The following is a 57,671-nucleotide window of genomic DNA, read 5'->3' as shown; positions in this document are numbered from 1 at the left end:
CCCGCCCAGGGCGGCCGCCCCAAGGGTCTGCTGCAGCAGATGGAGGAGCTGATGGCCGCGCTGAATGCGGACCTGTCCCAGCTCGACGCCGATCTCCAGTCCGCACCCCGCACCCCCACCGAGGACACCCGACGGGACTGACACCCCTGTCCGCTAGGGTGACGCCCCGAACGCACGGGCGCCGAGCCCGCGGACCACGAGGTGGGGGAGATGGCGCAGACGCGCGGCAGCAGTGTGACGGGCTGGATCCATGCCGTGGCCAGCGTCCTGGTCGGCGCGGCCGCCGTGCTCATGCTGGGCATCCAGTTCTTCTCCGCCACGACGGCCGGCGCGATCGCCATCGGTGTCGCGCTGGTCGGCCTGGTCGTCGAGGCCAAGAACGGAGACATCTCCCGCCGTCGCACCTTCCATCTCGCGGGTCTCCTGATGGGCATCGCGGCGGCGGTACTGGCACAGATCGTGCCCTCTTTGTTCTTCTTCGCCTCCATGTAAGGCCGGGCAGCGAGGCGGGAAAGCCTCCCCGACTCCCCTTCTGACCTCTGGTTTTGCATAATGCACGGGTGACAGACGGACGGCATCGCACGTATGGGTCGGGGGAGAGCGCCGACCGTTCCCGGCGTGCCGCCCATCACCGGACAAGTCACCGCCTGGCCGCCAGAGCGGCCACCAAAACGGCCGCCGGAATCCGCAGCCGTCTGAGCCGCGGGGCCCTCCCGCCGCCGCTGTGGCTGAGGATCGAGGGCATCACCGTCGCGCTGGTCGGGCCCCTCGCCGTCATCGGCTGCACGGTCGCGGCCGTGCTGGCCGGGCTGCCTTCGTCCAAGGCCGTCGCCGCCGGAGTGGTCGCCGTCCTCGCGCTCACGCTGTATCTGTTCGTCACCCGCGCCGGACGGCTCATCAGCGGCATCGTCGCCGGCCTCGGGATCGCGCTCGCCCTGGTCGTACCGCAGGCGGCGACGGAGCTCACCCTGGCCGGGCGCGGCGAGCGCGTCCAGGTCGTGGTCACCGCGGTGGACACGAGCAGCGAGGACGAGGGCCGCTATCTGTGCTCCGTGCGGTACGGGGACGGGACGCCGGTGCAGCGGCGCCTGTGGCGAGGGTGCTCGGCCTCGGTGTCGCCCGGGGAGTCGATCGCGATGGTGTACGACCCGCAGGGGCGGATCGCGCCGAGGGGAGCCTCGCCCGCACCGGACACCTGGCGGCTCGTGGCCCAGGGGGCGGGTCTGGCCGGGCTGCTCGCCGCGTTCAGTTACGCGGCTGTCGTACGGTCGATCCGCCGCCGGTACTGAGGGCCGTCGGGGGCCATGGGTCCGTCCCGTACGGACCGAAAATCCCTGCAGGCCGGCGCGGTGTCCGGGGTACTTTGAGCGGACGCCCGGATCCGGGCGCACCCACTCAGACGGCGTCCATGACGCCCCCGTATCGAGGCAACCACCGTGTTCCTGACGATCTCCACCACCGGCACCCCGGACCGCCCCGCGACCGACCTCGGCTTCCTTCTGCACAAGCATCCCGACAACGCGCAGGTGTTCAGCACCTCGCAGGGCCGGGCGCATGTGCTCTACCCCGAGGCGGACGAGAACCGGTGCACGGCGGCGCTGCTCCTGGAGATCGATCCCATCGCGCTCGTCCGCAAGGGCAAGGGCAAGGGCCGCGGCGGTGCGCCCGACGCGGCACTCGCGCAGTACGTCAACGACCGCCCGTATGCCGCCTCCTCGCTGCTCGCCGTGGCCCTGAGCTCGGTGTTCAAGTCCGCCCTGCGCGGCGTGTGCCCCGCGAAGCCCGAGCTCGTCGGACAGACCCTGCCGCTGCGCATCGAGGTGCCGGCGCTGCCCGCACGCGGCGGCGCCGAGCTCGTCACCAAGCTCTTCGCACCGCTCGGCTGGAACGTCACCGCCGAGTCCGTGGCGCTCGACACCCGGTTCCCCGAGTGGGGTGCTTCGCGGTACGTACGCCTCGTACTCGAAGGCGACATGGTCCTCGCGGAGGCGCTGCGGCACCTGTACGTGCTGCTGCCGGTGCTCGACGACGCCAAGCACTACTGGGTCGCACCCGACGAGGTCGACAAACTGCTCCGTGCCGGTGAGGGCTGGCTCGCCGAGCACCCCGAGCACAAGCTGATCACCAGCCGCTACCTGTCCCGGCGTTGGTCGCTGACGCGCGAGGCGATGGAGCGGCTCGAACTGGTGCGGCTCGCCGACCTCGACGAGCTCGAGGTGGAGCAGGTCGACAACGCCGTGGACGAGGAGGACTCCGCCGACGAAGTGGCAGATGCAGAGGAGAAGCCGGTACCGCTCGCCGTGCAGCGGCGGGACGCGATCGTCGAGGCGCTCAAGGCGTCCGGTGCGCACCGGGTGCTCGACCTGGGCTGCGGCCAGGGCCAGTTGGTGCAGGCGCTGCTCAAGGACGTGTCGTTCACCGAGATCGTCGGTGTCGATGTGTCGGTGCGCGCGCTCACCATCGCCGCCCGCCGGCTCAAGCTGGAACGGATGGGGGAGCGGCAGGCCTCGCGCGTCCAGCTCCTCCAGGGTTCGCTCGCGTACACGGACAAGCGGCTCAAGGGATACGACGCCGCCGTGCTCAGCGAGGTCATCGAGCACCTCGACCTGCCGCGCCTGCCCGCGCTCGAATACGCGGTGTTCGGCTCGGCGCGGCCCACGACCGTGCTCGTGACCACGCCGAACGTCGAGTACAACGTCCGCTGGGAGTCGCTGCCCGCAGGGCACGTACGCCACAGCGACCACCGCTTCGAGTGGACCCGCGAGGAGTTCCGGGACTGGGCGCGGCGGGTGGCCGAACGGCACGGCTACGCCGTCGAGTTCAAGCCCGTCGGACCCGACGACCCGGAGGTCGGGCCGCCCACACAGATGGCTGTTTTCACCATGAGCAGCACCGGCGAGACCACGAAGGGAGAGCAGGCCGCATGACGAACAACCCGACCGAAGCACCGCGCGCCGGCCGCGTCCTGCCCGTCACCGATCTGTCCCTCGTGGTCCTGATCGGCTCGACCGGCTCGGGCAAGTCCAGCTTCGCCCGCAAGCACTTCAAGCCCACCGAGGTGCTCTCCAGTGACTTCTTCCGCGGCCTTGTCGCCGACGACGAGAACGACCAGGGCGCCAGCGGCGACGCCTTCGACGTCCTGCACTACATCGCCGGCAAGCGCCTGGCCGCAGGCCGGCTGACCGTCGTCGACGCGACGAACGTGCAGACCGAGTCGCGCCGTCAGCTCGTCCAGATCGCCCGCCAGTACGACGTGCTGCCGATCGCGATCGTCCTCGACGTCCCCGAGGAGGTCTGCGCCGCGCGCAACGCGACCCGCGCCGACCGCGCGGACATGCCCCGCCGCGTCATCCAGCGCCACCAGCGCGAGCTGCGCCGCTCGCTGCGCGGCCTGGAGCGCGAGGGCTTCCGCAAGGTGCACATCCTGCGCGGGGTCGAGGAGATCGAGGGCGCCTCGATCACGATCGAGAAGCGCTACAACGACCTCACCCACCTCACAGGACCCTTCGACATCATCGGCGACATCCACGGCTGCCGCTCCGAACTCGACACCCTCCTGGGCAAGTTGGGATACGAGGACGGAGTACACCCCGAGGGCCGTACGGCAGTCTTCGTCGGCGACCTCGTCGACCGGGGCCCGGACAGCCCGGGCGTCCTGCGCCGCGTGATGTCCATGGTCAAGTCGGGCAACGCGCTGTGCGTGCCCGGCAACCACGAGAACAAGTTCGGCCGCTACCTCAAGGGCCGCGGCGTCCAGCACACCCACGGCCTCGCCGAGACCATCGCGCAGATGGACGGCGAGAGCGAGGAATTCCGCGCCGAGGTGCGGGAGTTCATCGACGGCCTCGTCAGCCACTACGTACTCGACGAGGGCAGGCTCGTGGTGTGCCACGCAGGCCTGCCGGAGAAGTACCACGGCCGCACCTCCGGCCGCGTCCGCAGCCACGCCCTGTACGGGGACACCACCGGCGAGACCGACGAGTTCGGCCTGCCGGTGCGCTACCCGTGGGCCGAGGACTACCGAGGCCGCGCCGCCGTGGTCTACGGCCACACCCCGGTGCCGACCGCGTCCTGGGTCAACAACACCATCTGCCTCGACACGGGCGCCGTGTTCGGCGGCAAGCTCACCGCGCTGCGCTGGCCGGAGCGCGAACTGGTCGACGTACCGGCCGAGAAGGTCTGGTACGAGCCGGTCAAGCCGCTCGCGTCCGAGGCGCCCGGCGGGCACGAGGGCCGGCCGCTCGACCTGGCGGACGTCCAGGGCCGGCGGATCGTGGAGACGGAGCACCACGGCCGGGTCTCGGTGCGCGAGGAGAACGCGGCAGCGGCGCTGGAGGTCATGAGCCGTTTCGCGGTCGACCCGCGCCTTGTCCCGTACCTGCCGCCGACGATGGCACCGACCGCGACCTCGCAGGTCGAGGGCTACCTGGAGCACCCGGCGGAGGCTTTCGCGCAGTACGCCGCCGACGGGATCGAGCGGGTCGTGTGCGAGGAGAAGCACATGGGTTCGCGGGCCGTGGCGCTGGTGTGCCGCGACGCCGCGGCCGCGCGCGAGCGCTTCGGCGTCGACGGCCCGACCGGATCGCTCTACACCCGTACGGGCCGCCCCTTCTTCAGCGACCCGGAGGTCACGGAGGAGATCCTGCGGCGCGTACGGGAAGCGGTGGACGAGGCCGGACTCTGGGAGGAGTTCGGCACCGACTGGGTGCTGCTCGACGCGGAGTTGCTGCCGTGGTCGCTCAAGGCCTCGGGCCTGCTGCGGTCGCAGTACGCGGCCGTCGGTGCGGCGGCCGGTGCGGTCTTCCCCGGGGCCCTCGCCGCGCTCGAGGCGGCGGTCGCACGCGGTGTCGACGCGGGCGAGCTGCTGACCCGGCAGCGGGAACGGGCCGCGGACGCCTCGGCGTTCACCGAGGCGTACCGGCGCTACTGCTGGACGACGGACGGTCTGGAGGGAGTGCGTCTCGCGCCGTTCCAGATCCTCGCGGTCCAGGGCCGGAGCATGGCCGCCGTGCCGCACGACGAGCAGTTGGCTCTGCTCGACCGTCTTGTCGCGGCGGACCCGACCGGCCTGCTGCAGACCACACGCCGCCTGTACGTGGACACCGGCTCGCCCGAGTCCGTACAGGCCGGTGTCGACTGGTGGCTGGAGATGACGGGGCGCGGCGGCGAGGGCATGGTCGTCAAACCGCTCGGCGCGCTGGTGCGCGACGGCAAGGGGCGGCTCGTCCAGCCCGGCATCAAGTGCCGCGGACGCGAGTACCTGCGGATCATCTACGGGGCCGAGTACACGCGCCCGGAGAACCTGGAGCGCCTGCGCAACCGGTTCCTCGGCCACAAGCGGTCGCTCGCCCTGCGCGAGTACGCACTCGGCGTCGAGGCCCTGTCCCGGCTCGGCTCGGGTGAGCCGCTGTGGCGCGTCCACGAGGCGGTCTTCGCGGTCCTGGCCCTGGAGTCGGAACCGGTGGACCCCCGGCTGTGACTCATTGCCGGACGGGCTGACTTTCAGCCCGTCCGGCGCTTGAGGACATCCGGAGGAAGTCCGGATCCGGGGCCTGGGGCGCAGCCCCAGTTTCGGGAAGGGGCGGGTAGGGGAAAAGGAACCGCTGCACGCAAGCCCGCAGCCCGCAGCCCGCGTCCGGGGGAGGATCCCCCACGTCCGGGGGAGGATCACCCCATGGGATTCCACGTCGACTCCGAAACCGGACGCCTGCGCCGGGTCATCCTGCACCGGCCCGACCTGGAGCTGAAGCGCCTCACCCCCACCAACAAGGACACCCTCCTCTTCGACGACGTCCTGTGGGTCCGCCGGGCCCGCCAGGAGCACGACGGATTCGCCGACGTCCTGCGCGACCGCGGCGTCGAGGTCCACCTCTTCGGGGACCTGCTCCAGGAGACGCTGACCCTCCCCGCCGCACGCGATCTCGTCCTCGACCGGGTCTTCGACGAGAAGGCCTACGGCCCCCTGGCCACCCCGACCCTGCGGGCGTCCTTCCAGACGATGCCCGCGGCGGATCTGGTGTCCGCCCTTGTCGGCGGCATGACCAAGCGCGAGTACCTGGAGCGGCACCCCGAGCCCACCTCCGTGCGCTTCCACACCATGGAGCTCGACGACTTCCTGCTCGGGCCGCTGCCCAACCACCTCTTCACCCGCGACACCTCCGCCTGGATCTACGACGGGGTGTCGATCAACGCGATGCGCTGGCCCGCCCGCCAGCGCGAGACCGTGCACTTCGAGGCGATCTACCGGCACCATCCGCTGTTCACGGGCTCCGCGGCCGGAACGTTCCACCACTGGTCCGAGGGGCAGTCCGACTACCCGTCGACCATCGAGGGCGGTGACGTCCTGGTCATCGGCAACGGGGCCGTGCTCATCGGGATGAGCGAGCGGACCACCCCGCAGGCCGTGGAAATGCTGGCGCACAAGCTCTTCGCGGCCGGGTCCGCCCGCAGCATCGTGGCGCTCGACATGCCCAAGCGGCGGGCGTTCATGCACCTCGACACCGTGATGACGATGGTCGACGGCGACACCTTCACCCAGTACGAGGGGCTCGGCATGCTCCCCTCGTACACCATCGAACCGGGCGTCGGTGAACGGGAGCTGAAGGTCACCGACCATCCGCCCGAGCACATGCACCGGGCCATCGCGGCAGCCCTCGGACTCGGCTCGATCCGCGTCCTGACAGCAGTCCAGGACGTCCACTCCGCCGAGCGGGAGCAGTGGGACGACGGCTGCAACGTGCTCGCCGTCGAACCCGGTGTCGTGATCGCTTACGAGCGGAACGCCACCACCAACACGTATCTGCGCAAGGAGGGCATCGAGGTCATCGAGATCCGGGGCAGCGAGCTGGGCCGCGGCCGTGGCGGGCCGCGGTGCATGAGCTGTCCTGTGGAACGGGACGCGGTGGCCTGAGAGGCGGGCCACTCCGCTGCTCGGTATACATTTGCTGACCTTCGTATATAGTTGCAGTCCATTGATCGTCCCCCCATCAGTCCCTGGAGCATGCGCATGGCCACCCACCTGACCGGGCGTTCCTTCGTCAAGGAGCTCGACTTCACGGCCGAGGAGTTCATCGGTCTGGTCGACCTTGCCGCCGAGCTCAAGGCGGCGAAGAAGGCCGGTACGGAGGTCAAGCGGCTGACGGGGAAGAACATCGCGCTGATCTTCGAGAAGACCTCGACGCGTACCCGCTGCGCGTTCGAGGTCGCGGCCGCCGATCAGGGGGCGTCCACCACCTTTCTCGACCCGTCGGGCTCACAGATAGGGCACAAGGAGTCGGTGAAGGACACGGCCCGGGTGCTCGGCCGGATGTTCGACGGGATCGAGTTCCGTGGTGACAGCCAGGCCGGGGTCGAGGAGCTCGCCGCGTACGCCGGAGTGCCGGTCTGGAACGGGCTGACCGACGACTGGCACCCCACCCAGATGCTCGCCGATGTGCTCACCATGACCGAGCACAGCGCCAAGCCGCTCACAGATATCTCGTTCGCCTACCTCGGCGACGCCCGCTTCAACATGGGCAACTCGTATCTGGTGACCGGTGCGCTGCTCGGCATGGACGTACGGATCGTTGCGCCCCGCGCCTACTGGCCGGCCGACGAGATCGTGGCGCAGGCCCGCGAGCTGGCCGGGAAGAGCGGTGCGCGGATCACCTTCACCGAGGGCGTCGAGGAGGGTGTGCGCGGCGCGGACTTCGTCGTCACCGACGTCTGGGTCTCGATGGGGGAGCCCAAGGAGGTCTGGGCCGAGCGGATCGCCGCCCTGACCCCGTACGCCGTGACGATGGACGTGCTGCGCGCGAGCGGCAATCCGGACGTGAAGTTCCTGCACTGCCTGCCCGCGTTCCACGACCTCGGCACCAAGGTCGGGCGGGAGATCCACGAGCAGTTCGGGCTCGACTCGCTCGAAGTGACCGACGAGGTCTTCGAGTCGGCGCACTCGGTGGTCTTCGACGAGGCCGAGAACCGGCTGCACACCGTCAAGGCCGTCATGGTGGCGACGCTGAGCTGAGAGGGCCTGTCCTTGGACAGCTCCGGGGTCAGAGCGCCGGCCGCGCCGGAAGCGTGAACCACACCGCCTTGCCGGAATCGGTGAGGCGGTGTCCGCATGCCTGGCTCAGGGTGCGGATCAGCAGCAGCCCGCGGCCGTGTTCCTGCCACGGGTCCGGGTGCTCGTCGGGCTTCGGGCGGGTCAGATCGCCCGGCGGCGCGGGCGAGGGGTCGTGCACCTCGACCTGGCAGCCGGTCGGCAGCAGTTCCACCACCAGCTCGATGGGGGCGTCGCCGGAAGTGTGCTCGACGGCGTTCGCGACCAGCTCCGCGGTGAGCAGCTCCGCCGTGTCGCAGTCCGCGGCCTGGCCGGCGTCGATGTCCTGCAGCGCCGTACGGACCAGGGCGCGGGCCACGGGCACGGCCGCGACGGTATGCGGCAGCGCGATGCGCCAGGAGGCGGGGAGTTCGTGCAAGGCGGGTCCGTTCAGAGGCAGGCTGTCCTGCTTTCAACCATAGGAAGAGTAACCCCGATGCCAGTAGAGCCACCGGGCCGGGGGGAAGTGGGACGTACGCCACATAAATCGGGACCTTTGGGGTGAGTCCGAGGGAATCGACGAGCGTCTTATCGCGCACTCGTGACGGCAGTCATATTCGAGTGATAGCTTCGAAGGGCCGCACACGCCGCCCGCAGGAGGCCTCGGTATGAGCCCGTTCACCGGTTCCGCGTCCCGCACCTCCGAGTGGCGCCACCTGAGGGTGAGCGTCGACGAGAGCTCCGTGGCCACGGTGACGCTCGCCCGGCCGGAGAAGCTCAATGCGCTCACCTTCGGCGCCTACGCCGATCTGCGCGACCTGCTCGCCGAGCTGGCCCGCGAGAAAACCGTCCGCGCGCTGGTCCTGGCCGGTGAGGGCCGGGGCTTCTGCTCCGGCGGCGATGTCGACGAGATCATCGGTGCCACGCTCGGGATGGACACCTCACAGCTGCTCGACTTCAACCGGATGACCGGCCAGGTCGTGCGCGCGATCCGCGAGTGCCCCTTCCCGGTGATCGCCGCGCTGCACGGCGTGGCCGCGGGCGCCGGCGCCGTACTCGCGCTCGCCGCGGACTTCCGGGTGGCGGACCCGTCGGCACGGTTCGCGTTCCTGTTCACCAAGGTCGGACTCTCCGGCGGCGACATGGGCGCGGCGTATCTGCTGCCCCGGATCGTCGGGCTCGGGCACGCCACCCGGCTGCTGATGCTCGGCGACACGGTGCGGGCGCCCGAGGCCGAACGGATCGGGCTGATCAGCGAGCTGACCGACGAGGGCCGCTCCGACGAGAGCGCGCAGGCCCTGGCCCACCGGCTCGCGGACGGCCCCGCCCTCGCGTACGCGCAGACGAAGGCCCTGCTCACGGCCGAGCTCGACATGCCGCTAGCCGCCGCCGTGGAGATGGACGCGGCGACCCAGGCGCTCCTGATGAACGGCGAGGACTACGCGGAGTTCCACGCCGCCTTCACCGCGAAGCGCCCGCCGAAGTGGCAGGGGAAGTGACCGCAGTGAGCGCGCGGACCGGGGCCCTGCGCGTCGCCGTCATCGGCGGCGGGCCCGGCGGTCTCTACGCCGCCGCGCTGCTCAAGCGTCTCGACCCGGCCCGCGAGATCACCGTCTGGGAGCGCAACGCACCCGACGACACCTTCGGCTTCGGTGTGGTCCTCTCCGACGAGACCCTCGGCGGGATCGAGCACGCCGACCCGGTGGTCTACGCGGCGATGCAGCGGGAGTTCGTGCGCTGGGACGACATCGACATCGTGCACCGCGGCCACCGCTCCACCTCGGGCGGCCACGGCTTCGCCGCGCTCGGGCGCAAGCGGCTCCTGCAGATCCTGCACGAGCGCTGCCGGGACCTCGGCGTCGAGCTCCGCTTCCGTACCCAGGCGCCCCCGGCGGCCGAACTCACCGCCTCGTACGACCTGGTGATCGCCGCCGACGGAGTGAACAGCCTGACCCGCGACGCCCACGCCGACGTCTTCGGCCCGCGGATCGAGGAGCACCGCTGCCGCTATATCTGGCTGGCCGCGGACTTCGCCTTCGACGCGTTCCGGTTCGAGATCGCCGAGACCGAACACGGCGTGATGCAGCTGCACGGCTATCCGTACAACGCCGGTGAATCCACCGTGATCGTCGAGATGCGCGAAGAGGTCTGGCAGGCGGCCGGCTTCGACGGACTCGGCGAGCGCGAGTCGGTGGAGCGCTGCGCCAAGCTCTTCGCGGACGCACTCGACGGCCGCCCGCTGCGGTCCAACAACTCCAGCTGGATCCGCTTCCGCACCGTCGTCAACGACCGCTGGTCCCACGGCACCACGGTGCTCCTCGGCGACGCCGCCCACACCGCGCACTTCTCCATCGGCTCCGGTACCAAACTCGCCGTCGAGGACGCCCTCGCCCTGGCCGCCTGCATCGAGGAACAGCCCACGATCGAGCGGGCCCTGAAGGCGTACGAGGAGGAGCGGCGGCCCGTCGTGACCTCCACACAGCGGGCGGCCCGCGCGAGCCTCGAGTGGTTCGAAGAGCTCGGACGCTATGTGGACCAGCCGCCGCGGCAGTTCGCGTTCAACCTGCTCACCCGCAGCCGCCGGGTGACCCATGACAATCTGCGGCTCAGGGACCCGGAGTTCACCGCGGACGTGGAGCGCGAGTTCGGCTGCCCGCCCGGGACCCCGCCCATGTTCACGCCGTTGCGGATCGGCGGCCTGGAGCTGCGCAACCGTGTGGTCGTCTCGCCGATGGACATGTACTCGGCCGTCGACGGTGTCCCCGGCGACTTCCATCTGGTCCACCTCGGCGCCCGCGCGCTCGGCGGTGCCGGCCTGGTGATGACCGAGATGGTGTGTGTCAGCCCCGAGGGCCGGATCACGCCCGGCTGCGCGGGCCTGTGGAACCCGCAGCAGGCCGACGCCTGGGGCCGTATCGCCGCCTTCGTCCATCAGCAGGCACCCGGCACCGCGATCGGTCTGCAGCTCGGCCACTCCGGCCGCAAGGGCTCCACCAAGCTGATGTGGGAGGGCATCGACGACCCCCTCGACGAGGGCAACTGGCCGCTGAGCGCGCCCTCCCCGCTCCCGTACAAAAAAGGCAGCCAGACCCCGCAGGAGCTGACCCGGGACGGGCTGACCGAGATCCGTGAGCAGTTCGCGGCCGCCGCCTGGCGGGCCGCGCGCTGCGACTTCGATCTGCTCGAACTGCACTGCGCGCACGGCTACTTGCTGTCGAGCTTCCTGTCCCCGCTGACCAATCTGCGCACCGACGGGTACGGAGGTCCGCTCGCCAACCGGCTGCGCTATCCGCTCGAGGTCTTCGACGCGGTACGGGCCATCTGGCCGGATGAGCGTCCGCTGACGGTACGGATCTCCGCGACCGACTGGGCCGAGGGCGGCACCGGCGGGGACGACGCCGTGCAGATCGCCCGTGCCTTCGCGGCGCACGGCGCGGACGCGGTCGATGTGTCGACCGGGCAGGTGGTGGCCGAGGAGAAGCCCGCGTACGGACGCTCCTACCAGACCCCGTACGCCGACCGGATCCGGCAGGAGACCGGGATCCCGGTGATCGCGGTGGGGGCGATCTCCTCGTGGGACGACGTCAACTCGCTGATCCTGGCGGGCCGTACCGATCTGTGCGCCCTCGCACGGCCGCATCTGTACGACCCGCACTGGACGCTGCACGCGGCGGCCGAGCAGGGCTACTCGGGGCCCGGAATCGCCTGGCCGCTCCCGTACCGGGCGGGCAGCCGCCGCCCCCAGACCGGCCGCACGGACGCACCGAAGCCGCGTCTGACCCTGGGGTAGACGCGGCTTAGGGAAGGGCGTGCGGTGCGCTCAGCAGCAGGCCTTGGCGCAGCAGCCCGCCGGGGCCGCGGCGCGGGTGTTCATCTCGCATGTACGGCAGGCGGAGGCCGGGGCGTTGCAGTTGCGGCAGAGGTTCATCTCGCAACCGCGGCAGGCGGAGGCGGGCGCGGTGCAGTCACGGCAGACGGCGGCGGGAGCGGTGCGGTCACGGCGCACGGCGGCGGCCGGCTCCGCGCAGCCCTGGCGTGCGCCTGCCGCGCAGCCCTGGCACCCGCCCGCCGCGCAGCTCTCCTCCTGGAGCAGCGGCAGCCGGCTGCCCGGGCGCAGGGTGGTCACCGGGCCGCGGTGCATCACACGTCGCGCGCCCCTGCGGGTCCTCACCGTCTGCATACGCTGCTCAGCCATCGCCCCATACCTCCATGCTCATCGCGCCGAAATGCGCCCGTTCGGCGTCGGCTCGGTGAGCGTAGAGCAGAAACATTTTGGAAAGGCAGCCGTTTCCTTATACGGAATTTCCTAAGGGAAGGATTGCCTGAATTCCGTGAACCGTTCTCCGGCGTCCCGCAGTCGCCGGTGCAACTGCCCGAAAACCTCCGCCGATCTGCTGCCGGGCCACGCGGGCGGCAGCAGTTCCGCAGGCAGGACCGGGTCGGCGTACGGGAGGTGGCGCCAGGAGTCGAGGGTGAGGAGATAGTCGCGGTACGCCTCTTCGGCGGGCGTGTCCGTGCGGGATTCCCAAGCGGCGAGCACGGGTTCATGGCGGTGCAGGAATTCCGAGTGGAGTTTGGCGAGCGCGGCCAGATCCCACCAGCGGGCCACCGATTCCGCGGTCGCCGAAAATCCCAGATGCTCACCGCGGAACAGATCGACGTACCGGTCGAGTTGGAGCCGCTCCAGCGTGTGCCGGGTCTCCTCGTACAGGCGGGCAGGTGCGATCCACACCCCCGGCGCCGCCGTGCCGAAGCCGAGCCGCGCCAGCTGGGAGCGGAGCACATGGCGCTTGCTGCGCTCGGCCTCCGGCACGGAGAACACCGCGAGCACCCAGCCGTCCCGCACGGAGGGCGGGCCCTCGGCGTAGATCCGCCGGTCCCCGTCGTCGAGCAGCCGCCGCGCCTCGCCGGACAGCGCGTACCCCGCGGCGCCCTGTCCGGTGCGCTCGGGTACGAGCAGCCCGCGCCGCTTCAGACGCGACACCGAGGAGCGCACCGCCGGTGCGTCCACCCCGACCGCGGCCATCAGCCGGATCAACTCGGCGACCGGGACGGGTCCTTGGAGCCTGCGCCCGTAGGCGCCGTAGAAAGTGACGATCAAGGATCGCGGGGTCTGCTGCTCTGCCACGTGATCACTCTAGAACGCGCAGCTTGAAGCGCTGCAGCTTCCCCGTCGGCGTACGCGGCAGGGCCTCGGGGAACTCGATCAGGCGCGGGCACTTGTACGGCACCAGCTCGGTCTTCACGAACTCCCGCAGCGCCGCGGCGGTCTCTGGTGTGCGCGGGGCACCCTCCCGCAGCACCACATACGCGGCGACGATCTGCCCGCGCAGCTCGTCCGGCTGTCCGACCACCGCCGCTTCCAGCACGTCGGGGTGCCTGAGCAGCGCGTCCTCGACCTCGGGACCCGCGATGTTGTACCCGGCCGAGATGATCATGTCGTCCGCGCGGGCCACGTAACGGAAGTAGCCGTCCGGCTCGCGGACATAGGTGTCGCCGGTGATGTTCCAGCCGTCGCGCACGTACTCCGACTGCCGCGGATCCGACAGATAGCGGCAGCCGACAGGTCCGCGCACCGCGAGCAGCCCGGGCTCCCCGTCGGCGACCTGCTTGCCCTCACCGTCGACCACGCGCGCGGTCCAGCCGGGGACGGGGAGGCCGGTGGCGCCGGGGCGGATGGCGTCGTCGGCGGCGGAGATGAAGATATGGAGCAGCTCGGTGGCCCCGATCCCGTTGATGATCTTCAGCCCGGTCCGCTCGTACCAGGACTGCCAGGTCGCGGCCGGCAGATTCTCCCCGGCGGACACACAGCGCCGCAGTGTCCGTACGTCCGCGCCCTTGTCGATCTCGTCGAGCAGCGCGCGATACGCGGTCGGCGCGGTGAACACCACGGAGACCCCGTGCTCGGCGATGGCCGGCAACAGCTGCTTGGGACCGGCCTGTTCGAGCAGCAGCGCACTCGCGCCGGCCCGCATCGGGAAGATGACGAGACCGCCCAGACCGAAGGTGAAGCCCAGCGGGGGACTGCCCGCGAACACGTCGTCCGGCTCGGGCTTCAGGACATGGCGCGAGAAGGTGTCGGCGATCGCGAGGACATCCCGGTGGAAGTGGATACAACCCTTGGGCCGCCCGGTCGTACCGCTGGTGAAGGCGATCAGCGCGACATCGTCGGCGGCCGTCTCGACCGGCGTGAACCACTCGGGCTGGTGCTCGGCCAGCTGCAGAAGATCATCGGGGGTGTCACCGCCGAAGGGCGTGACCCGCAGCCCGGGCACGTCCTTCAGATCCTCGAGGAAGCGCGCGTCGCACAGCGCGTGGCCGACCTGGGCGATCTCGCACATCGTCGCCAGCTCCTGCGCGCGATGCTGGGCGAGGACCGTCACGGCCACCGCGCCGGCCTTCATCACGGCCAGCCAGCACGCCGCGAGCCACGGACCGGTGGGCCCGCGAAGGAGCACCCGGTTTCCGGGCACGACACCCAGCTCCGCGGTGAGCACCTGCGCGATCCGGTCGACATGACCCTGCAGCTGTCCGTACGTCCACACCTCGCCGGAGCCGGTGCGGAACACGGGCCGCGAGGCGCCGAAGCGCTCGACGGTCATATCGAGCAGCTCCACCCCGCAGTTGAGGCGGTCGGGATAGCGCAGCTCGGGCAGGTCGAAGGTGAGTTCCGGCCACTGATCCGCGGGCGGCAGGTGGTCCCGCGCGAAGGTGTCGGCGTGGGCGGACGTGCTGAGCGGTGTCGGCTCCATATTGGCTGCCCCTTCACTGTGGTGGGGTCGCGCAACGAGCGTATCGTGATGATGACGACAGTCAACACTGCGCGATACGTCCGTCGGAGGGAGCACCACCGTGCCGGAATTCGCCCTGGATCCCAAGGAGCTTCAGTGGTGTGCCGAGCTGCGGGAGCTGGCCGCCACCCGGTTGCGCCCGCTCGTCGAGGCGGGTGAACCGGGTGAGGTGAACCGCCCGTTGGTGGCCGCCCTCGGTGAACTCGGCCTGCTCTCCCGCCTGTTCACCTCCGGCTCCCTCGAGCTGTGCCTGATGCGGGAGTCGCTCGCGTACGGCTGCACGGAGGCGGAGACGGCCCTCGCCCTCCAGGGTCTCGGCGCCCATCCCGTCCATGCCCACGGCACCGACGCCCAGCGTGCCCGCTGGCTCCCCGAGGTCTCGGCGGGCCGCGCGGTCGCCGCCTTCGCGCTCAGCGAGCCGGGGGCGGGGTCGGATGCGGGGGCGCTCTCGCTCGAGGCCCGTGCCGAGGGCGACGGCTGGCTGCTCACCGGATCGAAATGCTGGATCTCCAACGCGCCCGGCGCCGACTTCTACACCGTCTTCGCCCGTACGACCCCGGGGGCGGGTGCGCGCGGAGTGACGGCGTTCCTGGTGCCGGCCGACCGGCCCGGGCTGACCGGCTCGCCCCTCGACATGCTCTCGCCGCACCCCATCGGCTCGCTGGCCTTCGACGGTGTGCGGGTGGGCCGGGAGGACGTTCTCGGCTCCGTCGACCAAGGCTTCCGGGTGGCCATGACCACCCTCAACCTCTTCCGCCCGAGCGTGGGCGCGTTCGCGCTCGGGATGGCGCAGGCAGCGCTGGATGCGACGGTGGCGCACACGGCTCAACGCCAGGCGTTCGGTGGGGTGTTGAAGGACCTCCAGGCGGTCTCACACCAGGTGGCCGAGCTGGCCACGCGCACGGAGGCCGCGCGGCTGCTCGTCTACGCCGCGGCGGCCGCGTACGACCGGGGAGAGCCGGACGTGCCGCGGCGCGCCGCGATGGCGAAGCTGCTCGCGACGGAGACGGCGCAGCAGGTCGTGGACGCGGCCGTCCAACTGCACGGCGCCCGCGCCCTGCAGCGCGGCCATCTGCTCGAACACCTCTACCGCGAGGTGCGCGCGCCGCGCATCTATGAGGGTGCGAGCGAGGTCCAGCGCGAGATCATCGCCAAGGAGCTGTACAAGTCCCTCGCCTCGTCCGCCTCGTCCGCCCCGTCCGTCGCATCCTCCGAGGAGTCCGGTCCCGCATGAGCCTGGAACGCATCAACCCCGCTTCCCTGTCGCCGGCGACAGGCTTCTCGCACGCGGTCACCGTGAGCGGGTCGCGTCTGGTGTTCCTGGCGGGCCAGACCGCCTTGGACGTCGACGGCAAGGTCGTCGGCGCGACGCTGGTGGAACAGTTCGAGCAGGCCCTCACCAACCTCCTGACGGCCCTCGCGGCCGCGGGCGGAACCCCGAAGGACCTCGCCCGCGTCACGGTGTACGCCACGGATGTGGCCGACTATCGGGAGCGTGCGCCCGAACTCGGCCGTATCTGGCGGAGGTTGGCGGGCCGCGATTACCCGGCGATGGCGGTGATCGGTGCGGTCCGGCTCTGGGACGAGGAGTGCCTCGTCGAGCTGGACGGGGTGGCGGCGGTGGGCTAGTCGGTCTCCGTGCGGGCCAGTCTCGGAGCTACTTCACCACGTATCTCGTGGAACGGCTCGAGTTGGTTGGCGCGCTCGTTGACCTCGGGGTCGACGTAGACCTGCCACTGGTCACTGGAGACGATCTGTTCCATCTCCGCGAGGGAGTGAGGAGGCTCGGCGGAGCCCATGCCGGTCGACTGGCTGATGATGAGCAGGCCGTCGGGTCGCAGGCGCCAGGCGGCATGTTGGGCCCTCGAACCGGGCGCGCTTTCGAGCAACATGAGTACGGAGCCGTCATCGAGGTTGCGGACCCCGCAGGACTTGGTTTCCGTCCGGACTGCGTAGACGTAGGTGCGCTTGTCCATGCCCGCCTTGCAGGAGAAGAGGGTCTCCATGTCTGTCGTGCGGTGGAATTCGGAATGCACTCTGATTCCCACCCCGGGCCCGGCCGTCCGTGGTTCCACTTGCCTGAGCACGATGCCGTCGAAGGGCCCGGTTCCGGCCTTTCCCTCATCTGCGTTGGTTGCGATCTGGGCCGAATACCCAGCGTTCTCGGAGTTCTGAGGCAGCAGTTGGTCCAGCGTCATGGCCAGCGCCCGAGCGGTCAACGGCTCCTTGCCAGGAGGTACTTCCGGAGAGTCGGGCAACCGGGAGAAGTCAGGGAACACCACCTCGCCCGGCCCCCCGTCCGTCATCCCCGGCAACGTCCGCATCCCGTCCCCGGACACCGGTGGTGACCCGAGCAGCGACGTCCCGGCCACCACTCCCGCCAAGACGCACGCCGCAGCGCTGTACGCGACCCGTCGCCGGGCCTTCAGCCGCCGGCCCCGCCGAGTCGCCCCCTCCACCAGCTCATGCGTGGCGGGGCGCACCCCGCCCACCGCCTCGCCCATCACCCGCGTCAGTTCCTGCTCGTCCAGCCGAACCATCTCTCGTACCCCCTCGTCAGATCGTGGTGAGCGACTCGCGGTCGCCGTCCAGCAGGTCGCGCAGTTTCGCCAGCGCCGACATCGAGCGATTGCGTACGGTCCCGGCGCGCAGCCCCAGCTCCGCCGCCGTCTGCTCCACGCTGCGGTCCTCCCAGTACCGAAGGACGAGCACCGCCCGGTCCCTGGGCGGCAGTTGGGCCAGTGCCTGCAGCAGCGCCACCCGCAGCGCCGGGTCCCCGTCGCCGTACGCGCCCTCGGGCAGCTCGGACGCCGGCCGTTCGCCGCTCGACTTGAGGCGCCGCTGCGTCAGATGCGTCCGCACCAGTACGGAACGCACATAGGCGTCCCGGTTGTCGGCCCGCCGCACTTTGCTCCAGGAGGCGTACGCCTTGCCGAGCGCGGTCTGCACCAGATCCTCGGCCGCGTGCCAGTCGCCGCCGGTCAGGAGCAGCGCGGTGCGGAAGAGCCGGGCGCCGCGCGTCGCCGCGAACTCCCGGAACTCCTCGTGCCGTTCCTCATGTCTGCCCACCCGCTGCCTCCCCCTCGGCGCCGCTGTCGCTTCATGCTCACCCTTGAGACGCGCCGGGCGACGGATCCTGTCACTGCCCTGGGCGAGGCGTGCGACAGGGGGCCTGGGTACCCGGAAGGAACACGGTCTCGACAGGGAAGGGAGCTGACTGCCATGCGCGGCCTGAAGCGTCGCTTCGACCGGAGCCCGATCGCGCAGATCGCCGTCTCGTTCGTCCTGGTGGCGGGTGTCTTCCGGTGGGCGGATCCGGATGAGCCGGTGGCCTTGTGGCTACTGCGCGGCGCACTGATCACCGGGGGAGTCGCCGCGGTGTTCCTGCTGCGCCGCCGCTCGGTCCTGTCCGCGCTGCGGGTCGACAGCGAGGAACTTCGGCTGGCCGAACGGCAGTTGTGGAAGGGCCGCATCCCCGAGGACCCGCATGAGCGGGACGTGATGCGCGGTCTCGTCGCCCGCCGGCGCCAGGAGATGGGCACGCGTCCCTGGGCGCTCTACGGGTTTCTGGGCATCCTCGCCCTGATCCCGGTGGCGTACGCCTCGGCCGGCCGGTGGCCCGCGGCCCTGATCGCGCTGCTGTGCGGCACCGCCTTCACCGCCTGGCTCTTCTGGATGCGCCACCACACGCTGAGGCGCCTCGACCACATGGAGAAGGCCCTCGGCCGGTCTCCCGACGCGAGGGCCTTCACACACTCAGGCAACCGAAGCGACTAGATGTCCCTGAAGGTCTCGATCTGAGCGCCCACCGAGTTGAGGCGCTCGGCGAGGTCCTCGTAACCCCGGTTGATCACGTACACGTTGCGCAGCACCGACGTGCCGTCCGCCGCCATCATCGCGAGCAGCACGACGACCGCCGGACGCAGCGCGGGCGGGCACATCATCTCGGCCGCGCGCCAGCGGGTCGGGCCCTCGACCAGGACGCGGTGCGGGTCCAGCAGCTGGAGCCGGCCGCCGAGGCGGTTGAGGTCCGTGAGGTAGATCGCGCGGTTGTCGTAGACCCAGTCGTGGATCAGGGTCTTGCCCTGGGCCGCCGCCGCGATCGCCGCGAAGAACGGGACGTTGTCGATGTTCAGACCCGGGAACGGCATCGGGTGGATCTTGTCGATCGGCGCCTCGAGCTTCGAGGGCCGCACGGTCAGGTCCACCAGGCGCGTACGGCCGTTGTCCGCCGCGTACTCCGCCGAGCGGTCGTGGTCGAGACCCATCTCCTCGAGGACCGCGAGCTCGATCTCCATGAACTCGATCGGCACACGGCGGATGGTGAGCTCGGACTCGGTCACGACGGCCGCGGCCACCAGGCTCATCGCCTCGACCGGGTCCTCGGAGGGCGAGTAGTCCACGTCGACGTCGATGTTCGCGACGCCGTGCACGGTGAGCGTGGTGGTGCCGATGCCCTCGACCTTGACGCCGAGCGCCTCCAGGAAGAAGCACAGGTCCTGGACCATGTAGTTGGACGAGGCGTTGCGGATCACGGTCACGCCGTCGTGGCGGGCGGCCGCGAGCAGCGCGTTCTCGGTCACGGTGTCGCCGCGCTCGGTCAGCACGATCGGCCGGTCCGGCTTGATCGAGTGGTCGACCGTCGCGTGGTAGATGCCGTCGGTCGCCGCGATGTCCAGACCGAAGCGGCGCAGCGCGATCATGTGCGGCTCGATCGTGCGCGTACCGAGGTCGCAACCGCCCGCGTACGGCAGCTTGAAGCGGTCCATGCGGTGCAGCAGCGGGCCGAGGAACATGATGATCGAGCGGGTGCGGATGGCCGCCGCCGAGTCGATCGCGTCCATGTCGATCGTGGCCGGCGGGACGATCTCGAGGTCCTTGCCGTCGTTGATCCAACGGGCGCGGACTCCGATGGAGTTCAGGACCTCGAGGAGGCGGTAGACCTCCTCGATCCGTGCGACCCTGCGCAGCACGGTGCGGCCCTTGTTGAGCAGCGAGGCGCAAAGGAGCGCCACGCATGCGTTCTTGCTCGTCTTGACGTCGATCGAGCCGGACAGCCGGCGCCCGCCGACGACCCTGAGGTGCATCGGCCCCGAGTAGCCCAGCGACACGATCTCGCTGTCGAGGGCTTCACCGATTCGGGCGATCATCTCAAGGCTGATGTTCTGGTTGCCGCGTTCGATGCGGTTGACGGCGCTCTGGCTGGTACCGAGTGCCTCGGCGAGCTGCGACTGTGTCCAGCCCCGGTGTTGCCGGGCGTCACGGATGAGCTTGCCGATGCGTACGAGGTAGTCGTCTGCCATGGCGCGACCGTATACCGGATGTGAGATAGAGGGGAAACGGAGCACGTCCGTCCGGGTGGCCGGGCGTCGTCACCTGCCCATCCAGTGGCGCCGGTTGCGACGGGTTCGTCCGGAATGCTCGGTTCGCCGCCAGCCGAAAGGTCCCGGCAGATCCATCGAGGTGGTGCGCCGGCCCGTACTGCTGTGAGTTCGGCGCGGTCCGTGCCGGCCGCCGGTCGTGATCGACCAGGAGCGGCGGTTGATGTTCAGTGTGACGCCCGGAAGGATCCGGAAACTCTTGCGGAACGTGAGAGGCATACCTGTCTCCTGACGGTGGGGTACCGCGCTTGCGAGTACCCGCGCCGAAGGACCTCAGACGCGCACACCGCGGTTCGCGCCGCCGCCGCGAGCGGTGTGCTCAAAGGCTGTGCGCCACCGGATGCAGCGGCTGGTACAGCGGAAGTTCGGCCCCGCTCGGCATCCGCACCCCGGTCAGCCGCCCCCACCCCTGGTCGCTGACGGGCCGGCTGAAGTCGAGTCCGTGCCGGGCGAGCTCTTCTCGTACGGCGTCGAGGTCTTCGCACATCAGATAGAACTCGTGCTTCGGCTCGTCGTCCGTCGGATGGACCGCGACCTCCGCCGGCGGCAACTTGAAGATCAGCCAGCCGTGGCCCGCGTCCACATGCGCGAAGCCGAGGACGTCCTTGATGAAGGCCCGGTCGGCGTCGGCGTCCGGGCTGTAGAGGATCACATGCGCGCCACTGAACATAGGGGAATCGTCCGGTCGGCCGGACGAGGGTGCAACCGAGGGGCGGTCACGGCGCCCTGTTACGGTCGCCGCCGTGACCGATCAAGCCCTCCGTCTGCTGCGCCGGGACCCCCGACTGGCCGCCCTCGCCGCCTTCCCCTTCACCTTCGACCTGGAACGGGCCGCGCACGGCCATGTCGAGGAGGTGCGGCTCGCCTCGGGCGGCGCGCTCGAGGTGCTGGCCGGGGACGACACCGGCGGCACGTTCTTCCGGTGCGCCGACGGGTCCGTCCTGTACGCGTCCTCGGAGGGCGAGGCCGGGATCATCGGGTCCACCGTCGACGAGGCGCTGGACATCCTGACCGGCCTGCCCGGCTGGGGGAGTTGTCTCGCACTGTCGCCCCAGGACGGGGAGGAGGCCCTGCGCGCCGCCGTCACGGAGACGGAGGACGAGCTCCGCGAGTGCTACGGCATCGACGAAGAGCGCACCGAACTCCGCGCAGCCCTGGGCTTCCCCGACCGTTCCCCGGCGGAACTCATCGGCCTGCTGTACGCCGCACTGCTGCGTACCGAGCCGGACTTCGTGCTGCTCAACGCGGAAGAGGGCCGCGCGTACGACCTCCTCGACCGTCACCCGCGTCCGCCGCTGTGGGAGCCGGTACTCGCCGCCGGCCGCGCCGGCCTCGCCGCACTGCGCGGCGGCGACGACCAGGCGTGGCAGGCCATGGCGCAGGATCCCGTACAGCGCCGACTCGCCCTGCGGGCCGCCCAGTTCGACCGTGCGGACGAGGACCTCCCCGTACTGCGCAAGCTGATTCGCCACGAGGCCGAGTCGTCGATGACGGACGAGCTCAGGCTCGCTGCCGTACTCATCGGGTTGCAGGGGCAGGCAGAGGACCTGGCGCTGCTCGACGAGATACGCGAGACGGACTTCGACACGGCGTGCGGGCTGAGTGAGATACGGGACCTGGGGGCTGACGGGGCCGACGGGTCCGACGGGTCCGACGGGTCCGACGGGTCCGCGCTGCGGGAGTGGGCGCGGGAGATGGACGAGGCGATGTTCGGGACCGACCCGTCCGACGAACCCCTCGAGACATGGACCGACCTGGCGGCCGACCAGGGCCTCACCGAGTTCGCACGAGTCCCTCTCATCCGCCGCCTCGACGAGATCGAGCTCAACCAGAGCCTGCTGCGGGACCCCCGCAACCCCGGCAAGCTGAACCCTGCTCCGCTCGGCTCCCTGGCGCGCGACTTCGACCGCCTCGGCGATCTGCCCCAGGCCCTGCGCGCCCAGCGCCTGTACGTCGCGCTGCAGGAGACCGCGTGGGACCGCGTCTCCGCTCTCCGGGACCTCGCCGGACTCGAACGCAGAGCAGGACACCTCGAACCGGCCGCACGCACCCTGCTCGCCCTGCGCACCACTGTGGACGCACCCGGCGACGACAGCCTCGCGTGGTGGCAGCGGGTGAATCTGGGCCGGTTCATCGTGCGCGAGCACGACGACCTGGCGCAGGCCCTGGCGGACGGCGGGTACACGGCGCAGGCCGACGAGGTGCGCGGTGCGGCCGAGAGCCTGCGGGCACAGCTCATCCGGACCGGTCCGACCCGTTGACCTCCGCGGAGGCTTCGGATGTTCTGGCGCGATGGCGACCCACCAGGCTTCCGAGACGCACCCCGCCCCCGACGCACCGCGCACCGACCCCCTCGTCCAGCTGACCCTCGACCAGCTCCGCCGCCGCACCAGCGTGAAATGGCGGACGTACCCCGAGGACGTCCTGCCGCTGTGGGTGGCCGAGATGGATGTGCCTCTCGCCCCGGCGGTCGCGGACGCGCTGCGCGCCACGATCGACCTCGGCGACACCGGTTACGCCCACGGCGACGGATACGCACGGGCCCTGGCCGGCTTCGCCGCCGAGCGGTGGCAGTGGCACGGTCTCGCCGTCGAGCGCACGGCGATCGTGCCCGATGTGATGCTGGGCATCGTGGAGGTGCTCCGGCTGATCACCCGGCCCGGGGACGCGGTTGTGGTGTGCTCGCCGGTGTATCCGCCCTTCTACGCGTTCGTCGGCCACGACGCCCGCGAGATCGTCGAGGCGCCCCTCGGCCCCGACGGCCGGATCGATCCCGCCGCCCTGGAGGACGCGTTCATACGGGCCCGCAGCGGCGGCCGGGCCGCCGCCTTCCTCATGAGCAACCCGCACAACCCGACCGGCGCCGTACACACCCGTACCGAACTGGAGACGGTCGCCGAGCTGGCCCGCCGGCACGGTGTCCGCGTGGTCTCGGACGAGATCCACGCACCGCTGGTCCTGCCCGGCGCCGTCTTCACGCCGTATCTGAGCGTGCCGGGCTCCGAGAACGCCTTCGCGCTCATGTCGGCGTCCAAGGCGTGGAACCTCTCCGGACTCAAAGCGGCCCTCGCCATCGCGGGCCCCGAAGCCGCCGACGACCTGCGCCGCCTGCCCGAGGAGGTGAGCCACGGGCCCAGCCACCTCGGCGTCATCGCCCACACCGCCGCGTACGAGAAGGGCGCCGGCTGGCTCGACGAGCTCATCGCCGGACTCGACGCCAACCGGACTCTGCTGGGAAACTTGGTGGCGGAACACCTGCCAGGCGTTCGCCACCTCAGGCCCGAGGGCACCTACCTCGCCTGGCTCGACTGCACCGCGCTGGGGCTCCACGACGAGCACCCGCTCGACGGCCCCGGCATCGTCTCCGAACTGGCCGGACCCGCCAGGATGTTCCTCGACCGCGCACGGGTCGCCCTCAGCTCGGGCCATGTCTTCGGCACCGGCGGCGCCGGCTGCGTACGCCTCAACTTCGCCACCTCACCGGCGGTGCTCCGCGAGGCCCTGACCAGGATGGGGAACGCACTTGCGGGCACCCGTACGTGACCAGCGCAACAGGCCGGGGCATGACCAGGCTCCGGTGATGTACTAGAGTTATCTCGACATCGAGATATCTGCCGAGGCGCACCGCGGCCGCACGCCGGTGTCGGTCCGGCGGGTAAGGCGACCCTAACTAAGCCTTACCTTAGCGGATCGCCCAGGGGGCGTGACGGCAGGATGCGGTGGAACGCGCACATATATGAAGGAGACTGTCGTGTCGGCGAACAGCTTCGACGCCCGCAGCACGCTGAGCGTGGGTGACGAGTCCTACGAGATCTTCCGGCTGGACAAGGTCGAGGGCGCCGCACGCCTTCCCTACAGCCTCAAGGTTCTCCTGGAGAACCTGCTCCGTACCGAGGACGGCGCGAACATCACCGCCGACCACATCCGCGCCCTCGGCAACTGGGACTCTCAGGCTCAGCCGAGCCAGGAGATCCAGTTCACGCCCGCCCGCGTGATCATGCAGGACTTCACCGGTGTGCCCTGTGTCGTGGACCTCGCCACCATGCGTGAGGCCGTCAAGGAGCTCGGCGGCGACCCGGCGAAGGTCAACCCGCTCTCCCCGGCCGAGCTGGTCATCGACCACTCCGTCATCGCCGACAAGTTCGGCACCGCGGAGGCCTTCGGCCAGAACGTGGAGCTGGAGTACGGCCGCAACAAGGAGCGCTACCAGTTCCTGCGCTGGGGCCAGACCGCGTTCGACGACTTCAAGGTCGTCCCGCCGGGCACCGGCATCGTGCACCAGGTCAACATCGAGCACCTGGCCCGTACGGTCATGGTCCGCAACGGCCAGGCGTACCCCGACACCCTCGTCGGCACCGACTCGCACACCACGATGGTCAACGGCCTGGGCGTCCTGGGCTGGGGCGTCGGCGGTATCGAGGCCGAGGCCGCGATGCTGGGCCAGCCGGTCTCGATGCTCATCCCGCGCGTCGTCGGCTTCAAGCTGACGGGTGAGCTGAAGCCGGGCACCACCGCCACGGACCTCGTGCTCACGATCACCGAGATGCTGCGCAAGCACGGTGTCGTCGGCAAGTTCGTCGAGTTCTACGGTGAGGGCGTCGCCGCCACCTCGCTCGCGAACCGCGCCACCATCGGCAACATGTCGCCGGAGTTCGGCTCCACCGCCGCGATCTTCCCGATCGACGACGAGACCATCAAGTACCTGAAGCTGACGGGCCGCGACGCCCAGCAGCTGGCGCTCGTCGAGGCGTACGCCAAGGAGCAGGGCCTCTGGCTGGACCCGGCCGCCGAGCCGGACTTCTCCGAGAAGCTGGAGCTCGACCTCTCCACGGTCGTCCCCTCCATCGCCGGTCCGAAGCGCCCGCAGGACCGCATCGTCCTCGCGAACGCCGCCGAGCAGTTCGCCGTCGACGTACGCAACTACGTGGCCGACGACGAGGAGGCGGGCAAGGAGTCCTTCCCGGCCTCCGACGCCCCGGCGCACACCAACGGCATCCCGACGAACCCGGTCACCGTGACCGCCCCCGACGGATCGACGTATCAGATCGACCACGGCGCCGTCACCGTCGCCGCGATCACCTCCTGCACCAACACCTCGAACCCGTACGTGATGGTCGCCGCCGCGCTCGTCGCGAAGAAGGCCGTCGAGAAGGGCCTGACCCGCAAGCCGTGGGTCAAGACCACGCTCGCCCCGGGTTCCAAGGTCGTCACCGACTACTTCGACAAGGCGGGGCTCACCCCCTACCTCGACAAGGTCGGCTTCAACCTGGTCGGCTACGGCTGCACCACCTGCATCGGCAACTCGGGCCCGCTGCCCGAGGAGGTCTCGAAGGCCGTCAACGACCATGACCTGGCCGTGACTTCGGTGCTCTCCGGCAACCGCAACTTCGAGGGCCGGATCAACCCCGACGTCAAGATGAACTACCTGGCGTCCCCGCCGCTGGTCGTCGCGTACGCCCTCGCGGGTTCGATGAAGGTGGACATCACCACCGAGGCGCTCGGCATCGACCAGGACGGCAAGCCGGTCTACCTGGCCGACATCTGGCCCACCGAGGCCGAGGTCAACGACGTCGTGGCGAACGCCATCGGCGAGGACATGTTCAACAAGTCCTACCAGGACGTCTTCGCGGGCGACGCCCAGTGGCAGGCGCTGCCGATCCCGACCGGCAACACCTTCGAGTGGGACAGCGAGTCCACCTACGTCCGCAAGCCCCCTTACTTCGAGGGCATGACGATGGAGACCACCCCGGTCTCCGACATCTCGGGCGCCCGCGTGCTCGCCAAGCTGGGCGACTCGGTCACCACCGACCACATCTCCCCGGCCGGTGCGATCAAGGCCGACACCCCGGCCGGCAAGTACCTCACCGAGCACGGTGTGGAGCGTCGTGACTTCAACTCCTACGGCTCGCGCCGTGGTAACCACGAGGTCATGATCCGCGGCACGTTCGCCAACATCCGCCTGCGCAACCAGATCGCGCCGGGCACCGAGGGCGGCTTCACCCGCGACTTCACCCAGGCGGACGGCCCGGTGTCGTTCATCTACGACGCCTCGCGCAACTACATCGAGCAGGGCATCCCGCTCGTCGTGCTCGCGGGCAAGGAGTACGGCTCGGGCTCGTCCCGTGACTGGGCCGCCAAGGGCACCGCGCTGCTCGGCGTCAAGGCCGTCATCGCCGAGTCGTACGAGCGCATCCACCGCTCGAACCTCATCGGCATGGGCGTCCTGCCGCTGCAGTACCCGGAGGGCGCCTCGGCCGAGTCCCTCGGCCTGACCGGCGAGGAGACCTTCTCCTTCACCGGCGTCGAGGAGCTCAACAACGGCACCACGCCGCGCACGGTCAAGGTCACCACCGACACCGGTGTGGAGTTCGACGCGGTCGTCCGCATCGACACCCCCGGTGAGGCGGACTACTACCGCAACGGCGGCATCATGCAGTACGTGCTGCGCAGCCTGATCCGCAAGTAAGGGCTCCGGTACGGCACAAGGGCCGCACTCCTCGTCACGAGGAGTGCGGCCCTTGCGTTGTGCGAGGTCAGGCCTTGGGCCAGCCGCCATAGGGGACGGTCAGGATCTCCATCGCGTGCCCCGACGGGTCGAGGAAGTACACGCCCTTGCCCCCGTCGTTGGTGTTGTACTCGCCCGGATGCCGTCGGTGCGGGTCCGCCCAGTGCTCGATGCGGCGATCCGCGATCTTCTTGTACGCGGCGTCGAAGACGTCTTCCGATACGAGGAAGGCGTAGTGCTGCAGCGGGGTGTTGCCGTCCGGCGCGGTGGCGAAGTCGAGCGTCACCCCGTTGTCGAGCACGACGGGGATGAACGGCCCCCAGGGGGCGCCTACTTCGAGATCCAGCAGCTCCGCGAAGAACTCGGCGGACTCTCGTGCGTCCTTGGACGCGATGATGGTGTGGTTGAACTGAACTGACACGGGTGAATGCCTCCACAGGCAATCTCCGGCACCTCCATGCCTCACCCGGTCGGTGACCGGCACGCGATGCTGCCCAAGATCGTAGGCGGGCCCGCGGAGATCTGTCGAGGCGTTTTCCCCTTCACCCGGCGGCGTCGGGACCCTGCGCGCGCACCCTGCGCACCGTCTCCAGGGAGTCCTGGAGCTCGGTCAGCCAGTCGTCGGCATGGCGCTGCACCAGGCGTACGCACCACGCGAGCGCCTCACTGCGGCTGCGCGCCACACCGCCCGCGACCAGGGTGTCCAGCACCTGGCGCTCGGGCTGGCGAAGGCGGGTCATCACGGGGGCGGAGACATGCGTGAACAGGGCCTTCTCGTCCCCGCAGCGCACGCCCCAGGAGACCTTCTTGCGGAAGCGGTGCTCGGCTTCCTGGGCGACGCCGATGCGCTCGTCCCTGGTGCGCTCGCGGAACTCCTGGATACGGCCCTCGACCGCCGCGGCCCTCTCGGCGGCGGAGGCCTTCTCGTCCACGGCGGGCTCGGGGATCCGCCCGATGACAGTGATCTCCTCGCGGTCCACGGTGACTTCGGGCGGACCGTCGAAGAGCCCTTGGGGGATACGGCCGGCGAACCAGCCGCGCACTTTCTCCTGCTGTTCGGCTGTAAGCATGTAATCAAAGTTGCACCGGCCGCCGCGCACGGCAAGGGGGTGCGCGGGTGGGGCCGGGGCCGGCCGAGAAATGGCGGGTATCGCTCGGTGGCGCGATGATTTTTCGGGTGGCTTACGGGCACACGACGCGTCGTGGCCGTGCCACGGACGACCCGTCCAAGGGCCAGGGACAACCCGTGCAAGGGCCACGGACCACCCGTGCGAGGACAAGGAGCCCCCGAAATGACCGACCTCACCGGCAAGGCGACCACCACGGACTCCGGAGCCCCGGTCGAGAGCGATGAACATTCGCTGACGGTCGGCGCCGGGGGACCGATCCTGCTGCAGGACTCGTATCTGATCGAGCAGATGGCGCAGTTCAACCGGGAGCGGATCCCCGAACGGCAGCCGCACGCCAAGGGCAGTGGCGCATTCGGCCACTTCGAGGTGACCGCGGACGTGAGCGCGTACACGAAGGCCGCTGTATTCCAGCCCGGCACACGAACCGAACTGGTCATCCGCTTCTCCACCGTCGCCGGCGAGCGCGGCAGCCCGGACACCTGGCGCGACCCGCGCGGATTCGCGGTGAAGTTCTACACCACCGAAGGCAATTACGACATGGTGGGGAACAACACCCCGGTGTTCTTCGTGAAGGACCCGATGAAATTCCAGCACTTCATCCGGTCCCAGAAACGCAGGGCGGACAACAACCTCCGCGACCACGACATGCAGTGGGACTTCTGGACCCTCTCGCCCGAATCGGCCCACCAGGTCACCTGGCTGATGGGCGACCGCGGTATCCCGCGCACCTGGCGCCACATGAATGGCTACACCTCCCACACGTATATGTGGATCAATGCGCAGGGCGAGCGCTTCTGGGTGAAGTACCACTTCAAGACCGACCAGGGCATCGAATTCTTCACGCAGCACGAAGCCGACCAGATGGCCGCGGCCGACACGGATTACCACACGCGTGATCTCTTCGAGCACATCCGCGACGGGGAGTTCCCGAGCTGGACGCTGTACGTGCAGGTCATGCCGTACGACGAGGCTGCCTCGTACCGGTTCAACCCGTTCGACCTGACCAAGGTCTGGCCGCACGGCGACTACCCGCTGATCGAGGTCGGGCGGATGACGCTCGACCGCAATCCCACGGACAACCACGCCCAGATCGAGCAGGCGGCGTTCCAGCCGAACAACTTCGTCCCCGGTATCGGGCCGAGCCCCGACCGGATGCTGCTCGCGCGGCTGTTCTCGTACGCGGACGCGCACCGCTACCGCATCGGGTCCAACTACCAGCAGCTGCCGGTCAACGCCCCCAAGAGCGAGGTGCACACGTACACCAAGGACGGCGCCATGGCATACCGGCTCGCCTCCGACCCGGTGTACGCGCCGAACTCCAAGGGCGGACCGGCAGCCGACAGCGACCGCCACGCCCCGCCGAGCTGGCACGCGGACGGGGAGATCACCCGCGCCGCCTACGTCTCGCACCCCGAGGACGACGACTGGGGCCAGCCGGGGACCATGGTGCGCGAGGTCCTCGACGACGCCGCACGGGACCGCCTCGTCGACAACGTCGTCGGGCATCTGCTCAACGGTGTGAGCGAGCCGGTCCTCCAGCGCGCCTTCGAGTACTGGTCGAACATCGACAAGTCGATCGGCGAGCGCATCAGGGACGGTGTGCGCGCCAAGGCGGACGAGAAGGACCCCAAGGCCGCCGAGCAGGCCAATCCGGCCCGCAGCTCCATGCAGGACAAGGCCTGACCGGCGCCTCCCACGGCCTGACCGAGGCTTGATCGAGCCCCCGCCCGGACTTCCCGGGCGGGGGCTCGGCCATGCCCGGCCGCTCGGGACACGAGCCACTGCTCATCGAGATCGCCGGAACACAGGAGGTTGGGCGGTGGCGCGAAGGGCACACGGGAGGCCACCGGAACCCAGCACAACAGACAGGGAGGAAACGCCCATGACGGTCGCCACCACCCAGCAGGCCGGCGGCAGCGGAGGCACCAGTGGTCTCTACGACGTCCTGGAACTGGTCCTCGACCGAGGCCTCGTGATCGACGCGTTCGTGCGCGTCTCGCTCGTCGGCATCGAGATCCTGAAGATCGACATCCGTGTGGTCGTCGCCAGTGTGGACACCTATCTGCGCTTCGCGGAGGCGTGCAACCGGCTCGACCTGGAGACGGGCAGCAAGAAGCCCTCGGGTCTGACCGAGATCGTGGGCGACTCGACGGAGTCGGGTGCGCGCGGCAAGTCCAAGGGGGCGCTCGAAGGCGCCGCGCAGACCGGGTCGGACGCACTCCGCCAGGCCCGGAAGGAAGGCGAGGCGCAGGCTTCTTCGCGCCGTTCGTCCGGCAGTTCGTCCGGCCGTTCGTCGAGCGGTTCGTCCAGCCGTCGTGAGGAGGAGCAGGCATGAGTACGTACGTCTACGGAATCGCCGACGCCGGGCATCCGAACCTGCCGGACGGCATCGACGGCATCGGGGACCCGGCCCGAAAGGTCCGGGTGGTCCGCGGCGGCGGCCTCGCCGCCCTCGCCGGCGACGCTCCCGAGGATCTGCGGCCCAAGCGCCGCGATCTCCTCGCCCATCAGCACGTCCTGTCCGAGGCGGGCGCCGGTGGCACGGTGCTGCCGATGCGTTTCGGCAGCGTGGCCGAGGACGACAGCGCGGTGGCCGCCGCTCTGGAGCAGCACGCGGAGCACTACAAGGAACGTCTGCGGGCGCTGTGCGACCGCGCCGAGTACAACGTGAAGGTCCAGCACGACGAGGACGCCGTACTGCGGCTCGTGGTGGGACAGGACGACGGTCTGCGCGCCCTGGTGGAGAGCAACCGCAAGGCGGGCGGCGGCAGTCACGAGGACAAGATGCGCCTGGGCGAGAGGGTCGCCGCGGCGGTACAGGCACGCGAGGCGACGGACGCCGCCCTGGTGCGCGAGGCGCTCGAGCCGAGGGCCGACGCCCTCAGCGAAGCGCCGCAGAGCACGGGCTGGATCGGCAACCTGTCCTTCCTCGTGCACCGCGACTCGGCGGCGGACCTGCTCAACGCGGTCGAGGAGCTGCGCCAGTCACACCCCCACCTGGTCTTCCGCGTCAACGGACCGCTGCCGCCGTACAGCTTCGTGGACCAGGGGTTGGCGACCGCGGCCGGGGGATGAGCTTCTGCCGCGCCGACCGGCGTGCGGCAGCGGATCAACTTCCCTGCGAGGGAAGCGGATCGGGGTCGACCTGCGGCGCCGGGGGAGTGTCCGGCTCGCAGGTGATCTCGTCACGCGGGGTGTAGTGCGTACGGAAGGTCTGCCGGCCCGCCTCCTGGCCGTCCTTGACCAGGACGCGTTCGACCTCGACGTCGAAGCCCTCGTACGGGGTCTGCGGTTCGCACTTGTCGCCCTTGCCCTCGATCTTCTTGGGCTCGGTGATGTCGGTGCGCGGCCCCTTGATCGACTTCACCTCGTCGTACTTCTTCGTGCCGAGGAAGGTGATGGTGATGGAGTGGTCCGTGGCGGTGGCCTGGACGTAGATCGCGTGGCCCGAGTCGTTGAGCCAGCGCAGGTCCAGGGTGCCCCAGGCGACCGTGGCCTCACGGCCCTCCGGGTAGCGCTCGATGTAGAAGGAGTGCGCGCCGTATTCGATGGGCTTGACGCCGGCGAAGAACATCGCGTTGAACATCGTCGTCGCCACGGCGGAGACACCGCCGCCCGGTGCGCTGTAGTAGCGGCCGTTGAGGATCATCGTGCCGTCCGTGAAGCCGTTCTCCGCGGTGCGTTCGCCCACCGTGCGGTTGAAGCTCCACTCCTTGCCGGGGAGTACGAGGGAGCCGTTGATCAGCTCCGCGGCCCGTCCGATGTTGATCGTGCGGTACGGGGCGGTGGGGAATTCCACCGTGAACGTGGACACCTGCTCCTTGATCCCCAGCTCCTTGACGCTCTGCGCGGTGAGCTCCGGCTGTACGGTCTGGGTCGCGACGGTCGCGGTGCGCGCGCCGCCCGTCTTGGTGAGCAGGGGGAAGACCGCCGCCTGGAGGGACTCGGCGTCGACCTTGCGCCCCGGCTTTCCGTCGGCCGCGACGACCACCTTCTCGCCGTCGAGGCGCAGTTGGGCGTTGACCGGTGCGCCGATCGCCTTGTTCAGGGGCCGGGACACCTCCGGGTCCTTCAACAGGCCCTCGGCGTCCAGCTTTCCCGTGAGCTTGCCCTTGCCGTCGGCCTCGAGACTCAGATGGCGGCCGAGCGTGGCCGGTGTCAGCTTCAGCTCGCTGTCCCCGACGGTGAGGGTGACGGGCCCGGACATCGCCGGGGTGGCGAACTCGTCGACGGCACGGGTGACTTCGGCCTCGGTCACCTTGGGCTTCGTCTCGTCGACGGGGAGCCGTACGGCGTCCTCGGCCGGGTACGCGGAGCGCAGGGTCCTGAGGGAGCGGCCGGTGTCGAGGGCGATGCCCGAGCGGGGTTCGGTCACGTCGGGCTCGCCCGCCTTGAAGGCGACGGCGCCGTCGCGCTCCTCGCGGTCGTACTTCTTCGCCAGCGCGGCCAGTGCGGCCTTCGTCCTGGCCTCGTCCACACGGACCACGGGATCGACCGGCCGGTCGCTGTCGCCGAACAGTCCGGCGATCACGGTCACGGGGTTGGAGCTGGTGTCGTTCGCCCGCTCGACGGTCGCCGCGGCGTCCACGGAGAGCCCCGCCTCGGCCGGATCCACCTCGGCCGTCTCATCCCCGATCCGCACGGGCTGCGGGGCCGCCCATGCCTTCCCCCGCTCCTGCTCCAGGCGCTCCTGTGCCTGGCTCGCGCTCAGCCCGCCCAGATCCACGCCCTCCACCGTGGTCCCTTCGGGTATCCCGGACCCCTCGGACACCAGCCCCGCCACGTACAGGCCGCCGAGCACCACGACCGCCCCGCCTGCGGCGTACAGGGCGGGGCGTATTCGGCGGCGGGAGCGGTCCGACGGCTGCTGAGGCTCGGGGCCGGGGGCCTGGGGGAGGTCCGGTTGCGACAAGGCGCTCTCCTTGGGGGCGTGCGCGCTACGTTCGCGAGGCGTCGGTCACGTTCGCGATGCGTCGTCACGTATCGGAGTTACGTATCGGACTATTCACCCTATAAGGGGTACGGGTCCCTGTCGCGCCGCGGCTGATCACGCAGGGTGACTGTGGACTCGCGGGCTCGGGGGCCTGACGGCTCGTGTGCCCGGCGGCTCGTACGGGCGGGGCAGGACGGGCTTGTGTTAGCGCGCGCTCTAATTTCTACGGTGGCGCCATGACTCAGCCGGAGCAGCACCCTGTCACCAGCCGCCGCGCCGTCGCCAAGGCCGCCCTCGTCGGGCTCGGAGCCGCGGGCGTACCGCTCACCGCGGCCGGGCCGGCCGCCGCGGCGCCCCCGGAGTCCGACCGGTACGCCCGGGGCTTCGCCACCCTGCGCCGGATCTCGGGCGAGCGCGGGGCCGAAACCATCAGGTCCTTGCAGGACATCGCCCCCGATCTGGGCCGCTACATCGTGGAGTTCGCTTTCGGCGACGTCTACTCCCGGCCCGGACTCGACCCCCAGCAGAGGCAGTTGGTGACGATCGGCGCGCTCACCGCCCAGGGCGACACCGCACCCCAGCTGGACTTCCATATCGACGCGGCCCTGAGGGTCGGCGTGCGTCCCGCCGAGATCGTCGAAGCGCTGATCCACACCGTGCCGTTCATGGGCTTTCCCCGGGCGCTGAACGCCGTCGCCGTGGCGCGGAAGGTCTTCACCGACCGTGGCGTGACGTTCGAGCCGCCCGAGCAGAACGATCCGCGCGACCGCTACGAGCGCGGCGCCGAGAACCTGAAGCGGATCGACGGCGAGCACGGGCTCGAGGTGATCGAGTCCCTGGGCGACATCGCGCCCGATCTGGGCCGCTACATCGTGGAGTTCGCCTTCGGCGACGTCTACCACCGCCCGTGGCTCAGCCCGCGGCGCCGTCAACTGGTCACCGTCGGCGCCCTGACGGCCTTCGGCGACACCGCCCCGCAGCTGCGCGTGCACATCGGCGCGGCCCTGAACGTCGGCCTGAGCCCGGCCCAGGTGATCGAGGCGCTGCTGCACACCGTGTCGTACGCCGGGTTCCCGCGGGTCCTGAACGCGGTGGGAGTGGCCAGGGAGGTGTTCGAGAACCACTGATCGCGGGGGGGGCGGGGGCCGGGGTCTGCCTACGGTGGTGGCATGACTGCATCAGGTACGGGCCGGAGCGCGTCGGGTACGGGCCGGAGCGCCTCAGGTACGAGCCGGAGCACCTCAGGTGCGGGCCGGAGTCCGTCGGGCGCCGGGCGCGGCACCCGGACCATCACCGAGACCTCCGAGCTCACCGGCATGAGCGCCCACACCCTGCGCTACTACGAGCGGATCGGGCTCCTCGACCGGGTGGAACGCGGGCCGGACGGACGGCGCCGGTACCGCGAGGAGGACCTCGCGTGGCTCGCGTTCCTGACCCGGCTGCGCACCACGGGGATGCCCATCCGCGATATGCGGCGCTTCGCACAGCTGCGCAGACAGGGGGACGCGAGCGCACCGGACCGGCTCGCGCTGCTGCGCCGGCACCGCGAGGCCGTACGGCAGCAGATCGCCGAACTCACGGACTGTCTGGGGGCGTTGGACGCGAAGGTGGAGCACTACGAGGCGCTTACGGCGCGCGATGCGACGGGCCGCGCGGGGTGAGCGCCCGTCCCGGTGATCAGCCGTCCCGGTGAGCAGTCCGCTCCGGTGAGCAGCCCGCCCGGCTAGGTGCGGCGCCGGCCGCGTGCCGCGTGCTCCTCGCGGATGTGTGCCGTGAGCGCGATGGAGGCCGTGGCCCGGTCGTACGAGAGCTGGGCCACCCGTGCGTACAGGCAGTCGATGATCAGCAGGACGGAGTGCCGCGCGCCGAACCCGCCGTGCCGGAAGCTCGTCTCGCCGGAGGTCGAGACGAGGTGCAGGGAGGCGGCCTGGGCCGCGGGTGAGCGCTGGTCGGAGGTGATGGCGATCGTGGTGGCCCCCCGTTCGGCGGCCAGCCGCAGCGGGCTCACCACCTCGCGCGTACTGCCGGAGTGCGAGAGCGCGATGGCCACGTCGGCGGGCGTGAGCAGGGACGCCGAGGTCTCCGCGGCGTGCACTTCGGTCCAGCCCCTGGCCTGGCAGCCGATCCCGAAAAGGCGCGCCTCCGCCTCGCGGGCCAGCACACCCGAAGCGCCCACACCGTACACATCGATACGGCGGGCCTTCGCCACGGCCCGCGCCGCACGTTCGAGGGCGTCGCGGTCGAGGCGCTCGACGGTGCCGCGCAGCGCCTGGAGATCGGCGTGCGCGATGACCTCGATCACCTGGTCCAGGGTGTCCTCGGGGCCGATGTCGGGCCCGAGCGGCTGCCCTCGCGTGAACCCCTCCTGGGCGAACTGCCCTTGCTCCTTGGCGAGTTCGAGCAGCAGCGCCTGGTACGAGTCGAGCCCGATGGCCTGGCAGAAGCGGGTGACCGTCGCCTGCGACGTGCCGGTGCGGCGCCCGAGGTCCGCCGCCGAGGTGCGGGCGAGCGCCGCCGGATCGGTGAGCACCTGCTCGGCGACCTTGCGCAACGAGGCGGTCAGCCGGGGCAGTTCGGAGTGGATCAGGGTGGTGATCACGGGGGCTCGACTCGATTCGTGGCGGGTGCGCGCGGTGCCCGGCTCGTGATGGGTGTGCCCGGCGCGTGGCTCGTGATGGGTGCGCGTGGCTCGTGGCGGGATGGTGCCGGGCGGTGCGGCCGGGGTCGGCGCGAAGCTCTTGTCAGGCGGCGATTCTATCAACCACCATGCAGTGTGATCCATGAATCAGCGCAACAGTCCTTGGCCTCCCGTGAACTGCCCCTGCTGATAGGGATCGACGCCGGAGGCACCCGGACCCGCGCGTACTGCGCGGACGCCACGGGCCGCCTGGTGGGTACGGGGGACAGCGGCCCCGGCAACGCGCTGGGCGTCCGACCCGACGCCCTCGTACGGCATTTGAGCGAAGCCATGGCAGCCGCCGTGCCGGCCGGGATCCGCGGCCGCGGGGCAGCCGTGGCGGCCGGCTTCGCGGGCGGGGGGTACGGGCGTGGCCGGGACGCCGCGGTGGAGTGCCTGGCGCGGGCGCTCGAGGCGCTGGGCATCGAGGCGGCCGCCCTGGAGGTGTACGGGGACGCCGAAGTCGCGTTCGCCTCGGGCCCCGGGGCGCCGGCGGACGGGCTCGTTCTGATCGCGGGCACAGGTGCGACCGCCGCGCGGATCAGCGGGCGGCGCAGCGCGCACATCGTGGACGGGCACGGATGGCTGCTCGGTGACGAGGGGAGCGGGTTCTGGCTCGGGCGGGAGGCCGTGCGGGCGGCCCTGCGGGCCCTGGACGGGCGTGGGCCGCGGGGGCTGCTCGTGGAGCGTGTGCTGGAGGAGGCCGCGCCCGGCAGAGACCGAACGGACCGCCCCCTGCTCAGGGACGTCATCGCCGACTGGGCCTACTCCCGGCCGCCTGCCGCGCTGGCGGCGCTCAGCCCGCTGGTGGTCGGGGCCGCGGCGGAAGGTGATCCGATGGCACTCGGGCTGCTCGACGATGCGGCCGACGAACTGGCCGACAAACTCCGTGCGCTGGGCGCCGGCAGCGGTGAACTCCTGGTCGCCACCGGCGGCTTGATCGCCCCCGGCGGACCGCTGGCCGGTCGTCTCGCCGTACGGGTGGAGTCAATGGGCCTGCGCATGGCGGCCGTTCGGGACGGCGGGGCGGGGGCCGTGGCGCTGGCGGGCCTCTTGACGCATTGACCTGTCTGGTTCATCGTTTCAACGATCCTGAACCGCTGCGGTTCGGTGAACCAAGCAACGTACCGAACAGCGCACCGAAGAGCGCAACCGATGAGCGCAACCGAACAGCGCAACTGAAGAGCGAGACCGAACAGTGAGAGTGGGAACTCCATGACCGACCCGCAGATCGGCGCGAGCCTCTTCGCCGACCAGGCGCGCGCCGCCCTCGACGCGGCCATCGACGCCAACAAGGAGGCGGTGACGGTGGCGGCCCGCCTGTTCGCGGACTGCGTCGCGGCCGACGGAGTGATCCACGCCTTCGGCACCGGGCACTCGCAGGCCACGGCGCTGGAGATCTCGGGGCGCGCGGGAGGGCTCATCCCCACGAACCGGATCGGCCTCGGCGACCTGGTGCTCCGCGGCGGCGAGGACCGTTCCGTGCTGGCCGACCCGCTGCTCGAACGCCGGCCGGGACTCGCCGCGCGGCTCTACGAACTGAGCACGCCGCGCCCGCAGGACCTCTTCGTGATCATCTCGAACTCGGGGGTCAACAACTCCATCGTCGACATGGCGCAGTTGGTGAAGGAGAAGGGCCACCACCTCGTGGCCATCACCTCGATGGAACACACCCGCTCCGTCCCCGCCCTGCACTCCAGCGGCAAGCGCCTGGCCGACCTGGCCGACGCGGTGCTCGACAACGGCGCCCCCGCGGGCGACGCCCTCCTGCCGCTCCCCGGCGGCGGCCACCTGTGCGGCGTCTCCACCCTCACGTCCTCGACCCTGGCCCAGATGGTGGTGGCCGACAGCGTCGCCCTCCTCCTCGCCGAGGGCCACGACGTCCCCGTCTACATCTCCGCCAACCTTCCGGGCGGCTTCGAGCGCAACGCGACACTCGAGGCCCGCTACGAGGGACGACTGCATCGCGGGGGCTTCTGACCACTCGCGGAAACCCCACACCCGCCTCGACAGCTGAACTCCCTGCCCGGCGTGCAGGTTCGGTCCGGGGGCCCGTGGGGGATCAGGGAGGATTGATGAAGCAAGAACTGTTCGAGATCGAGCTGGCTCGGCACAACTGGGGTGCCATGGCGTGCGCATCATCGACCACGTGAATGTCAACGAGGTGCTGTATCCAGTGGCCGTCCCGGCCACGGCGGTGGCCCTCGCCGCCCTCAATCTGGCTGTTGTACGCGGACGCGTTTGCGAGCCCGGACGACGGCACCGTGTCGGCGGCCTTCGAGCTGCTCGCCGAGCTCGACGGGAACGAGGACAGGGTGGAGCGGATGCGTGCGAGTCTCGGCGAACGCCTGAGGTGGGACCTGCGCCGGCTGGGCTCTTGAGGGCAGTCCCGCGCCGCCGACCGCCGGGCATGGTCCAAGTTCCGGTGAGCGACCGGGTTCCGGTGAGTGCCACCACCACGCCGGCCTGAGACAGAGCTGTGCCGGGTGAGCCGGCCGGCACACGGCCCGCTCACCCGCCACCACCCCCGGCGAACCAGGGGTCAGGAGATCAGTTCCACCTCCGCCAGCGTCGCCTCGCCGCCCGTGAACACCAGCCGGTACTTCGCGTACGTACCCGGGTCGTCCACCGTGAACGCCCGTGTCTGCCGGTCCCACGAGAAGGGCTCGTCCGAGCGTTCGTCCAGGTCCGTCCAGCGCGACCCGTCCGACGAGCCCTGCAGCACCCAGCCCGACGGGGCCTTGGCCCTGTCCGCCGAGGTCAGGGTGTACTGGAGCGCACGCGTACGGTCGGCGACCGGGAGGTCCACCGAGGACGAAGCGGCGGATGTGGCCGAGGAGTTGTCGAACAGCTCACCCGTACCCGCAAGGACATCGTCCCGCGGCGACGGCACCTTGTCGTCGCGCGTGATCGACACCGGCGCCGCCGAACCTCCCGTGCCCCACCTCGACGGCTTCGCACCCATGTCGAACTCCAGGACACCGCCCTTCGCGATCACCGAGTGCGGAAGTGCGGTCGACGACCACTTCTTGCCGTTGACCTTCAGCCCCTGGACGTAGATGTTCGTCGCGCTGTTCTTCGGCGCCTTCACGACCAGCGTCCGCCCGTTGTCCATACGGACCGTCGCCTTCTCGAACAGCGGCGAGCCGATCGCGTACTCGCCGCTGCCCATGACGAGCGGATAGAAGCCGAGCGCGGAGAAGAGGTACCAGGCCGACTGCTCGCCGTTGTCCTCGTCACCGTGGTAGCCCTGCCCGATCTCGCTGCCGACGTAGAGACGCGACAGCACTTCGCGGACCTTCTCCTGGGTCTTCCAGGGCTGCGAGGCCGCGTTGTACATGTACGTGGCGTGGTGGGCGACCTGGTTCGAGTGCCCGTACATGCCCATCCGGACGTCCCGCGCCTCGGTCATCTCGTGGATCACGCCACCGTACGAGCCCTTGAACTCGGGCGATGCGGTCTCCGGCGTCGAGAAGTACGTGTCCAGCTTGTCGCCGAGCCCCGAGCGGCCGCCGTACAGATTGGCCAGACCGCGGGAGTCCTGGGGTGCGGTGAACGCGTAGCCCCATCCGTTCGTCTCGGTGTAGTCGTAACCCCAGATCCGCGGGTCGTACGCGCCGGACGGGGCGCGCCAGTCGCCCTTCAGATCACGGCCTTGGAAGAACCCCTTGCTGTCCGTGTCCCCGCCACCGGCGGCGGCATCGAACAACTTCACATAGTTCTGCGCCCTGTTGAGGAAGTAGTCCGACTCCTCCTTGTAGCGCTTCTTTCCGGTCTCGCGGTAGAGCTTCTTGCCCATCTGCGCGATGCCGTAGTCGTTGAGATAGCCCTCGAGCGACCAGGACAGGCCCTCGTGGGTCTCCGTCGACGCGTAGCCGAGGAAGGGGGACGTCTCCATTCCCTTGCGGCCCACGCCCGACGACGGCGGCACCACGGTGGCGTTCTTCAGCGCCGCCTCGTACGCCGCGGAGGCGTCGAAGTCCACGCCCTTCACATACGCGTCAGCGAAAGCCACGTCCGAGGACGTGCCGGTCATCAGATCCGCGTAACCCGGCGAGGACCAGCGGGATATCCAGCCGCCGTCCTTGTACTGCTGGACGAATCCGTCCACCAGCTCACCGGCCTTGCCGGGAGTGAGGAAGGAGTACGCGGGCCACGTCGTCCGGTACGTGTCCCAGAACCCGTTGTTGACGTACACCTTGCCCTCGACGATCTTCGCGCCGGTGTGCGTCGGGGTGTCCGGCTTCTCGGCCGGCGAGAAGGGGCTCGCGTACAGGTGCTTCGAACCGACCTTCTCGAAACCGGAGTTGGGGTACAGGTACAGCCGGTACAGCGAGGAGTAGAGGGTCACCAGCTGGTCGTGCGTCGCGCCCTCGACCTTCACCCGGCCGAGGATGTCGTCCCACTGCTTCTGCGCGGCGGACTTCACCGCGGAGAACGACCGGCCCGCCGGGAGCTCCGCGTCCAGGTTCGCCTTCGCCTGGTCCACCGAGATCAGCGAGGTCGCGATCCGCATCGTCACCGTGCGGTCATCGCCCGCGTCGAAGCGGAAGTGGCCCTTCACCCCGGACGCGGCGCCGCTCGTGACGGGTTTGTCGAAGGTCCCGTACACGAAGAGCCGCGTGGCGCCGGTCGACAGACCGCTCTTCACGTCCGAGTACCCGGTCACGACGCCCTTGTCGGTGTCGAGCGTGAGCCCGGCCTTGTCCGAGACGTTGTCGAAGATCACCGAGGCGTTGTCGTCCGGATACGTGAAGCGCATCAGCGCCGCATGGTCCGTCGGCGTGATCTCGGATGTGATGCCGTTCGTCGACTTCACCGCGTAGTAGTGCGGCTTCGCGGTCTCGTCCGCGTGCTTGAAGGGCAACGCCCGCTTGGCCCGGTCGAGTTCGGGCGTTCCGGCGTCCTTGGACGGCAGCACCTGGAACGTCTGGCGCTCGCCCATCCACGGGCTCGGCTCATGGCTGGCGCTGAACGCCTGGATCGCCGGCAGATTGTCCGCGTTGTTGCCCCGCTGGTAGTCGTAGAGCCAGCTGAGCGAGCCGGCGTTGGTCACCGGCGTCCAGAAGTTGAATCCGTGCGGCACGGCGGTTGCGGGGAAGGTGTTGCCGCGCGAGAAGCCGCCGCTGGAATTGGTGCCGCGGGTCGTCGAGGCGTAGTCCGAGAGATTGCTGTGCACCTCTTCGGGCGCCTTCGGGGCGAGGGATATGTCATCGAGCCAGCCGCGGAATTTCGCCGGACCCTTCGGTGCGTCGTACGCGACCAGAATCCGGTCCACGGTCTTTCCGCGTGCCACCCGGCCGATGTCCGAGGCCACGTGGTTCCACTGGTTGACATAGAGGCGCTTCGCCTCGGCCTGCCCCTGCGGCGTGAGCTTTCCGCCGTGCGCGTCGACCGCACCGAGATCGCTCAGATACGTACCGTCGGTGAAGGCGAGATCGACACTGGCGAAGGTCGCTGGATACTTCAGGTCCGGTTCGCTCTCCGGCATCTGCGGGAAGATGCGGTACGAGAGTTCCGTATTGCGCTCGACCGCCACATCGACATCGAAGATCTTGTTGTACGAGTACGCGCGCCCGTCCGGCTTGTGCGTCCCCGCGTAGCGCAGCGCCCGCTTCCCGGTGAATCCGGCGCCGGACTTCGCGGTCGGCGAGCCGCTCGGCCCGCGGTCGACGGCGCTCTGCATTTCCTCGGGGACCGGCTGGCTCGTATCGCCGTCGGAGAACTGCACATCGGCCAGTTGCAGCGCGTCGCCCGCTCCGTTGTTCGCGGTGAAGTCGATGCGGTAGTGCGCGTACGCCGTCGCGTTCTCGAACTCGTACGTCTTGGTCTGGAAGCGCTCGGAGAAGGTCTCGCCGGTGCGGGTGTCGAGGGTCGACCACTCCTTGCCGTCCGCGGACCCCTGCAGCTTCCAGTCCTTGGGGTCGCGCTCGGCGTGATCATTGGCCGAAGTCAGCGCGTACGTCACGACCTTGACCGGATCGTCCAGATCGAACTCGACCCAGCCGGTCGCCGCGAAGGTGAGCCACTTCGACGAGGACTCCAGGTCGACCAGGTTCTCCTTGACCTCGCCGGACCCCGCGTTCTCGCCGCTCGCGCGGACCTCGGTGACGCGGTCGGTGACATTGCCCGGAATGCCGCTGCTGAACCCGCCGTCGACCCCGGAGGCCTTCTTCTTGCCGTCGGGGCCCGTCTCGGGGGTGTTGCGCCAGTCGATCGCCGCCTGGTCGTCCTCGAACGAGGAGCTGAACTCGTTGTCGGCGGCGGGTGCTTGGGGCGGGCCGGCGACGGCGGCGCCCTGACCGGTGACGACCAGGGCCAAGGCGCAGGCCGCGCCGAGCAGGGCGATGGATTTCGACGGTCTACGGCGGCGGTGACTGTGCGGGGACCTGCGAGAAGACCCAGGCATCAGCGTCCCTCCCTCGGTGTGGACAACGTTGTCAACGGTCGGCGCATCGTCCAGTAGGTGGCCAAGTGCCCAGTGGTGTCAAGGGTGTTGCAGGGGAGCGGGTGCGCTGAGCGGCGGGAATTTGCCAGGGAGAGGTGTGTGATCGCGGGCGGCTGGGGGTGCGCGATCGACGGCGAATGGGGGCGTGTGATCGCGGGCCGAGGGGGCGTGCGGCCAGGGGCCGGAGGAAGGGTCTCGACCCGGCCGGAGGAAGGGTGTCGAGCAGGCCGGAGGAAGGGCCCCGAGCGGACCGGAGAAGGGCCCCGGTCGGCCGGGAGAAGGGCCTCGGTCGGTCCGAAGCAGGCCGGTGCACGGGAGTGGGCAAGTCCAGTGATCGCGGACCCGGAAGACGCGTGCTCGCCCCCGGAATTCGGCCGCGCGGGAACGGTCGGGAACGGCGCGGAATTCAGCACTTCCGCCCAGGGCTCACCGCCACTGGTTCAACCACTGACCTGCGCAGGTCTCAACTCGGGAAAGGTTGCCGGGCAAGGGTGTATTCGATCTTGCTCGCCCGGGGCGAGTGGACTATACCTGTCGGCGTCCGGGTCGGTCGCTGTACGTCCGATTACCGGCACCGGGGGGTTCACGCTGCGGGGACGTGTGTGCGCCGCAGGTATCCGCCCGGATCAGACAGTTCGGCTCAGCCAGTCACCCAGTCAGCTTCAGCGTTACTGCAAGGCCCAGCTATACGAGATCGCGGTGCCGGCGAGGATCCGGCGTACCGCCTTTTGCCAGAGGAAGGCGAGGACTTGAGCATGGGATCCAGCGGCATCAACCGTCGTGACGTCATCAAGAAGACGGCCGTGGCAGGCCTGCTCACCATCCCCGCGGTCGGCGCGCTCAGCTCGTGCGCGACCGGTGGCGGCGATGACGACAAGAAGGCCGAAAAGGGCGAGAAGAGCGCGAAGAACCCGCTCGGCGTGAAGGAGGACGCCGCCCTTTCCGTGGTCGTCTTCAACGGCGGCTACGGCGACAAGTACGCCCAGTTCGTGACCGACATGTACCAGAAGAAGTATCCGAAGTCGAAGGCCTCGCAGAAGTCGACGGAGAAGATCGCCACTCAGGTCCAGCCGAAGATCGTTCGCGGCAACCCGACGGCCGACGTCGTCAACAACTCCGGCGCCGACCAGATGAACCCGGGCAAGCTGGTCTCCAACAAGCAGGTCGCGGACCTCACCGAGCTCCTCGACTCGCCGTCCTGGGACGACCCGAACGTCAAGGTGCGCGACGTCCTCGTGCCGGCCGTCGAGGCGAGCGGCAACTTCGGTGGCCCTGGCACCTTCCAGGCCGGCATCTCGCTGACGGTCTACGGCACCTTCTACTCCAAGAAGCTCCTCGAAGAGGGCCTGGAGTCGCAGTACCCGAAGACGTGGGACGAGATGCTGGCCGTCTGCAAGAAGGCCAAGGCGAAGGGCATCCACGGCTGGAGCTACCCGGGCGGCCACCCCCGGTACATGTTCTTCAGCATCTACACGATGTTCGCGCAGCGCGGCGGGCGCGAGATCGCCACGGCCATGGACTACCTCGAGCCGGGTGCCTGGAAGAACGACGCGGTCAAGGACGTCTTCGAGGCCTGGGAGGAACTGGTCGCCAAGAAGTACGTGCTGACCGGCTTCGACGGCACCGAGGCGCACACCGAGATGCAGACCGCCTGGACCAAGGGGGGCAAGTGCGTCTTCGTGCCCAACGGTTCGTGGGTGGAGAACGAGGCCAAGGACACCACCCCGGCGGACTTCGGGATGTCGTTCGGCCCGAGCCCGTCGCTGGACTCGGGCGACAAGATGCCGTTCGGCACGATCAACGCGCCGGCCGGTGAGTTCTACGTCGTCCCCGAGAAGGCGCAGAACCGGCAGGGCGGCCTGGAGTGGCTGCGGGCGATGTACAGCAAGGAGGCCGCCCTGAACAACTTCAAGCAGCTCTCCGCCCTCCCGGTGGTCAAGGGCGCCATCGACGGCCAGGACCTGCCGCACGGTGTGGCGAGCGTGCAGGCGGCGATCGATGCCGCCGGTGAGAACGTCGTCATCGCGAAGCACATGGACTGGTACAACGAGCTGTTCCGCGAGGACTTCAACGGCATGATCCACAAGTTCATGATGGGCGAGATCGGTACCAAGCAGGCCATGGACACCATGGAGAAGGCCGCTGACCGGATCCTCAAGGACCCCGATGTCGTGAAGGTCAAGAAGTCCTGATCCGAGGCGGGTCCGGGGCCGTGCCCAGCAGGCCGGCCCCGGACCCGCTCACGCAACCAAGTTCGTACGGCACGTGGAAGAGCGCGCGGGGCGGAGCAGCATGAAGACGGACACCCGGGTGGACAGTTCCCCACCTTCGAAGACGGCGGCGGATCCGGCCGCCCGGACCAAGGGGCCCAACTGGTTCCTGTTCCTCCTGGCGGTGCTGCTGCCGCCCCGATTCACCCCGGACAGCGTGCGCTACGACCGGCGCTACCGGACGCTCGACAAGTACCGCTTCATCCTGGGGTTCCTCACGGTGCCCCTGGCGTTCTACCTGATGTTCGTCGTCTCGCCCTTCCTGCAGGCGATCTACTACTCCTTCACCGACTGGTCGGGCGGGGCGACGGCGAACTTCATCGGGTTCGACAACTTCACGAAGATGTGGAACGACGAGCGTTTCTGGGAATCCCTGGAGGTCACCGCCCTCCTTGCCGTGATCGCTCCACTGGTCACGCTCGTCCTGGGCATGTTCTTCGCGTACATGATCACGTCCGGCGGCCGGCACGTGAAGGGCCGCGCCATCAGCGGCGTCGCGGGTTCGGCCTTCTACAAGGTGGTCTACTTCTTCCCGCAGGTGCTGTCCGTCGCGATCATCGCGGTGGTCTGGGGCCGGGTCTTCAACACCAACTCCGGCCTGATCAACGGCGGCCTGGACAAGCTCGCCATCGACGGCCCCGCCTGGCTCGGCGGTGACCGCACTCTCGCCGTCATCGCCGTCATGACGGTGCTCTGCTGGTCCTTCGTCGGGTTCTACGTCGTGCTGTTCTCCGCCGCGATGGGCGCGATACCCAAGGACATCTACGAGGCCGCGCTGCTCGACGGCGCCGGCCGCGGCCGCACCTTCTTCAGTGTGACGCTGCCGCTGATCTGGGACACCGTGCGCACCGGCTGGATCTACATGGGCATCCAGGCGATCGACTCGTTCGCGATCGTCCTGGTGATGGTCCCCGAGCACGTCCTGAAGGTCACCCCGGTCTTCCTCTACGAACGGTTCCGTGACGGCCAGTACGGCTATGCCACCTCCATCGGTGTCGTTCTCCTGCTCCTCAGCATGGCGTTCTCCCTGATCGTCATGAGGATCGGGAATCGCGACCGGATCGAATACTGAGACCGCGGGAGCCACTGCATCATGACCACGAACACCGCCGAGCCCCGCACCGGGACCACCGACGCGCCCCGTCGCGCGGTGAAGGAGACGGGCGGCACCCTCAACGTCTTCTCACACGCCTTCCTGATCCTGTGGGTCGTCCTCGCCGCAGGACCGCTGATCTGGGTCGCCGCGACCGCCTTCCGCCCCTCGGTGGAGATCCTCAGCGACCCGATGGGCTGGCCGACCTCCTTCGAGTGGGAGAACTTCACCAACGCGTGGAGCAAGGCCAATATCGGGCAATACACCATCAACTCGCTGATCCTTCTGTGCGGTTCGCTGACCGGCACGATGCTGCTCGGCTCGATGGCCGCCTATGTGATCGCGCGCTTCACCTTCCCCGGCAACCGCTTCGTCTTCCTGCTCTTCGCAGGCGGAATGATGTTCCCGGTGATCCTGGCGCTCGTCCCGCTGTTCGCCGTCATGGAGAACTTCGGGCTGCTCGACACCCGGCAGGGCCTGATGGTCGCGTACATCGCGTACTCCCTGCCGTTCACCACGTTCTTCCTGACGTCCTTCTTCCGTACGCTGCCCACCGGCGTGCAGGAAGCGGCGATGGTCGACGGCGCCTCGCACACCCGGACCTTCTTCCAGATCATGCTTCCGATGGCCAAGCCGGGCCTGGTGAGCATCGGCATCTTCAACTTCCTCGGCCAGTGGAACCAGTACCTGCTGCCGCTGCTGCTCAACAACGAGGAAGAGAGCAAGTACGTGCTGCCGCAGGGCCTCGCGGCCCTCGCCGTCAGCCAGGGCTACCGCGGCGACTGGGGTGCGCTGTTTGCAGGACTCACCATCGCAATGGTTCCGGTGCTCGTCGTGTACGCGGTCTTCCAGCGTCAGGTGCAGGCGGGACTCACCGCCGGCGCCCTCAAGTGACGGCCGCCGTCCGGACCGATCGGGTGTTCAAGTGATCTTTCGGACAGGCAGCCCAAGTCGCCGTCACAGCCAGTGATTTCGGCTTGGCCACGAAAGTGGTCTAGGCCTGTTGCGCTCTTGCAGGCCGTGAGTATTGTCTGCGCACGGCGTCGCGTGGGGGGTCTCCCGCGTTCAAGTCGACACCGATGTCGAAGGGTTGAACAGCATGAGGAATCGAGTAATCGCCACCGGTGCGGCAACGCTGGTGATGGCACTGGGACTTAGCGCCTGTGGCGGGGACGGCGGGAGCGACTCCGAGGGCGGTGGCAAGACCATCAAGCTCGTCGCCGCCGACTACGGCGACAAGGCCTCCAACGCGTCCAAGGTGTACTGGGAGGGCGTCGCCAAGGAGTTCGAGGCCGCCAACAAGGACTACAAGGTCGACGTCGAGGTCATCAACTGGAATGACATCGACGCCAAGGTCAAGACCATGATCCAGACGGGCGACGAGCCCGACCTGCTGCAGACCGGCGGCTACGCCGACAAGGTCGCCGACGACCTGCTGTACGAGGCGAAGGACGTCCTGTCGCCCGAGACGCAGAAGCTCATCATCCCCGCCTTCGCCAAGGCCGGTGAGGTCAAGGGCACCCAGTACGGCATCCCGTTCGTCTCCTCGGCGCGCGTGATGTTCTACAACAAGGACGTCCTCAAGAAGGCCGGCGTCGCCGAGGCGCCGAAGACCTGGGACGAGGTCGCCGCCACGGCGCAGAAGATCAAGGACAAGAAGGCCGCGGACACCCCGTACGCGCTGCCGCTCGGCCCTGAAGAGGCGCAGGGCGAGACGATGATGTGGGAGCTGGGCAACGGCGGTGGCTACACCGACGAGTCCGGCAAGTACACCATCAACTCCCCGCAGAACGTCGAGACCTTCCAGTGGCTCCAGGACAACCTGGTCAAGAAGGGTCTGACGTACGAGAACCCGGCGTCCACCGACCGTAAGACCGCCTTTGCGGACTTCGCGGCCGGCAAGGTCGGCATGCTCAACGGCCACCCGTCGCTGGTCTCCATGGCCAAGGAGGGCAAGGTCGACTACGGCGTCGCGCCCATCCCGGGCAAGGACGGTGCGCTCGACTCCACCCTCGGTGTCGCGGACTGGATGATGGCGTTCAAGGACGGTGGCGCCGAGCAGGAAGGCGTCAAGAAGTTCCTGGACTTCACGTACCAGAAGAAGATGCTCGAGTTCGACGAGATGTACAACCTGCTCCCGGTGACCACCGACGCTCTGGAGACCATGCAGAGCAACGGCAAGCACGCCGACCTGGAGCCCTTCTTCGGCGCCCTCGAGGGTGCGAAGTTCTACCCGCTGGGTGACACCAGCTGGGACGCCGTCTCCGCCGAGATCAAGAAGACCGGTGGCAAGGCGGCCCAGGAGGACCCGAAGCCGATCCTCGACGCGCTGCAGAAGGCGGCGGAAGACGCGCAGGCCAAGGCCAAGTAAGCCCCCAGGTCACCCTGTTCGCTCCCTTTCGCCAGGAGAAAACGTGTCACTCAAGGCCCCTCCGTCCCCGGCCGACGCCGGCCGGGGACGGGGCGGGCGCGCCACCAGGCCGGTGAGCCGCCGCAGCGGACTGGCCCGCCTCGGCCCGCTGCCCTGGATAGCGCCCGTCATCCTGCTGATCCTCGCCGTGGTCGTCTGGCCGGTGGTCGAGCTCATCCGCACCTCGTTCCTCGAAGTCGCCATATCCGGCAAGGTGCGCGGCAGTGCCGGCACCGACAACTTCAAGACCCTCTTCGAGGAGAGCGACCTCTCCTCGGTGCTGATCTGGACGGTCCTGTGGACCGTCGTCGTGGTGTCCGCCACGATGCTGATCTCGCTCGGTCTTGCCTCGCTGTTCAACCAGAAGTTCCCGGGCCGCAAGATCACCCGCTGGGCCCTGATCGCCCCTTGGGCCGCCTCCGTCCTGATGACGGCCATCGGCTTCAAGTGGATGCTCAACCAGACCGCCGGTGTGCTCAACACCCTGATGGTCGACATCGGTCTGATCGACAAGCCCAAGGACTGGCTGGGCGACCCGGGCACGGCCTGGCCCTGGATGATGGCCGTCGCCGTCTTCGTCTCGCTGCCGTTCACCACGTACACCCTGCTCGCCGGTCTGCAGACCGTCCCTCATGACGTGTACGAGGCCTCGCGCATCGACGGCGCGAACACCTGGCAGACGTATCTGAGGATCACGCTGCCGCTGCTCCGCCCCGCGTTCCTCGTCGGTGTGGTGATCAACCTCATCAACGTCTTCAACTCCTTCCCGATCATCTGGGCCATGACCCAGGGCGGCCCGGGCTACGACACCTCGACCTCGATGGTGTTCATGTACAAGCTGAAGGAGACCGACATCGGTGAGTCCGCCGCGATGTCGGTGGTCAACTTCGCGATGGTCGTGGTGCTTGTGCTGATCTTCCTGAAGGTCAGCCGGTGGAACGAGGAGGACTGATGGCCACCACCACGGCCGCACGCCCGGTCAAGAACCAAGCTCCCAAGTCCCCTCGCGCCAAGCGGAAGTTCAGTCCGAAGACCCTGGTGATCGCGGTGAGCGCCTGGGCCCTCGCGGCCCTGTTCCTGGCGCCGTACCTCGAAATGATCATCACGGCGCTGCGGCCCAAGAGCGAGCTGCGGGACCGGACGTACCTGCCCGAGAACTTCGAGTGGGCCAACTTCATCGATGTCTGGAAGGAGTCCGAGCTCGGGCAGAACCTCCAGGTCACCCTGACGGTCGCGGGCGGTGCCACGCTGCTCGTGCTGCTCGTCTCGCTGCCGGCCGCGTACTACACGGCGCGGATGCGCTACCGGGGCCGGAAGATCTTCCTGCTCCTGGTCCTGGTGACCCAGATGTTCCAGCCGACTGCGCTCCTCCTCGGTCTGTACCGCGAGTTCTACCAGCTGGACATGCTCAACTCGGTGTGGACGCTGATCCTCACCAACGCCGCCTTCAACCTGGCCTTCGCGGTGTGGATCCTCACCGCGTACATCGGCTCCATCCCGGCCGAGCTGGAGGAGGCCGCGATGGTGGACGGCACCAGCCGCCTCGGTGCGATGGTGCGGGTGACGCTGCCGCTCGCGCTGCCGGGTGTGGTCACCGCGGTGATCTTCACGTTCATCTCGGCGTGGAACGAGTTCGTGATGGGCCTCACGCTCACCACACAGCCCGACAAGCAGCCGCTGACGGTCGGCATCTCCAACTTCATCGGCAACTACACGGTGGAGTGGAATTACCTGTTCGCGGCCTCGGTCGTGGCGATCGTGCCGGTCGTCGTCCTGTTCGCGTTCATCGAACGGCATGTGGTGTCGGGTCTGACGGCGGGGTCCGTCAAGTAGACCCTTCTTGTACGGAGTGGAGCCCGGGTTTCCGCAACCCGGGCTCCACTGCGTGGCGGGCGCTCTGCCGTGCGGCGGACCCGATCACTCGGCTCACCAGGCCGTAGTCCGAATTGTGACCCCGGGCCAGTCCTCGTCCCGCCCGTTCTCTTTCTCTCAAGGGCTTGACGGGGCGCAACCCCTCAGGCTCAGCTTAGAGTTCATAAGTTGGAGATAGTCGGGGGGCTGCAATGACGCCGCGGCCCCGGCAAGGAGGTCGTCGTGCAGACTCCGGGGTCGCAGTCGTCGCTGCACCGGGCCAATCTCGAGCGGGTCGTGAGGGCCGTACGGATGGCAGGCTCGCTCACCCAGGCGGAGATCGCCAGGACGACGGGCCTCTCAGCGGCCACAGTCTCCAATATCGTGCGCGAGCTCAAGGACGGCGGAACCGTCGAGGTCACGCCCACATCGGCGGGCGGCCGCCGTGCCCGCAGCGTCTCGCTCAGCGGGGACGCGGGCCTGGTCGTAGGGGTTGATTTCGGGCATACGCATCTACGTGTCGCGATCGGCAACCTCGCGCACCAGGTGCTCGCCGAGGAATCCGAGCCGCTCGATGTGGACGCCTCGTCGGCGCAGGGCTTCGACCGGGCGGAAGTCCTGGTCAGCCGGCTGATCGAGTCCACCGGCGTGGACCGCTCCAAGGTCGCCGGCGTCGGACTCGGTGTCCCCGGCCCCATCGACGTGGAGTCCGGCACGCTCGGCTCGACCTCGATCCTGCCGGGCTGGCAGGGCATCAACCCCGCTCAGGAGCTGTCCGGGCGCCTCGGTGTGCCGGTGTCGGTCGACAATGACGCCAACCTGGGCGCGCTCGGCGAGCTGGTCTGGGGGAGTGGGCGCGGGGTCAAGGACCTCGCGTACATCAAGGTCGCCAGCGGGGTCGGCGCGGGCCTGGTGATCAACGGGCAGATCTACCGGGGCCCGGGCGGCACGGCCGGCGAGATCGGGCACATCACCCTCGACGAGTCGGGTCCTGTCTGCCGCTGCGGCAACCGCGGCTGCCTGGAGACCTTCGCGGCCGCCCGTTATGTCCTGCCGCTGCTGCAGTCCAGCCACGGCACGGACCTGACCATGGACAAGGTGGTCGCGCTCGCCCGCGAGGGGGACCCCGGCTGCCGCCGGGTGATCTCGGACGTGGGCCGGCACATCGGCAGCGGGGTCGCCAATCTCTGCAATCTGCTCAACCCGTCGAGGGTCGTGCTCGGCGGGGACCTCGCCGAGTCCGGCGAGCTGGTCCTGGCGCCCATCCGCGAGTCGGTGGGACGCTATGCCATCCCCAGTGCGGCCCGCCAACTCTCCGTACTCCCGGGGGCACTTGGCGGCCGCGCCGAGGTTCTCGGGGCCCTCGCCCTCGCGCTCAGCGAGATGGGTGATTCGACCTTGATCGACCAATCCGTCCAGAGTGCCGCCGTCGATGGCGAGCTCCGTACGGCGCCGACTCCTGTCTTCACTTAGATAACGAATGGCACCGTTGTCATCTCGTTAAGTATTAACTCCTTGACGCTGGCAACGGGGCCGAGTTGACTCACTGCCACCTCGGCCGCAACGACGCGGCCTCGTCAGGGAGGTTCCCAGTGAATACGCGTATGCGTCGTGCGGCCATAGCCATCGCTTCGACCGCCATGGCCGTTTCCCTCGCCGCCTGTGGCAGTGCCAAGGAGTCCGGCGACAAGGCCGAAGAGTCCACCGGCGGCAAGGCCAAGGGTGACGACATCACCGTCGGTCTGCTCCTGCCGGAGAACCAGACGGCTCGCTACGAGAAGTTCGACAAGCCCATCATCGAAGAGCAGATCGGCAAGCTCACGAATGGCAAGGGCAAGCTCGAGTACCTGAACGCCAAGCAGGACGCGACCGTCCAGTCGCAGCAGATCGACACGATGATCACCAAGAAGGTGGACGTGCTGATCCTGGACGCGGTCGACTTCAAGGCCGTGGCCAACGGTGTGAAGAAGGCCAAGGACGCCGGCATCCCGGTCGTGGCCTACGACCGCCTGGCCGAGGGCCCGATCTCCGCCTACACCTCGTTCGACAACGAGGAGGTCGGCAAGACCCAGGGCGAGGCCCTCCTGAAGGCTCTCGGCGACAAGGCCGAGGGCGGCCAGATCGTCATGATGAACGGCTCCGTCACCGACCCGAACGCCGCGCAGTTCAAGAAGGGCGCCCACTCCGTCCTCGACGGCAAGGTGAAGATCGGCAAGGAGTACGACACCAAGGAGTGGAAGCCGGAGAACGCCAACGCCAACATGGAGGGCGCCATCTCCGCCCTCGGCAAGGACAAGATCGACGGCGTCTACTCCGCGAACGACGGCATGGCGGGCGGCATCATCACCGCCCTCAAGGGTGCCGGCCTCTCCAAGCTCCCGCCGGTCACCGGCCAGGACGCCGAGCTCGCCGCCGTGCAGCGCATCATCACCGGTGAGCAGTACATGAGCGTCTTCAAGTCCTACCCGGCCGAGGCCGAGACCGTCGCCAAGATGGCCGTCTCGATCGCCAAGACGGGCAAGCTGGACGGCGCCGGCCTGGAGACCACCACGGTCGACAGCGGCACCGACAAGGGCATCCCGTCCGTGATCGTCCCGGTGCTCTCCCTCACGCAGGAGAACATCAAGGACACGGTCATCAAGGAGAACTACTACACCGTCGACGAGATCTGCACGGCCAAGTACAAGGCCGCCTGCGACAAGATCGGCCTGAAGTAGACCCCAGGGGCCCGGGGGCGGCCGCCGTACCGGCAGCCCTCCGGCCCCACGGACTTGCCGTAAGGCAACTCCCCTGTTCCCTGCGGGACTTGCGCACCTGTTGAAGTCGCGCTCCCGTGGAAGCACGTCCGGCGCCCCGCCGCCGAAAGCCCCGCAGCTCAACGGCGGGGCGCCGGACGGAACACCCCTCACTCCTCTGTACAACCTCCCGCCGGGTCAGGCTCAGGCGGCGAAGGAGATGGTTCACGTGTCCGCTACGCCCGTGCTGGCGTTGCGCGGGGTCTCCAAGCGATTCGGTGCCGTCCAGGCGCTCACCGATGTAGAGCTCGAGGTCCACGCCGGCGAGGTGGTCGCCCTGGTCGGCGACAACGGTGCCGGAAAGTCCACCCTGGTCAAGACGATCGCGGGTGTGCACCCCATCGATGACGGCGTCATCGAGTGGGAAGGCAGCAAGGTCACCGTCAACAAGCCGCACGACGCCCAGGACCTGGGCATCGCGACCGTCTACCAGGACCTCGCGCTGTGCGACAACATCGACGTCGTCGGCAACCTGTTCCTCGGCCGTGAGATCCGCCGCCGCGGTGTGCTCGACGAGGTCGAGATGGAGCGCCGCTCGCGCGAGCTCCTGCAGACCCTGTCGATCCGCATCCCCAGCGTGCGCATCCCCGTCGCCTCGCTCTCCGGCGGTCAGCGCCAGGTCGTGGCCATCGCCCGCTCGCTGCTCGGCGAGCCCAAGCTGGTCATCCTGGACGAGCCCACCGCGGCCCTCGGTGTCGAGCAGACCGCGCAGGTCCTCGACCTCGTCGAGCGGCTGCGCGAGCGCGGCCACGCGGTCATCCTCATCAGCCACAACATGGCCGATGTGAAGGCCGTCGCGGACAAGGTCGCCGTGCTGCGCCTGGGCCGCAACAACGGTGTGTTCGAGGTCAAGTCGACCTCGCAGGAAGAGATCATCTCCGCCATCACCGGAGCCACGGAGAACGCCGTGACCCGCCGTGCGGCGCGCAGCAACGCGGAGGCTCAGAAGTGAGCATCGACAAGACCAAAGCGCCGGTGGACGCCCCGGCCGCGGCCTCGGACGCCGTCACCGTCGTCGACCCCCGTCTCCTCGTGCGCGAGCAGGGCTTCGCCGGCTACATCGGCGAGTTCAAGCGCAAGATGCGCGCCGGTGACCTGGGCGCCATGCCCGTCGTCGTGGGTCTGATCGCCATCTGCGCGATCTTCCAGAGCCTGAACTCGGCCTTCCTGGGCGCGGAGAACCTCAACAACATCTTCGTCGCCATGGTGGCCACCGGCATGATGTCGGTCGGCATCATCTTCGTGCTGCTGCTCGGCGAGATCGACCTCTCGGTCGGCTCGGTCAGCGGTGTCTCGGCCGCGATCATGGCCGTGATGAGCATCACGCACGGTGTCAACGAGTGGCTCGCCGTGCTCACCGCCCTCGCGGCCGGCGCCGTCATCGGCGCCCTGCACGGGTTCTTCTTCGCCCGGATCGGCGCGCCCGCCTTCGCCGTGACCCTGGCTGGCCTGCTGTTCTGGAACGGCTTCATGCTCCAGATCCTGGGCTCCAACGGCACGATCAACATCGACGGCGACGGCGTGGTCGGCAGGCTGACCACGTACTACTTCTCGGACGTCATCGCCGCGTACGGCCTCGCGGTCGTGGCCGTGGCCCTCTACTTCTTCTCGGCCTTCTTCGGCGCTCGCCGCCGTGAGGCCGCGGGCATCCCGTCGCGCCCGCTGAGCGAGATCATCCTTCGTACGGTGCTGCTCGCCGTCGCGGCCTTCGCCGTGGCCATCATGTTCAACCAGTACAAGGGCCTGCCCCTGGCCACGCTGCTCTTCGCGATCGTGCTCGTCGCGACGGACTTCCTGCTCCGCCGCACCGCGTACGGCCGCAAGATCTTCGCGCTCGGCGGCAGTGTCGAGGCCTCGCGCCGTGCCGGTATCAACGTCACGGCGATCCGGATCTCCGTCTTCGCCATCGCGGGCTTCTTCGCGGCGGTCGGCGGTCTCTTCTGGGCCTCCAAGATCGCGGCGGCCAACCAGAGCGCCGGCGCCGGTGACCTTCTGATGAACGTCATCGCCGCGGCCGTGATCGGCGGCACCAGCCTCTTCGGCGGCCGGGGCCGTACCTGGAACGCCCTGCTCGGTGTCCTCGTCATCACGTCGATCCAGTACGGACTCGCGCTCGAGGGCATCGCCACCCCGATCCAGTACATGATCACCGGTGGAGTGCTCCTCGCCACGGTCGTCATCGACTCGGTCACCCGCAAGACCCAGAAGTCGGCGGGCCGCGCGTAATCCCGCTCACGCCCCAGCCCGGTGCCTCCTTGCGAGGCGCCGGGCTTCGGCTTGTCCGGCCGGCAGGCGCGGGGCATCCGCTTGTCCGGCCGGCCGAGAAGCGCGGGTCCGGCTCTGAGCCGGTTCAGCTCACCACGCCGGTGTCCCAGGCCCAGACCGCCACGGCCACGCGGTTGCGGGCGTCCAACTTCCGCTGAATCACCGCGAGATGGTTCTTCACCGTGCCAGGGGCCAAGGCCAGGGCGGCGGCTATCTCCGCGTTCGTCTCGCCGCGGGCGACCCGCTCCACCACCGAGAGTTCGCGTTCGGTCAGCGGTTCGTACGGGGCCGGCGCCGGGGCGGTACGGGCGCGCGGGGAGGGCGTCAGCTGCCGCAGCAGCCGTACGGTCACCTGCGGGCTGATCAGCGCCTCGCCCGCGACCGCGGCGCGCACCGCCTCCGCCAGGAGCGCCGGTCCCGAGCGCTTGAGCAGGAACCCCGAGGCGCCGTTGCGCAGCGCGGTGTGGACGTATTCGTCCAGGTCGAACGTTGTGACCACGACCACCCGTATCGGCTCGGCGACCTCCGGTCCCGCCAGCGCCCTGGTGACCTCCAGGCCGTCGAGACCGGGCATGCGGATGTCGGCAAGGACCACGTCGGGGCGCAGATGCAGGGCCTGCTCCACCGCGGACTTCCCGTCGGCGGCCTCGGCGACGACCGTCATGTCCGGCTGCGCGTCGAGCAGGATCCGGAACGCGTACCGGATCGCCTGCTGGTCGTCGGCGAGGAGGATGCGGATCGTCATAGGGGCACCGTCTTCATGGGTCGCTGTCGCCCCGGAGCCGCCGTCCTCCCGGGGGCGCCGTCTTCATGGGGGCGCCATTTTTCATGGGCCACCCTCGTCATGGGGCCACCTTCGTCATGGGGCAGCCACCTTCGTCATGGGGTCACCCTCGTCATAGGGCAAGCCCGGGCGTGGGGTGGTCCATGGCGCCGATCATGTCATGCGCGGGTCTCACCGCTCCGGCCCTCGTACCGGCAGCCGAGCCGTGAGCCGCCAGCCGCCGCCCTGCGCCGGACCCGCCGCCAACTCGCCGCCCAATGCCGCCACTTGGGCGGCCAGGCCGGCAAGGCCACGGCCGCCACCGGCCCGCCCCGTCCGCCGGAACCCGGAGCGCGCGGGTCTGCCGTCGTCGTGTACGTGCACGCGCAGCCCGTCCGGCCCGGGGCCCGTCACCGTGACCTCCACGCGGGTCGCGTCCCGTGCGTGCCGCCGTATGTTCGTCAGCGCCTCGACCACCACCCGGTAGGCGGTCATGGACACCTCGCGGGAGACCCGCGCGTCCTCGGCGGAGCAGTCGAGCACCGCGTGCGCCTCGCCCGCCGCGTCGAACCGGCCCACCAGCTCCGGAAGTTGAGCGAGACCGGGCAGCGGCGCCCGGCCGGCGTCCTGCGCCCCGGCGCCCTCGGTGTGCAGGACATGCACCGTACGGTCCAGGGAGGACAGTGCGCGTCGGGCCGCCGACTCGATCGCGGCCAACTGGGCCGCTCCGGCGGCCGGATCGTGCGCGGCGAGCACCTGGCCCGCCTGGGCCAGCGCCAGCATCTCGCTCACGTCGTGGGCCACGAAGTCGTGCAGATCGGCGGCGAGGCGCAGCCGCTGCTCGCGCTGTGCCGCCAGGACCGACCGCTCGCGGCGCCGGTCGAGCAGGCGCAGATACAGCCCCGTCCCCACGGCGGCGAGCGCCACGAGCAGCCAGACGGCCACGCCCGCGACGAGCGCCTGCGTCACCGGTGCCCGCCGCAGCAGCGACAACGGTCCGGCGGCCGCGGCCAGGGCCGTCGACGCCACCCCCGCGCGCCGGGCGGACCAGCGGGCCGCGAACACCGTCAGTGCCAGCAGGACCCCGAGCTCCACAACGGCCAGTGCCTCAGGGCCCGTTGACCCGCCGCTCGCCACGAGGGCGGCCGTCACCGCCAGCGAGACACCGCCGCAGGCGCCGGCCACAGGTCCCGCCCAACGCGCCGTCGCCCGCCCCTTGTTGTCCATGACCGCGAGCCTATGACCTGCCCGGACGCCCGCCCCCTGCCGTTCGGCACCCCCGTCCCGCCGTACCGGCCGCAAGCGATGCCGATCGGCACGGGCGGACGTGACGCCCGGCGGCGAAGGATCGAGCCATCGGATTCCACGACACGGGAGTGAGGGCCGATGAAGGCCAACTGGTTCGGTTACGCGGCGGCACTGTGGTCGCTGCTTTACGGCGTGTTCGGGGTGTACTGGGCGCTCGGCGGGGACGCGGTGGCGTACCCGTTCGCGCCCATCGACGAGGACCACCGCTCCGCATCGCTGCTCGAGGGCGCCCCGGCGGAAGCGGTCGGCACGGTGGCGGGTGTCCTGGGCCTGGTCGGTGTGGCTGCCGGGGTGGCGCTCGCGCGGGGCCTCGGCCACGGGCGGCTGCGCACGGCGCTGCTCTGGTACGGCTGGGGCATCGGGGTGGCGCTCGCCCTGGTGATCCCCGACTACACACTGATCGCCGTGGCCGCGCTGTGGCCCGTCCTGATCGTGTTCGCCTTCACCGGCGTGCCAGGACAGCAGGGCGGTCTGGCCGACATCCTCTACTGGCACCGCGTGCACCTGATCATCGTCTTCGCCGGCGGCCTGCTGTGGGCCCTCGCCGCGCTCGCGTACCGGCGCAGGACCGCCGGATCGTGTGTGCGCTGCGGACGGGGACACCCGCACGGCACGGATCCGGCGAAGCTGCGCCGCTGGGGCAGGCGGGCGGTGTGGGTGGCGGTGCTCTCGCAGATTCCGTACGAGGTCACCCGGGTCGCCTGGTACTTCGGATGGCCGCTGGGGATCACGGACGAATTCCTGGCGGAGATGCAGGACACCCCGGGCATGCTGGCGATGGGGCTGGCCGCGGGACTCCTTTCGCTGGGCGGTGCGGCGCTCACCCACGGTCTGACGGCGCGCTGGGGTGAGGTGTTCCCGCGCTGGACGCTGTTCCTGGCGGGCCGCCGGGTGCCGCCGCTGCTCGCCGTGATCCCGGCCACCGTCGTCGCGGTGGCGCTGATCCCCGCGGGGCTGATGAGCCTGCGCATGGTCGGCGACGAGGCGGGCTGGGGCGTGACGGGCCCCAGCGTCTTCTGGACGGCGTGGGG

General features: G+C 69.5%; 50 protein-coding genes (1 of these 50 running past the window's edge). 34 read left to right on the top strand and 16 right to left on the bottom strand.

Going from position 1 to position 57,671, the window contains the following annotated elements:
* The 7 genes from ABT367_RS13365 to argF all read left to right on the top strand — a co-directional run.
* On the top strand, positions 1-141 hold the 3' portion of the coding sequence (locus ABT367_RS13365) for a hypothetical protein (protein WP_352252706.1). 39 nt of this gene lie to the left of the window's left edge; the window shows 141 of its 180 coding nt (coding positions 40-180); the start codon falls outside the window, past its left edge; it ends in the stop codon at positions 139-141.
* Between the two features lie 69 nt (positions 142-210).
* Positions 211-492 carry a hypothetical protein gene (locus ABT367_RS13360; RefSeq protein WP_352252704.1) on the top strand — a complete coding sequence of 94 codons (282 nt, stop codon included), beginning with the start codon at positions 211-213 and terminating at the stop codon, positions 490-492.
* 68 nt (positions 493-560) lie between these two features.
* On the top strand, positions 561-1,289 hold the full coding sequence (locus ABT367_RS13355) for a hypothetical protein (RefSeq protein WP_352252702.1): 729 nt from the start codon (positions 561-563) through the stop codon (positions 1,287-1,289).
* Between the two features lie 147 nt (positions 1,290-1,436).
* Positions 1,437-2,927: a 3' terminal RNA ribose 2'-O-methyltransferase Hen1 gene (locus tag ABT367_RS13350; RefSeq protein ID WP_352252700.1), complete on the top strand. Its 1,491-nt coding sequence runs from the start codon at positions 1,437-1,439 to the stop codon at positions 2,925-2,927.
* The gene (locus ABT367_RS13345; RefSeq protein WP_352252698.1) at positions 2,924-5,479 is read left to right on the top strand and encodes a polynucleotide kinase-phosphatase; all 2,556 of its coding nucleotides are present in this window, start codon (positions 2,924-2,926) and stop codon (positions 5,477-5,479) included. Before ABT367_RS13350 ends, ABT367_RS13345 begins: the two co-directional genes overlap by 4 nt.
* Before the next feature lie 195 nt (positions 5,480-5,674).
* Entirely contained in the window at positions 5,675-6,910 is a 1,236-nt protein-coding gene (locus tag ABT367_RS13340; RefSeq protein ID WP_352252696.1) for an arginine deiminase, read from the top strand.
* Positions 6,911-7,006: 96 nt separating this feature from the next.
* Positions 7,007-8,005 carry an ornithine carbamoyltransferase gene (argF, locus tag ABT367_RS13335; RefSeq protein ID WP_352252694.1) on the top strand — a complete coding sequence of 333 codons (999 nt, stop codon included), beginning with the start codon at positions 7,007-7,009 and terminating at the stop codon, positions 8,003-8,005.
* Positions 8,006-8,033: 28 nt separating this feature from the next.
* Here argF and ABT367_RS13330 read toward each other — a convergent pair whose 3' ends face one another.
* Entirely contained in the window at positions 8,034-8,474 is a 441-nt protein-coding gene (locus ABT367_RS13330; RefSeq protein WP_352252754.1) for an ATP-binding protein, read from the bottom strand.
* 214 nt (positions 8,475-8,688) lie between these two features.
* On the opposite strand from ABT367_RS13330, the gene ABT367_RS13325 reads away from it, so the two are divergent.
* Positions 8,689-9,519, top strand: coding sequence for an enoyl-CoA hydratase family protein (locus ABT367_RS13325; RefSeq protein ID WP_352252692.1), 831 nt, complete (start codon positions 8,689-8,691; stop codon positions 9,517-9,519).
* A gap of 26 nt (positions 9,520-9,545) precedes the next feature.
* Positions 9,546-11,810, top strand: coding sequence for a bifunctional salicylyl-CoA 5-hydroxylase/oxidoreductase (locus ABT367_RS13320; protein WP_352252751.1), 2,265 nt, complete (start codon positions 9,546-9,548; stop codon positions 11,808-11,810).
* Between the two features lie 30 nt (positions 11,811-11,840).
* Here the strand turns inward: ABT367_RS13320 and ABT367_RS13315 are convergent, their stop codons facing one another.
* From ABT367_RS13315 to ABT367_RS13305, 3 genes are all read right to left on the bottom strand, one after another.
* The gene (locus tag ABT367_RS13315; protein WP_352252690.1) at positions 11,841-12,215 is read right to left on the bottom strand and encodes a hypothetical protein; all 375 of its coding nucleotides are present in this window, start codon (positions 12,213-12,215) and stop codon (positions 11,841-11,843) included.
* A gap of 111 nt (positions 12,216-12,326) precedes the next feature.
* Entirely contained in the window at positions 12,327-13,148 is an 822-nt protein-coding gene (locus ABT367_RS13310) for a PaaX family transcriptional regulator (protein WP_352252688.1), read from the bottom strand.
* Positions 13,149-13,152: 4 nt separating this feature from the next.
* The gene (locus tag ABT367_RS13305; protein WP_352252686.1) at positions 13,153-14,772 is read right to left on the bottom strand and encodes an AMP-binding protein; all 1,620 of its coding nucleotides are present in this window, start codon (positions 14,770-14,772) and stop codon (positions 13,153-13,155) included.
* 100 nt (positions 14,773-14,872) lie between these two features.
* Between ABT367_RS13305 and ABT367_RS13300 the strand changes: the two genes are divergently transcribed.
* Positions 14,873-16,045: an acyl-CoA dehydrogenase family protein gene (locus tag ABT367_RS13300; RefSeq protein ID WP_352252683.1), complete on the top strand. Its 1,173-nt coding sequence runs from the start codon at positions 14,873-14,875 to the stop codon at positions 16,043-16,045.
* The gene (locus ABT367_RS13295) at positions 16,042-16,440 is read left to right on the top strand and encodes a RidA family protein (RefSeq protein ID WP_352252681.1); all 399 of its coding nucleotides are present in this window, start codon (positions 16,042-16,044) and stop codon (positions 16,438-16,440) included. The genes ABT367_RS13300 and ABT367_RS13295 overlap by 4 nt, the downstream gene beginning before the upstream one ends.
* Here ABT367_RS13295 and ABT367_RS13290 read toward each other — a convergent pair.
* Entirely contained in the window at positions 16,437-17,351 is a 915-nt protein-coding gene (locus ABT367_RS13290; RefSeq protein WP_352252675.1) for a hypothetical protein, read from the bottom strand. The genes ABT367_RS13295 and ABT367_RS13290 overlap by 4 nt on opposite strands.
* A gap of 16 nt (positions 17,352-17,367) precedes the next feature.
* Entirely contained in the window at positions 17,368-17,880 is a 513-nt protein-coding gene (locus ABT367_RS13285; RefSeq protein WP_352252673.1) for a SigE family RNA polymerase sigma factor, read from the bottom strand.
* Positions 17,881-18,033: 153 nt separating this feature from the next.
* Here ABT367_RS13285 and ABT367_RS13280 point away from each other — a divergent pair, with 153 nt between their 5' ends.
* On the top strand, positions 18,034-18,588 hold the full coding sequence (locus tag ABT367_RS13280) for a hypothetical protein (RefSeq protein ID WP_352252671.1): 555 nt from the start codon (positions 18,034-18,036) through the stop codon (positions 18,586-18,588).
* Here the strand turns inward: ABT367_RS13280 and ABT367_RS13275 are convergent.
* The 3 genes from ABT367_RS13275 to ABT367_RS13265 form a co-directional block, all read right to left on the bottom strand.
* Positions 18,585-20,114 carry a helix-turn-helix domain-containing protein gene (locus ABT367_RS13275; protein ID WP_352252669.1) on the bottom strand — a complete coding sequence of 510 codons (1,530 nt, stop codon included), beginning with the start codon at positions 20,112-20,114 and terminating at the stop codon, positions 18,585-18,587. The genes ABT367_RS13280 and ABT367_RS13275 overlap by 4 nt on opposite strands.
* 69 nt (positions 20,115-20,183) lie before the next feature.
* A complete protein-coding gene (locus ABT367_RS13270; RefSeq protein WP_165333836.1) occupies positions 20,184-20,411 on the bottom strand; it encodes a DUF4236 domain-containing protein in 228 nt (75 codons plus the stop codon).
* A gap of 100 nt (positions 20,412-20,511) precedes the next feature.
* Complete coding sequence (locus ABT367_RS13265; protein ID WP_352252667.1) at positions 20,512-20,862, bottom strand: VOC family protein; 351 nt, start codon at positions 20,860-20,862, stop codon at positions 20,512-20,514.
* A gap of 73 nt (positions 20,863-20,935) precedes the next feature.
* Here ABT367_RS13265 and ABT367_RS13260 point away from each other — a divergent pair, with 73 nt between their 5' ends.
* The 3 genes from ABT367_RS13260 (at position 20,936) to acnA (ending at position 26,658) form a co-directional block, all read left to right on the top strand.
* Complete coding sequence (locus ABT367_RS13260) at positions 20,936-22,453, top strand: hypothetical protein (protein WP_352252666.1); 1,518 nt, start codon at positions 20,936-20,938, stop codon at positions 22,451-22,453.
* Positions 22,454-22,484: 31 nt separating this feature from the next.
* The gene (locus ABT367_RS13255; protein WP_352252664.1) at positions 22,485-23,735 is read left to right on the top strand and encodes a MalY/PatB family protein; all 1,251 of its coding nucleotides are present in this window, start codon (positions 22,485-22,487) and stop codon (positions 23,733-23,735) included.
* A 208-nt stretch (positions 23,736-23,943) separates the two neighbouring features.
* Complete coding sequence (gene acnA / locus ABT367_RS13250) at positions 23,944-26,658, top strand: aconitate hydratase AcnA (RefSeq protein WP_352252662.1); 2,715 nt, start codon at positions 23,944-23,946, stop codon at positions 26,656-26,658.
* Between the two features lie 67 nt (positions 26,659-26,725).
* Here the strand turns inward: acnA and ABT367_RS13245 are convergent, their stop codons facing one another.
* Together ABT367_RS13245 and ABT367_RS13240 are read right to left on the bottom strand one after the other, a co-directional pair.
* On the bottom strand, positions 26,726-27,118 hold the full coding sequence (locus ABT367_RS13245; protein WP_352252660.1) for a VOC family protein: 393 nt from the start codon (positions 27,116-27,118) through the stop codon (positions 26,726-26,728).
* Between the two features lie 121 nt (positions 27,119-27,239).
* Positions 27,240-27,767 (bottom strand): hypothetical protein, encoded by a 528-nt coding sequence (locus ABT367_RS13240; RefSeq protein ID WP_352252657.1) that lies wholly within the window; start codon positions 27,765-27,767, stop codon positions 27,240-27,242.
* Between the two features lie 222 nt (positions 27,768-27,989).
* Between ABT367_RS13240 and ABT367_RS13235 the strand changes: the two genes are divergently transcribed.
* The 3 genes from ABT367_RS13235 to ABT367_RS13225 all read left to right on the top strand — a co-directional run bounded on the left by ABT367_RS13235 (position 27,990) and on the right by ABT367_RS13225 (position 30,902).
* Positions 27,990-29,510 carry a catalase gene (locus ABT367_RS13235; protein WP_352252654.1) on the top strand — a complete coding sequence of 507 codons (1,521 nt, stop codon included), beginning with the start codon at positions 27,990-27,992 and terminating at the stop codon, positions 29,508-29,510.
* Positions 29,511-29,709: 199 nt separating this feature from the next.
* Entirely contained in the window at positions 29,710-30,162 is a 453-nt protein-coding gene (locus tag ABT367_RS13230; RefSeq protein WP_352252652.1) for a gas vesicle structural protein GvpA, read from the top strand.
* Positions 30,159-30,902 (top strand): GvpL/GvpF family gas vesicle protein, encoded by a 744-nt coding sequence (locus tag ABT367_RS13225; RefSeq protein ID WP_352252651.1) that lies wholly within the window; start codon positions 30,159-30,161, stop codon positions 30,900-30,902. Before ABT367_RS13230 ends, ABT367_RS13225 begins: the two co-directional genes overlap by 4 nt.
* A 34-nt stretch (positions 30,903-30,936) precedes the next feature.
* Here the strand turns inward: ABT367_RS13225 and ABT367_RS13220 are convergent, their stop codons facing one another.
* A complete protein-coding gene (locus tag ABT367_RS13220) occupies positions 30,937-32,739 on the bottom strand; it encodes a VanW family protein (RefSeq protein ID WP_352252649.1) in 1,803 nt (600 codons plus the stop codon).
* Between the two features lie 257 nt (positions 32,740-32,996).
* Between ABT367_RS13220 and ABT367_RS13215 the strand changes: the two genes are divergently transcribed.
* Both ABT367_RS13215 and ABT367_RS13210 read left to right on the top strand, forming a co-directional pair.
* A complete protein-coding gene (locus ABT367_RS13215; RefSeq protein WP_352252647.1) occupies positions 32,997-33,887 on the top strand; it encodes a carboxymuconolactone decarboxylase family protein in 891 nt (296 codons plus the stop codon).
* A gap of 42 nt (positions 33,888-33,929) precedes the next feature.
* The gene (locus ABT367_RS13210; protein ID WP_352252646.1) at positions 33,930-34,421 is read left to right on the top strand and encodes a MerR family transcriptional regulator; all 492 of its coding nucleotides are present in this window, start codon (positions 33,930-33,932) and stop codon (positions 34,419-34,421) included.
* 62 nt (positions 34,422-34,483) lie between these two features.
* Here ABT367_RS13210 and ABT367_RS13205 read toward each other — a convergent pair whose 3' ends face one another.
* Positions 34,484-35,359: a MurR/RpiR family transcriptional regulator gene (locus ABT367_RS13205; RefSeq protein ID WP_352252644.1), complete on the bottom strand. Its 876-nt coding sequence runs from the start codon at positions 35,357-35,359 to the stop codon at positions 34,484-34,486.
* Between the two features lie 174 nt (positions 35,360-35,533).
* On the opposite strand from ABT367_RS13205, the gene ABT367_RS13200 reads away from it, so the two are divergent.
* The 3 genes from ABT367_RS13200 (at position 35,534) to ABT367_RS13190 (ending at position 37,818) form a co-directional block, all read left to right on the top strand.
* Positions 35,534-36,502: an N-acetylglucosamine kinase gene (locus ABT367_RS13200; protein ID WP_352252642.1), complete on the top strand. Its 969-nt coding sequence runs from the start codon at positions 35,534-35,536 to the stop codon at positions 36,500-36,502.
* A 150-nt stretch (positions 36,503-36,652) separates the two neighbouring features.
* A complete protein-coding gene (locus ABT367_RS13195) occupies positions 36,653-37,417 on the top strand; it encodes an SIS domain-containing protein (protein WP_352252640.1) in 765 nt (254 codons plus the stop codon).
* 245 nt (positions 37,418-37,662) lie between these two features.
* Positions 37,663-37,818, top strand: a complete 156-nt coding sequence (locus tag ABT367_RS13190; protein ID WP_352252638.1) for a hypothetical protein — start codon at positions 37,663-37,665, stop codon at positions 37,816-37,818.
* A gap of 161 nt (positions 37,819-37,979) precedes the next feature.
* Here ABT367_RS13190 and ABT367_RS13185 read toward each other — a convergent pair whose 3' ends face one another.
* Positions 37,980-41,846: a GH92 family glycosyl hydrolase gene (locus ABT367_RS13185; protein ID WP_352252636.1), complete on the bottom strand. Its 3,867-nt coding sequence runs from the start codon at positions 41,844-41,846 to the stop codon at positions 37,980-37,982.
* 794 nt (positions 41,847-42,640) lie between these two features.
* Here ABT367_RS13185 and ngcE point away from each other — a divergent pair.
* The 10 genes from ngcE (at position 42,641) to ABT367_RS13135 (ending at position 54,530) form a co-directional block, all read left to right on the top strand.
* The gene (gene ngcE, locus ABT367_RS13180; RefSeq protein ID WP_352252634.1) at positions 42,641-44,077 is read left to right on the top strand and encodes an N-acetylglucosamine/diacetylchitobiose ABC transporter substrate-binding protein; all 1,437 of its coding nucleotides are present in this window, start codon (positions 42,641-42,643) and stop codon (positions 44,075-44,077) included.
* A 100-nt stretch (positions 44,078-44,177) separates the two neighbouring features.
* Complete coding sequence (locus tag ABT367_RS13175) at positions 44,178-45,227, top strand: carbohydrate ABC transporter permease (protein WP_352252632.1); 1,050 nt, start codon at positions 44,178-44,180, stop codon at positions 45,225-45,227.
* A 21-nt stretch (positions 45,228-45,248) separates the two neighbouring features.
* Positions 45,249-46,142: a carbohydrate ABC transporter permease gene (locus ABT367_RS13170; protein WP_352252630.1), complete on the top strand. Its 894-nt coding sequence runs from the start codon at positions 45,249-45,251 to the stop codon at positions 46,140-46,142.
* Positions 46,143-46,347: 205 nt separating this feature from the next.
* Positions 46,348-47,619, top strand: coding sequence for an extracellular solute-binding protein (locus ABT367_RS13165; RefSeq protein ID WP_352252627.1), 1,272 nt, complete (start codon positions 46,348-46,350; stop codon positions 47,617-47,619).
* Positions 47,620-47,662: 43 nt separating this feature from the next.
* A complete protein-coding gene (locus ABT367_RS13160) occupies positions 47,663-48,610 on the top strand; it encodes a carbohydrate ABC transporter permease (RefSeq protein ID WP_352252625.1) in 948 nt (315 codons plus the stop codon).
* Entirely contained in the window at positions 48,610-49,491 is an 882-nt protein-coding gene (locus ABT367_RS13155; RefSeq protein ID WP_352252623.1) for a carbohydrate ABC transporter permease, read from the top strand. Before ABT367_RS13160 ends, ABT367_RS13155 begins: the two co-directional genes overlap by 1 nt.
* 261 nt (positions 49,492-49,752) lie before the next feature.
* Positions 49,753-50,982 carry an ROK family transcriptional regulator gene (locus ABT367_RS13150; RefSeq protein ID WP_352252621.1) on the top strand — a complete coding sequence of 410 codons (1,230 nt, stop codon included), beginning with the start codon at positions 49,753-49,755 and terminating at the stop codon, positions 50,980-50,982.
* Positions 50,983-51,113: 131 nt separating this feature from the next.
* Positions 51,114-52,226, top strand: a complete 1,113-nt coding sequence (locus ABT367_RS13145) for a sugar ABC transporter substrate-binding protein (RefSeq protein WP_352252749.1) — start codon at positions 51,114-51,116, stop codon at positions 52,224-52,226.
* 238 nt (positions 52,227-52,464) lie between these two features.
* Entirely contained in the window at positions 52,465-53,256 is a 792-nt protein-coding gene (locus tag ABT367_RS13140) for an ATP-binding cassette domain-containing protein (RefSeq protein WP_352252619.1), read from the top strand.
* On the top strand, positions 53,253-54,530 hold the full coding sequence (locus ABT367_RS13135) for a sugar ABC transporter permease (protein WP_352252617.1): 1,278 nt from the start codon (positions 53,253-53,255) through the stop codon (positions 54,528-54,530). The genes ABT367_RS13140 and ABT367_RS13135 overlap by 4 nt, the downstream gene beginning before the upstream one ends.
* Positions 54,531-54,654: 124 nt before the next feature.
* On the opposite strand, the gene ABT367_RS13130 is transcribed toward ABT367_RS13135, so the two are convergent.
* Together ABT367_RS13130 and ABT367_RS13125 are read right to left on the bottom strand one after the other, a co-directional pair.
* A complete protein-coding gene (locus ABT367_RS13130) occupies positions 54,655-55,314 on the bottom strand; it encodes a response regulator transcription factor (protein ID WP_352252614.1) in 660 nt (219 codons plus the stop codon).
* A 210-nt stretch (positions 55,315-55,524) separates the two neighbouring features.
* The gene (locus tag ABT367_RS13125; RefSeq protein WP_352252612.1) at positions 55,525-56,559 is read right to left on the bottom strand and encodes a sensor histidine kinase; all 1,035 of its coding nucleotides are present in this window, start codon (positions 56,557-56,559) and stop codon (positions 55,525-55,527) included.
* A gap of 159 nt (positions 56,560-56,718) precedes the next feature.
* Here ABT367_RS13125 and ABT367_RS13120 point away from each other — a divergent pair.
* A partial coding sequence (locus ABT367_RS13120) for an NYN domain-containing protein (protein ID WP_352252610.1) occupies positions 56,719-57,671 on the top strand: 953 nt, incomplete at its 3' end.

The organism is Streptomyces mesophilus, from assembly GCF_040300965.1.
GTDB lineage: Bacteria > Actinomycetota > Actinomycetes > Streptomycetales > Streptomycetaceae > Streptomyces > Streptomyces mesophilus_A.
Note: the sequence above shows the minus strand (reverse complement) of the source record. Positions and strands in the feature narration are given on the sequence as shown.

Bases quoted from the DNA above. Each gene is read 5' to 3' on its own strand.
- ABT367_RS13360 (WP_352252704.1), top strand. From the start codon at position 211: ATGGCGCAGACGCGCGGCAGCAGTGTGACGGGCTGGATCCATGCCGTG.
- ABT367_RS13345 (WP_352252698.1), top strand. From the start codon at position 2,924: ATGACGAACAACCCGACCGAAGCACCGCGCGCCGGCCGCGTCCTGCCC.
- ABT367_RS13340 (WP_352252696.1), top strand. From the start codon at position 5,675: ATGGGATTCCACGTCGACTCCGAAACCGGACGCCTGCGCCGGGTCATC.
- argF (WP_352252694.1), top strand. From the start codon at position 7,007: ATGGCCACCCACCTGACCGGGCGTTCCTTCGTCAAGGAGCTCGACTTC.
- ABT367_RS13325 (WP_352252692.1), top strand. From the start codon at position 8,689: ATGAGCCCGTTCACCGGTTCCGCGTCCCGCACCTCCGAGTGGCGCCAC.
- ABT367_RS13315 (WP_352252690.1), bottom strand. From the start codon at position 12,215: ATGGCTGAGCAGCGTATGCAGACGGTGAGGACCCGCAGGGGCGCGCGA.
- ABT367_RS13305 (WP_352252686.1), bottom strand. From the start codon at position 14,772: ATGGAGCCGACACCGCTCAGCACGTCCGCCCACGCCGACACCTTCGCG.
- ABT367_RS13295 (WP_352252681.1), top strand. From the start codon at position 16,042: ATGAGCCTGGAACGCATCAACCCCGCTTCCCTGTCGCCGGCGACAGGC.
- ABT367_RS13290 (WP_352252675.1), bottom strand. From the start codon at position 17,351: ATGGTTCGGCTGGACGAGCAGGAACTGACGCGGGTGATGGGCGAGGCG.
- ABT367_RS13280 (WP_352252671.1), top strand. From the start codon at position 18,034: ATGCGCGGCCTGAAGCGTCGCTTCGACCGGAGCCCGATCGCGCAGATC.
- ABT367_RS13275 (WP_352252669.1), bottom strand. From the start codon at position 20,114: ATGGCAGACGACTACCTCGTACGCATCGGCAAGCTCATCCGTGACGCC.
- ABT367_RS13270 (WP_165333836.1), bottom strand. From the start codon at position 20,411: ATGCCTCTCACGTTCCGCAAGAGTTTCCGGATCCTTCCGGGCGTCACA.
- ABT367_RS13265 (WP_352252667.1), bottom strand. From the start codon at position 20,862: ATGTTCAGTGGCGCGCATGTGATCCTCTACAGCCCGGACGCCGACGCC.
- ABT367_RS13255 (WP_352252664.1), top strand. From the start codon at position 22,485: ATGGCGACCCACCAGGCTTCCGAGACGCACCCCGCCCCCGACGCACCG.
- ABT367_RS13240 (WP_352252657.1), bottom strand. From the start codon at position 27,767: ATGCTTACAGCCGAACAGCAGGAGAAAGTGCGCGGCTGGTTCGCCGGC.
- ABT367_RS13235 (WP_352252654.1), top strand. From the start codon at position 27,990: ATGACCGACCTCACCGGCAAGGCGACCACCACGGACTCCGGAGCCCCG.
- ABT367_RS13230 (WP_352252652.1), top strand. From the start codon at position 29,710: ATGACGGTCGCCACCACCCAGCAGGCCGGCGGCAGCGGAGGCACCAGT.
- ABT367_RS13225 (WP_352252651.1), top strand. From the start codon at position 30,159: ATGAGTACGTACGTCTACGGAATCGCCGACGCCGGGCATCCGAACCTG.
- ABT367_RS13215 (WP_352252647.1), top strand. From the start codon at position 32,997: ATGACTCAGCCGGAGCAGCACCCTGTCACCAGCCGCCGCGCCGTCGCC.
- ABT367_RS13210 (WP_352252646.1), top strand. From the start codon at position 33,930: ATGACTGCATCAGGTACGGGCCGGAGCGCGTCGGGTACGGGCCGGAGC.
- ABT367_RS13195 (WP_352252640.1), top strand. From the start codon at position 36,653: ATGACCGACCCGCAGATCGGCGCGAGCCTCTTCGCCGACCAGGCGCGC.
- ABT367_RS13185 (WP_352252636.1), bottom strand. From the start codon at position 41,846: ATGCCTGGGTCTTCTCGCAGGTCCCCGCACAGTCACCGCCGCCGTAGA.
- ngcE (WP_352252634.1), top strand. From the start codon at position 42,641: ATGGGATCCAGCGGCATCAACCGTCGTGACGTCATCAAGAAGACGGCC.
- ABT367_RS13175 (WP_352252632.1), top strand. From the start codon at position 44,178: ATGAAGACGGACACCCGGGTGGACAGTTCCCCACCTTCGAAGACGGCG.
- ABT367_RS13170 (WP_352252630.1), top strand. From the start codon at position 45,249: ATGACCACGAACACCGCCGAGCCCCGCACCGGGACCACCGACGCGCCC.
- ABT367_RS13165 (WP_352252627.1), top strand. From the start codon at position 46,348: ATGAGGAATCGAGTAATCGCCACCGGTGCGGCAACGCTGGTGATGGCA.
- ABT367_RS13155 (WP_352252623.1), top strand. From the start codon at position 48,610: ATGGCCACCACCACGGCCGCACGCCCGGTCAAGAACCAAGCTCCCAAG.
- ABT367_RS13145 (WP_352252749.1), top strand. From the start codon at position 51,114: ATGCGTCGTGCGGCCATAGCCATCGCTTCGACCGCCATGGCCGTTTCC.
- ABT367_RS13140 (WP_352252619.1), top strand. From the start codon at position 52,465: ATGGTTCACGTGTCCGCTACGCCCGTGCTGGCGTTGCGCGGGGTCTCC.
- ABT367_RS13130 (WP_352252614.1), bottom strand. From the start codon at position 55,314: ATGACGATCCGCATCCTCCTCGCCGACGACCAGCAGGCGATCCGGTAC.
- ABT367_RS13125 (WP_352252612.1), bottom strand. From the start codon at position 56,559: ATGGACAACAAGGGGCGGGCGACGGCGCGTTGGGCGGGACCTGTGGCC.